Source organism: Streptomyces sp. NPDC001093 (genome assembly GCF_040298985.1).
Classification (GTDB): Bacteria; Actinomycetota; Actinomycetes; order Streptomycetales; family Streptomycetaceae; genus Streptomyces.
On sequence record NZ_JBEPBF010000016.1, the window covers coordinates 1 to 43,444 of the forward strand.

General features: G+C 71.2%; 43 protein-coding genes. 26 read left to right on the plus strand and 17 right to left on the minus strand.

The genetic code is table 11. From position 1 onward, the window contains the following. Window positions 1-2,324 (plus strand): DUF3320 domain-containing protein (locus ABT288_RS10725; RefSeq protein ID WP_351604928.1); only part of this gene is annotated, 2,324 nt, incomplete at its 5' end. An 86-nt stretch (window positions 2,325-2,410) separates the two neighbouring features. On the opposite strand, the gene pgl is transcribed toward ABT288_RS10725, so the two are convergent. The 5 genes from pgl to tkt are packed head-to-tail and all read right to left on the minus strand — an operon-like array spanning window position 2,411 to window position 9,024. Then, window positions 2,411-3,193, minus strand: a complete 783-nt coding sequence (gene pgl / locus ABT288_RS10730) for a 6-phosphogluconolactonase (RefSeq protein ID WP_351604931.1) — start codon at window positions 3,191-3,193, stop codon at window positions 2,411-2,413. After that, complete coding sequence (gene opcA / locus ABT288_RS10735; RefSeq protein ID WP_351604934.1) at window positions 3,190-4,248, minus strand: glucose-6-phosphate dehydrogenase assembly protein OpcA; 1,059 nt, start codon at window positions 4,246-4,248, stop codon at window positions 3,190-3,192. Before opcA ends, pgl begins: the two co-directional genes overlap by 4 nt. After that, window positions 4,245-5,783 (minus strand): glucose-6-phosphate dehydrogenase, encoded by a 1,539-nt coding sequence (gene zwf / locus ABT288_RS10740; protein ID WP_351604937.1) that lies wholly within the window; start codon window positions 5,781-5,783, stop codon window positions 4,245-4,247. Before zwf ends, opcA begins: the two co-directional genes overlap by 4 nt. Before the next feature lies 1 nt (window position 5,784). Beyond that, window positions 5,785-6,903, minus strand: a complete 1,119-nt coding sequence (gene tal / locus ABT288_RS10745) for a transaldolase (protein WP_351604940.1) — start codon at window positions 6,901-6,903, stop codon at window positions 5,785-5,787. 33 nt (window positions 6,904-6,936) lie between these two features. Continuing rightward, window positions 6,937-9,024 carry a transketolase gene (tkt, locus tag ABT288_RS10750; protein WP_351604942.1) on the minus strand — a complete coding sequence of 696 codons (2,088 nt, stop codon included), beginning with the start codon at window positions 9,022-9,024 and terminating at the stop codon, window positions 6,937-6,939. Between the two features lie 363 nt (window positions 9,025-9,387). Between tkt and ABT288_RS10755 the strand changes: the two genes are divergently transcribed. From ABT288_RS10755 to ABT288_RS10770, 4 genes are all read left to right on the plus strand, one after another. After that, a complete protein-coding gene (locus ABT288_RS10755; protein ID WP_351604945.1) occupies window positions 9,388-10,359 on the plus strand; it encodes a heme o synthase in 972 nt (323 codons plus the stop codon). A 69-nt stretch (window positions 10,360-10,428) separates the two neighbouring features. After that, a complete protein-coding gene (locus ABT288_RS10760) occupies window positions 10,429-10,749 on the plus strand; it encodes a hypothetical protein (RefSeq protein ID WP_351604948.1) in 321 nt (106 codons plus the stop codon). A 226-nt stretch (window positions 10,750-10,975) separates the two neighbouring features. Next, a complete protein-coding gene (locus tag ABT288_RS10765) occupies window positions 10,976-12,082 on the plus strand; it encodes an amidohydrolase family protein (RefSeq protein WP_351604951.1) in 1,107 nt (368 codons plus the stop codon). Between the two features lie 18 nt (window positions 12,083-12,100). Beyond that, entirely contained in the window at window positions 12,101-12,841 is a 741-nt protein-coding gene (locus ABT288_RS10770) for a DUF4111 domain-containing protein (protein ID WP_351604953.1), read from the plus strand. A gap of 1 nt (window position 12,842) precedes the next feature. Here ABT288_RS10770 and ABT288_RS10775 read toward each other — a convergent pair whose 3' ends face one another. The 4 genes from ABT288_RS10775 to ABT288_RS10790 are packed head-to-tail and all read right to left on the minus strand — an operon-like array spanning window position 12,843 to window position 16,458. Continuing rightward, the gene (locus tag ABT288_RS10775) at window positions 12,843-13,853 is read right to left on the minus strand and encodes a COX15/CtaA family protein (protein ID WP_351605192.1); all 1,011 of its coding nucleotides are present in this window, start codon (window positions 13,851-13,853) and stop codon (window positions 12,843-12,845) included. A 48-nt stretch (window positions 13,854-13,901) separates the two neighbouring features. Continuing rightward, the gene (locus tag ABT288_RS10780; protein WP_351605195.1) at window positions 13,902-14,633 is read right to left on the minus strand and encodes an ABC transporter permease; all 732 of its coding nucleotides are present in this window, start codon (window positions 14,631-14,633) and stop codon (window positions 13,902-13,904) included. 53 nt (window positions 14,634-14,686) lie between these two features. Then, a complete protein-coding gene (locus tag ABT288_RS10785; RefSeq protein ID WP_351604955.1) occupies window positions 14,687-15,610 on the minus strand; it encodes an ABC transporter ATP-binding protein in 924 nt (307 codons plus the stop codon). Between the two features lie 53 nt (window positions 15,611-15,663). Continuing rightward, a complete protein-coding gene (locus ABT288_RS10790) occupies window positions 15,664-16,458 on the minus strand; it encodes an AAC(3) family N-acetyltransferase (protein ID WP_351604957.1) in 795 nt (264 codons plus the stop codon). Window positions 16,459-16,642: 184 nt separating this feature from the next. Here ABT288_RS10790 and ABT288_RS10795 point away from each other — a divergent pair, with 184 nt between their 5' ends. From ABT288_RS10795 to dapD, 11 genes are all read left to right on the plus strand, one after another. Then, complete coding sequence (locus tag ABT288_RS10795) at window positions 16,643-17,377, plus strand: helix-turn-helix transcriptional regulator (protein WP_351604960.1); 735 nt, start codon at window positions 16,643-16,645, stop codon at window positions 17,375-17,377. Next, complete coding sequence (gene sufB, locus ABT288_RS10800) at window positions 17,374-18,795, plus strand: Fe-S cluster assembly protein SufB (protein WP_069781546.1); 1,422 nt, start codon at window positions 17,374-17,376, stop codon at window positions 18,793-18,795. The genes ABT288_RS10795 and sufB overlap by 4 nt, the downstream gene beginning before the upstream one ends. Window positions 18,796-18,852: 57 nt before the next feature. Then, complete coding sequence (gene sufD, locus ABT288_RS10805) at window positions 18,853-20,037, plus strand: Fe-S cluster assembly protein SufD (protein ID WP_351604964.1); 1,185 nt, start codon at window positions 18,853-18,855, stop codon at window positions 20,035-20,037. Then, window positions 20,034-20,351, plus strand: coding sequence for a non-heme iron oxygenase ferredoxin subunit (locus ABT288_RS10810; RefSeq protein WP_351604967.1), 318 nt, complete (start codon window positions 20,034-20,036; stop codon window positions 20,349-20,351). The genes sufD and ABT288_RS10810 overlap by 4 nt, the downstream gene beginning before the upstream one ends. A gap of 7 nt (window positions 20,352-20,358) precedes the next feature. Then, a complete protein-coding gene (gene sufC, locus ABT288_RS10815; protein ID WP_351604970.1) occupies window positions 20,359-21,123 on the plus strand; it encodes a Fe-S cluster assembly ATPase SufC in 765 nt (254 codons plus the stop codon). Beyond that, window positions 21,120-22,376, plus strand: a complete 1,257-nt coding sequence (locus ABT288_RS10820; protein WP_351604973.1) for a cysteine desulfurase — start codon at window positions 21,120-21,122, stop codon at window positions 22,374-22,376. The genes sufC and ABT288_RS10820 overlap by 4 nt, the downstream gene beginning before the upstream one ends. Window positions 22,377-22,392: 16 nt before the next feature. Beyond that, window positions 22,393-22,860: a Fe-S cluster assembly sulfur transfer protein SufU gene (gene sufU, locus ABT288_RS10825; RefSeq protein WP_351604976.1), complete on the plus strand. Its 468-nt coding sequence runs from the start codon at window positions 22,393-22,395 to the stop codon at window positions 22,858-22,860. Then, a complete protein-coding gene (locus tag ABT288_RS10830; protein ID WP_030792219.1) occupies window positions 22,857-23,189 on the plus strand; it encodes a metal-sulfur cluster assembly factor in 333 nt (110 codons plus the stop codon). Before sufU ends, ABT288_RS10830 begins: the two co-directional genes overlap by 4 nt. Before the next feature lie 141 nt (window positions 23,190-23,330). Then, window positions 23,331-23,654 carry a DMT family transporter gene (locus tag ABT288_RS10835; protein ID WP_351604980.1) on the plus strand — a complete coding sequence of 108 codons (324 nt, stop codon included), beginning with the start codon at window positions 23,331-23,333 and terminating at the stop codon, window positions 23,652-23,654. Continuing rightward, complete coding sequence (locus ABT288_RS10840; protein WP_351604983.1) at window positions 23,654-24,223, plus strand: TetR/AcrR family transcriptional regulator; 570 nt, start codon at window positions 23,654-23,656, stop codon at window positions 24,221-24,223. The genes ABT288_RS10835 and ABT288_RS10840 overlap by 1 nt, the downstream gene beginning before the upstream one ends. Window positions 24,224-24,251: 28 nt before the next feature. Beyond that, complete coding sequence (gene dapD / locus ABT288_RS10845) at window positions 24,252-25,238, plus strand: 2,3,4,5-tetrahydropyridine-2,6-dicarboxylate N-succinyltransferase (RefSeq protein ID WP_351604985.1); 987 nt, start codon at window positions 24,252-24,254, stop codon at window positions 25,236-25,238. A 287-nt stretch (window positions 25,239-25,525) separates the two neighbouring features. Here dapD and dapA read toward each other — a convergent pair whose 3' ends face one another. Then, on the minus strand, window positions 25,526-26,431 hold the full coding sequence (gene dapA / locus ABT288_RS10850; protein WP_351604988.1) for a 4-hydroxy-tetrahydrodipicolinate synthase: 906 nt from the start codon (window positions 26,429-26,431) through the stop codon (window positions 25,526-25,528). 167 nt (window positions 26,432-26,598) lie between these two features. On the opposite strand from dapA, the gene ABT288_RS10855 reads away from it, so the two are divergent. From ABT288_RS10855 to ABT288_RS10875, 5 genes are all read left to right on the plus strand, one after another. Then, window positions 26,599-26,739: a hypothetical protein gene (locus tag ABT288_RS10855; protein ID WP_351604990.1), complete on the plus strand. Its 141-nt coding sequence runs from the start codon at window positions 26,599-26,601 to the stop codon at window positions 26,737-26,739. Beyond that, window positions 26,736-27,431, plus strand: coding sequence for a hypothetical protein (locus ABT288_RS10860; protein ID WP_351604993.1), 696 nt, complete (start codon window positions 26,736-26,738; stop codon window positions 27,429-27,431). Before ABT288_RS10855 ends, ABT288_RS10860 begins: the two co-directional genes overlap by 4 nt. Before the next feature lie 274 nt (window positions 27,432-27,705). Then, window positions 27,706-28,200: a DUF3618 domain-containing protein gene (locus ABT288_RS10865; RefSeq protein ID WP_351604995.1), complete on the plus strand. Its 495-nt coding sequence runs from the start codon at window positions 27,706-27,708 to the stop codon at window positions 28,198-28,200. Between the two features lie 95 nt (window positions 28,201-28,295). After that, complete coding sequence (locus ABT288_RS10870) at window positions 28,296-28,904, plus strand: ArsR/SmtB family transcription factor (RefSeq protein WP_351604997.1); 609 nt, start codon at window positions 28,296-28,298, stop codon at window positions 28,902-28,904. 14 nt (window positions 28,905-28,918) lie between these two features. Further along, window positions 28,919-29,656, plus strand: a complete 738-nt coding sequence (locus ABT288_RS10875; protein ID WP_351605000.1) for an SRPBCC family protein — start codon at window positions 28,919-28,921, stop codon at window positions 29,654-29,656. Window positions 29,657-29,663: 7 nt separating this feature from the next. On the opposite strand, the gene ABT288_RS10880 is transcribed toward ABT288_RS10875, so the two are convergent. Next, window positions 29,664-31,490 (minus strand): DUF8508 domain-containing protein, encoded by a 1,827-nt coding sequence (locus tag ABT288_RS10880; protein WP_351605003.1) that lies wholly within the window; start codon window positions 31,488-31,490, stop codon window positions 29,664-29,666. A gap of 265 nt (window positions 31,491-31,755) precedes the next feature. Between ABT288_RS10880 and ABT288_RS10885 the strand changes: the two genes are divergently transcribed. From ABT288_RS10885 to ABT288_RS10905, 5 genes are all read left to right on the plus strand, one after another. Next, window positions 31,756-33,183 carry a hypothetical protein gene (locus ABT288_RS10885; RefSeq protein WP_351605006.1) on the plus strand — a complete coding sequence of 476 codons (1,428 nt, stop codon included), beginning with the start codon at window positions 31,756-31,758 and terminating at the stop codon, window positions 33,181-33,183. A 160-nt stretch (window positions 33,184-33,343) separates the two neighbouring features. Further along, window positions 33,344-34,795 carry an alkaline phosphatase PhoX gene (locus ABT288_RS10890; protein ID WP_351605008.1) on the plus strand — a complete coding sequence of 484 codons (1,452 nt, stop codon included), beginning with the start codon at window positions 33,344-33,346 and terminating at the stop codon, window positions 34,793-34,795. Between the two features lie 165 nt (window positions 34,796-34,960). After that, the gene (locus ABT288_RS10895) at window positions 34,961-35,338 is read left to right on the plus strand and encodes a hypothetical protein (protein ID WP_351605010.1); all 378 of its coding nucleotides are present in this window, start codon (window positions 34,961-34,963) and stop codon (window positions 35,336-35,338) included. An 86-nt stretch (window positions 35,339-35,424) separates the two neighbouring features. Next, window positions 35,425-36,063 carry a 2'-5' RNA ligase family protein gene (locus ABT288_RS10900; protein ID WP_351605013.1) on the plus strand — a complete coding sequence of 213 codons (639 nt, stop codon included), beginning with the start codon at window positions 35,425-35,427 and terminating at the stop codon, window positions 36,061-36,063. A gap of 57 nt (window positions 36,064-36,120) precedes the next feature. Then, window positions 36,121-36,717: a TetR/AcrR family transcriptional regulator gene (locus tag ABT288_RS10905; protein WP_351605016.1), complete on the plus strand. Its 597-nt coding sequence runs from the start codon at window positions 36,121-36,123 to the stop codon at window positions 36,715-36,717. Between the two features lie 44 nt (window positions 36,718-36,761). Here ABT288_RS10905 and ABT288_RS10910 read toward each other — a convergent pair whose 3' ends face one another. The 6 genes from ABT288_RS10910 to ABT288_RS10935 form a co-directional block, all read right to left on the minus strand. After that, window positions 36,762-37,961 (minus strand): TerD family protein, encoded by a 1,200-nt coding sequence (locus ABT288_RS10910; RefSeq protein WP_351605019.1) that lies wholly within the window; start codon window positions 37,959-37,961, stop codon window positions 36,762-36,764. Window positions 37,962-38,043: 82 nt separating this feature from the next. Then, complete coding sequence (locus ABT288_RS10915; RefSeq protein WP_351605022.1) at window positions 38,044-39,033, minus strand: zinc-dependent alcohol dehydrogenase family protein; 990 nt, start codon at window positions 39,031-39,033, stop codon at window positions 38,044-38,046. Beyond that, entirely contained in the window at window positions 39,030-39,857 is an 828-nt protein-coding gene (locus tag ABT288_RS10920) for a carbohydrate ABC transporter permease (RefSeq protein WP_351605025.1), read from the minus strand. Before ABT288_RS10920 ends, ABT288_RS10915 begins: the two co-directional genes overlap by 4 nt. Continuing rightward, window positions 39,854-40,789: a carbohydrate ABC transporter permease gene (locus ABT288_RS10925; protein ID WP_351605028.1), complete on the minus strand. Its 936-nt coding sequence runs from the start codon at window positions 40,787-40,789 to the stop codon at window positions 39,854-39,856. The genes ABT288_RS10920 and ABT288_RS10925 overlap by 4 nt, the downstream gene beginning before the upstream one ends. Next, window positions 40,786-42,150 carry an ABC transporter substrate-binding protein gene (locus ABT288_RS10930; RefSeq protein WP_351605031.1) on the minus strand — a complete coding sequence of 455 codons (1,365 nt, stop codon included), beginning with the start codon at window positions 42,148-42,150 and terminating at the stop codon, window positions 40,786-40,788. The genes ABT288_RS10925 and ABT288_RS10930 overlap by 4 nt, the downstream gene beginning before the upstream one ends. A gap of 77 nt (window positions 42,151-42,227) precedes the next feature. Further along, window positions 42,228-42,998, minus strand: coding sequence for a DeoR/GlpR family DNA-binding transcription regulator (locus ABT288_RS10935; RefSeq protein WP_351605033.1), 771 nt, complete (start codon window positions 42,996-42,998; stop codon window positions 42,228-42,230). Window positions 42,999-43,444: the final 446 nt, after the last annotated feature.

Genomic DNA, 43,444 nt, shown 5'->3' on the forward strand with positions numbered 1-43,444 from the left:
CGGCCGAGCGCGGCCTCGACCCGCGGCGCCTGCCGGACATCGTCGAGCAGGCGCTGCTGCGCGCCTGGGCGGACGGCGTCCTCGCCGCCGACCCGCGCCTGCGCAGCACCCGCGCCGAGGACCTGGACGCGCGCGTGGCCGACTTCCAGGAGGCCGACCGGCGGCTGATCGCGGCCGCCGGGGGAGCGGTGACCGAGGCGTGCAACAAGCGCCGGCCCCGCAGCTTCGGCGGTGGCGGTGCGGCCGTCGTCATCCGGGAGGCCGAGAAGAAGACGCGGCACATGCCGGTGCGCGAACTGCTCGGCAGAGCCCGCGAAGTCGTGCAGGCCGTCAAGCCGTGCTTCATGATGAGCCCCCTGACGGTCAGTCAGTTCCTGCCGCCGGACTTCCAGTTCGACGTCGTCGTCTTCGACGAGGCCTCCCAGGTCCGCCCCAGTGACGCGGTCAACTGCATCTACCGGGGCCGTACGCTGATCGTCGCCGGTGACGACAGGCAGTTGCCGCCGACCTCCTTCTTCGACTCCTCCGTCGACGACGACTCCGACGAGTACGCCGAGGACGTCCCGGACTCCTTCGAGTCCCTGCTGCAGGCCTGCAAGGCCGGCGCCATGCGGGAACTGCCGCTGCGCTGGCACTACCGCAGCCGCCACGAGAACCTGATCACCTTCAGCAACCACGAGTTCTACGACAACTCGATGATCACCTTCCCCGGGGCCCTGGACGAGGGCAACGGCGTCGGCGTCGCCTTCCTGAAGACCGACGGCGTCTACGACCGGGGACGGCGCCGGGACAACCGCGAGGAGGCGGAGTTCGTCGCCCGCCGGGTCCTGCACCACTTCGACACCCGCCCCGGAAGGAGCCTCGGCGTCGTCGCGCTTTCCCAGGCCCAGGCCTCCGCCATCGACCAGGCCGTGCAACAGGCCCGGCTGGCCCGCCCCGACCTCGACCACTGCTTCACCGAGGACCGCCTCGACGGGTTCTTCGTCAAGAACCTGGAGTCGGTGCAGGGCGACGAGCGCGATGTGATGATCATGTCCGTGGGCTACGGCCCCGACGAACACGGCAAGGTGGGGCTCAACTTCGGCCCGATCAACAAGAGCGGAGGCTGGCGTCGCCTCAACGTGGCGGTGACCCGCGCCCGTTACCGCATGGAGGTCGTGGCCTCCTTCCGCGCCGCCGGCCTGCCGGACAGCCCCAACGACAGCGTGCAGTACCTGAAGCGCTACCTCGACTACGCCGAGAACGGCCCGTCGATCCTCGCCCGGGACGTCGTGCAGACCGACGCCGAGCCGGAGAGCCCCTTCGAGGAGTCCGTCCTCGCGGTGCTGCGCGGCTGGGGCTACCAGGTGCAGCCCCAGGTCGGTGTCGCCGGATACCGCATCGACCTGGGCGTACGCCACCCGGAGCTGCCCGGCGCCTTCGCCCTAGGAGTCGAGTGCGACGGGGCCATGTACCACTCCGCCAAGGCCGCCCGGGACCGGGACCGGCTGCGTGAACAGGTCCTGAACGGGCTCGGCTGGCGGCTGCACCGCATCTGGGGCACCGACTGGTACCGAGGCCGGCCGGCCGCCGAACTGCGGCTGCGGGAAGCGGTCGAGCAGGCCGTCGCCCAAGGTCCGCTCACCACGGCGCCGGCCACGCCGAGGGCCGCCGCGGGGGAGGGGGCGGACACCGCACCGCCCTCGGGCGGCGACGAGCACGGCCGCATCCCGCGGCAGACGAGGGTGGAGTACGAACGCGTGCCCGTGGACACCGGGACCGCACGCGAGTGGAGCGTTGCCTACCGGGCCGGCGCCGTCACGGTCGTACCACGCCATGAACTGCACACCCCGGAGGCCCGGCCCGCCCTGCGCAAGGTGCTGGCGCAGATCATCGAGACCGAGGGCCCGATCCACGAGGACCTTCTGGTCCAGCGGGCGCGCGAGGCCTGGGGCGTCGGCCGCGCCGGCAGCCGCATCCGGGACAACGTCCGGGAGGTGGCCCGCGCCCTGGTCCGCTCCGGACAGGTCCGCGCGGACGACGCCTTCTACGATGTGACGGCCCGGGACGAGGCGAAGGCGCGGCACCCTCAGGACGGCACTCCGCCCCGCAAGATCCTCCACATCGCACCGGCCGAGCGGCACCGGGCGCTGTACGAGCTGGCCGCCGAATGCCCCGGCATGTCCGAGGACGAACTGATCAAGCAGGCCTGTGAGTTCTTCGGCTGGCGCCGGACCGGCAAGGACATCCGGGACCGCCTGGCCGCGGACCTCGCGGAACTGCGCCGGCGGGGCGAGCTCCACGGCGGGCCGGACCGGGTCAGCGCCGTGCGCCGCGCCGGCTAGCGACCTCAGGAGACAGCCGGCCCGCGACCTCGCGAAAAAACAGGGCGGCGGGGTCGAAACCCCGCCGCCCCGCGCTCAGCCGGGGCTCACGGCGAAGCCGGCGGATACAGCGACCTCGGCAGCTGCGAAGCCGCGGCGGCATCCAGCAGCCACAGCGTGCGCGAGCGGCCGTACGCCCCCGCCGCCGGGGCCTGGATCTCGCCCGCGCCCGACAGGGCGATGGCCGCGGCCTCCGCTTTGTCCTCGCCGGCCGCGAGCAGCCAGACCTCGCGGGCCGAACGGATCGCGGGGAGGGTGAGGGAGATCCGGGTCGGCGGCGGCTTGGGGGCGCCGTGGACGCCGATCACCGTGCGTTCCGTCTCCCGTACCCCCGGATGCTCCGGGAAGAGCGAGGCCACGTGGGTGTCCGGGCCGACACCCAGCATCAGCACGTCGAAGGTGGGCACCGAGCCGTGGTTCTCGGGTCCGGCCGCCTTCGCCAGCTCCGCCGCGTACGCCTCCGCCGCCGCGTCGACGTCCGTACCGTACGGGCCGTCGGAGGCGGGCATGGCGTGCACGCGCTCCGGGTCCAGCGGGACGGAGCCGAGCAGGGCCTCGCGGGCCTGCGTGACATTGCGCTCGGGGTCGCCCTCGGGGAGGTAGCGCTCGTCGCCCCACCACAGGTCGAGCCGGCCCCAGTCGATGGCGTCCCGGGCGGGGGCCGCCGCCAGCGCGGCCAGCAGGCCGTTGCCGTTGCGGCCGCCCGTGAGGACCACGGACGCGGTGCCCCGGGAGGCCTGCGCGTCCACGATCTTCGTGATCAGGCGGGCCGCGGCGGCCTGCGCCATCAGTTCCTTGTCGCGGTGGACGACCAGCTGCGGAGTGCTCACTTCGCCGCCGCCTTCCTCGCAGGTGCCTTCTTCGCGGTCTTGGCCGCCGCTCTCTTGGCCGGTGCCTTGGCCGCTTCCTCTTCCGGCCGGGGCTCGGCGACCGGCTCGCCCGCAGGCTGCTGCTCCGGAACCGTGTTCAGCCGCTCCACGCCGTAGCGCAGCGCCGACGCGTAGGTGTCGTCCGGGTCGAGCCGGCGCAGCTCCTCCGCGATCAGCTCGGCGGTCTCCCGCCGCTTCAGCGCCACCGCGCGGGCCGGCTGGCCCTCGATGGCCAGCGTGGCCAGCGTGCCGTCCGCGCGGTCCAGGACGATCGAGCCGCAGGTGGTGTCCATGCGGACCGCGGTGAGACCCGGGCCGCCCGACAGCGACCGCTTCACCGGTACGTCCAGCCGGTCCGCGAGCCACATCGCCAGCAGCTCACAGCTCGGGTTGAACTCCTCGCCCTCCACCTCGACGGCCCTCACCTCGCAGGTGACCTGGTCGAGTGCCGCCGCGAGCATGGAACGCCACGGCGTGATCCTCGTCCAGGACAGGTCGGTGTCGCCGGGCGTGTACGACGCGGCGCGGGCGGACAGCTCCCGCACCGGCTGCTCGGCGGCGTAGGTGTCGGTGACCCGGCGCTGGGCGAGCGCGCCCAGCGGGTCCTTCGCCGGGTCCAGCGGGGCGTTCACCGGCCACCACACCACCACCGGCGCGTCCGGCAGCAGCAGCGGCAGCACGACCGAGTCGGCGTGGCCCGCGACCTCGCCGTACAGGCGCAGCACGGCCGTCTCGCCGGTGCCCGCGTCCGCGCCCACCCGCACCTCGGCGTCGAGACGCGAGGACGTGCGGTCGCGCGGACCGCGGGAGACCCGCTTGATGACCACCAGCGTGCGCGAGGGGTGCTCGCGCGAGGCGTCGCCCGCGGCCTTCAGCGCGTCGTAGGCGTTCTCCTCGTCGGTGACGATGACGAGGGTCAGGACCATGCCGACGGCGGGGGTGCCGATGGCGCGGCGGCCCTGCACGAACGCCTTGTTGATGTCGCCGGCGGTGGTGTCGGTCAGGTCTGTCTTCATGGCCGGCGCCAGCTCCGTCCGTCTCGTGCGAGCATCTCGTCCGCCTCGGCGGGGCCCCAGGTGCCCGACTTGTACTGCGCGGGCCTGCCGTGCCTGTCCCAGTACTCCTCGATCGGGTCGAGGATCTTCCAGGACAGCTCGACCTCCTCCGTGCGCGGGAAGAGGTTGGCGTCGCCGAGCAGCACGTCCAGGATCAGACGCTCGTACGCCTCCGGGCTGGACTCCGTGAAGGACTCGCCGTAGGCGAAGTCCATGGAGACGTCCCGGATCTCCATCGAGGTGCCCGGCACCTTCGAACCGAAGCGCACGGTCACGCCCTCGTCCGGCTGGACGCGGATGACGATCGCGTTCTGGCCCAGCTCCTCCGTCGCCGTGGTGTCGAAGGGGGAGTGCGGGGCCCGCTGGAAGACGACGGCGATCTCCGTCACCCGGCGGCCCAGGCGCTTGCCGGTGCGCAGATAGAAGGGGACGCCCGCCCAGCGGCGGTTGTCGATGCCCAACTTGATCGCCGCGTACGTGTCGGTCTTCGACTTCGGGTCGATGCCCTCCTCTTCGAGGTAGCCGATGACCTTCTCGCCGCCCTGCCAGCCGGCCGCGTACTGCCCGCGCACGGTGCTGCGGCCCAGGTCCTTGGGCAGCCGTACGGCGCCGAGCACCTTCTCCTTCTCCGCGGCCAGCGCGTCCGCGTCGAAGGAGGCGGGCTCCTCCATGGCGGTCAGCGCCATGAGCTGGAGCAGGTGGTTCTGGATGACGTCACGGGCGGCGCCGATGCCGTCGTAGTAGCCGGCGCGGCCGCCGATGCCGATGTCCTCGGCCATGGTGATCTGCACGTGGTCCACGAAGGACCGGTTCCAGATCGGCTCGAACATCGTGTTGGCGAAGCGCAGCGCCAGGATGTTCTGGACGGTCTCCTTGCCGAGGTAGTGGTCGATGCGGAACACCTGGTCCGGCTCGAACACCTCGTGCACGACCTTGTTGAGCTCCTCGGCCGACTTCAGATCGTGGCCGAACGGCTTCTCGATGACCGCGCGCCGCCAGGAACCGCCGCTCTGGTCGGCGAGGCCGTGCTTCTTCAGCTGCTGGATGACCACCGGGAAGGAGCGCGGCGGCACCGACAGGTAGAAGGCGAAGTTGCCGCTCGTGCCCTGTGCCTTGTCCAGCTCCTCGATGGTGGAGCGCAGCCGCTCGAACGCGTCGTCGTCGTCGAAGGTGCCCTGGACGAAGCGCATCCCCTGGATGAGCTGCTGCCAGACCTCCTCACGGAACGGCGTACGGGCGTGCGCCTTGACCGCGTCGTGGACCTCCTGCGCGAAGTCCTCGTTGGCCCACTCGCGGCGGGCGAAGCCCACCAGCGAGAAGCCCGGCGGCAGCAGACCCCGGTTGGCGAGGTCGTACACCGCGGGCATCAGCTTCTTGCGGGACAGGTCGCCCGTGACACCGAAGATGACCAGACCCGACGGCCCCGCGATACGCGGGAGCCGTCGGTCGGCCGGGTCACGAAGCGGGTTCGCTCCGGAACCGGTAAGGGGTGACAAGTCAGCCCTCCGAAGGGGCGAGGCGCTCGAGCTCCGCCTGGGTGGACTTCAGCAGGTCGTTCCAGGACGCCTCGAACTTCTCGACGCCCTCGTCCTCCAGCACCTGCACGACGTCGTCGTACGAGATGCCGAGGTTCTCCAGCGCGTCGAGGTCGGCACGCGCCTGCTCGTAGGTGCCGGCGACGGTGTCGCCGCTGATCTGGCCGTGGTCCTCGGTGGCCTCCAGCGTGGCCTCCGGCATGGTGTTGACCGTGTTCGGCGCGACCAGCTCGGTGACGTACAGGGTGTCCGGGTAGGCCGGGTCCTTCACGCCGGTCGACGCCCACAGCGGACGCTGCTTGTTGGCGCCCGCGTTCTCCAGCGCGCTCCAGCGGTCGGAGGAGAAGACCTCCTCGTACGCCTGGTAGGCGAGGCGCGCGTTGGCGACGGCGGCCTTGCCGCGCAGCGCCTTGGCCTCGTCGGTGCCGATGCCGTCCAGCCGCTTGTCGATCTCGGTGTCCACGCGGGACACGAAGAAGGACGCCACGGAGTGGATCAGCGAGATGTCGAGGCCGCGCTCCTTGGCCTTCTCCAGGCCCGAGAGGTAGGCGTCCATGACGGCCCGGTACCGCTCCAGGGAGAAGATCAGGGTGACGTTGACGCTGATGCCGAGGCCGATCGTCTCGGTGATCGCCGGCAGACCCGCCTTGGTGGCCGGGATCTTGATCAGGGTGTTGGGGCGGTCCACCAGCCAGGCCAGCTGCTTGGCCTCGGCGACGGTGGCCCTGGTGTTGTGCGCCAGGCGCGGGTCGACCTCGATGGAGACCCGGCCGTCCTTGCCGCCGGTGGCGTCGAAGACCGGGCGCAGGATGTCGGCGGCGTCGCGGACGTCCGCCGTGGTGATCATGCGGATGGCCTCTTCGACGGTGACCTTCCGGGCGGCCAGGTCGGCGACCTGCTGCTCGTAGCCGTCGCCGCTGCTGATCGCCTTCTGGAAGATCGTCGGGTTGGTGGTGACGCCCACGACGTGCTGCTGGTCGATCAGCTCGGCGAGGTTGCCGGACGTGATCCGCTTGCGCGACAGGTCGTCCAGCCAGATCGCGACGCCTTCGTCGGAGAGGCGCTTGAGTGCGTCTGTCATGGAATTACATCTCCTACGTGTCGTATATGAGCGTCAGCGCTGGGCGGCGGCGAGGGATTCCCGGGCCTTGGCGGCCACATTCTCGGCAGTGAAGCCGAACTCGCGGAAGAGCACCTTGCCATCGGCGGAAGCACCGAAGTGCTCCAGGGAAACGATGCGGCCGGCGTCCCCGACATAGCGGTACCAGGTCAGCCCGATGCCCGCCTCCACGGCCACACGGGCCCTGACGGACGGCGGGAGCACGGAGTCCCGGTACCCCTGGTCCTGCTCTTCGAACCACTCGACGGACGGCATCGACACGACACGCGTCGGGACGCCCTCGGCCTGGAGCTGCTCACGCGCCTCCACGGCCACGTGCACCTCGGAACCGGTGGCGATCAGGATCACCTGCGGCTCGCCGCCGTCGGCCTCGAACAGGACATAGCCGCCCTTGGCCGCGTCCTCGTTGGGCTCGTACACCGGCACGCCCTGGCGGGTGAGGGCGAGGCCGTGCGGCTGCCCCTTGCCGAACTCCTTGGTGTAGCGCCCCAGGATCTCGCGCCAGGCGATCGCGGTCTCGTTGGCGTCCGCCGGGCGGACGACGTTCAGACCGGGGATCGCGCGCAGCGAGGCCAGGTGCTCGACCGGCTGGTGGGTGGGGCCGTCCTCGCCGAGGCCGATGGAGTCGTGCGTCCACACGTACGTCACCGGCAGGTGCATCAGGGCCGACAGGCGCACCGCGTTGCGCATGTAGTCGGAGAAGACGAGGAACGTGCCGCCGTAGACACGGGTGTTGCCGTGCAGCGTGATGCCGTTCATCTCGGCGCCCATCGAGTGCTCGCGGATGCCGAAGTGGATGGTGCGGCCGTACGGCTTGGCCTCGGGCAGCGGGTTGCCCTCGGGCAGGAACGAGCTCTCCTTGTCGATGGTCGTGTTGTTCGACCCGGCGAGGTCGGCGGAGCCGCCCCACAGCTCGGGGATGACCGCGCCGAGAGCCTGCAGCACCTTGCCGGAGGCGGCACGCGTCGCGACGCCCTTGCCCGGCTCGAAGACCGGGATCTTCTCCTCCCAGCCGGCGGGCAGCTCGCCCTTGCTGATGCGGTCGAACTCGGCGGCCCGCTCGGGGTTGTCGTCGCGCCACTGCTGCAGGGACTTCTCCCACTCGGCCTTCGCCTGGGCGCCGCGCTCCAGGGCCTTGCGGGTGTGGGTGATCACCTCGTCCTCGACGGCGAAGGACCGCTCCGGGTCGAAGCCGAGGACGCGCTTGGTGGCCGCGACCTCTTCGGCTCCCAGCGCCGAGCCGTGCGCGGCCTCGGTGTTCTGGGCGTTGGGGGCCGGCCAGGCGATGATCGAGCGCATCGCGATGAAGGACGGCTTGTCCGTGACGGCCTTGGCCTTCTGGACGGCGTCGTAGACGGCGGCCGGGTCCAGGTCGCCGTTGGCCTGGGCCTCCACGCGCTGCACATGCCAGCCGTAGGCCTCGTACCGCTTGACGGTGTCCTCGGACACGGCCGTCTCGGTGTCGCCCTCGATCGAGATGTGGTTGTCGTCCCACAGCAGGATCAGGTTGCCGAGCTTCTGGTGGCCGGCCAGCGAGGAGGCCTCGGCGGAGATGCCCTCCTGGAGGCAGCCGTCACCGGCGATGCAGTAGATGAAGTGGTCGAAGGGCGACTCGCCCTGCGGGGCCTCGGGGTCGAACAGACCGCGCTCGTAGCGGGCGGCCATCGCCATGCCCACCGCGTTGGCGACACCCTGGCCGAGCGGACCCGTGGTGGTCTCGACGCCCTTGGTGTGCCCGTACTCCGGGTGGCCCGGGGTCTTCGAACCCCAGGTGCGGAAGGACTCCAGGTCCTGAAGCTCCAGGCCGAAGCCGGCCAGGTAGAGCTGTGTGTAGAGGGTCAGGGAGGAGTGGCCGGCGGACAGCACGAAGCGGTCGCGCCCGACCCACTCCGGGTCGGCCGGGTCGTGCCGCATCACCTTCTGGAAGAGGGTGTAGGCGGCCGGGGCCAGGCTCATCGCCGTACCGGGATGGCCGTTGCCGACCTTCTGTACGGCGTCGGCGGCCAGGACACGGGCGGTGTCCACGGCCCGCTGGTCCAGCTCGGTCCACTCAAGGTCTGTGGTGGTCGGCTTGGTGCTCACCCTGGGTCAGGGCTCCTCTCCACATGTCGGTCGCCGGTCTTCGGGGCATGCCCCCACCCGGCCGCCGGCGCGCTTGCCGCCCGCCGGCCGCTGACGAGCCTACCCTCGCGAGGACGTGCATTTTTTCGAGTGTTTCCAGACTGCCGGGACTCTGTCGGATCCGCCTCCCGACTGGCCGAGAAGCCATGTGGCACATGAATACGGACGCTGACATCTGAGCGCTCAATCGAGGGGTGGGTCCCCTCTTATGGGGCGTGCGCCAACACGACCCCACCCCCGCGAAGGCCGGGGTATGGGCAACGTCTAAAGTGGCGTGGTACGCGCGAGCCTTTACCGGGACTTCACACGGGGAGGCTTGCTGGGATGTCTCTGTCAGGGGTGTGCGTGACGGCCGTCGAATCCCGTCCAGCGGGCTTGCTCGGTGGTGCGAGCCAGGGCCCGGTTCACCGGCCGTTCGGGGCCCGTGTCAAGGCGTTCGTGGCGCTGACCAAGCCGCGGATCATCGAGCTGCTGCTCATCACCACCGTTCCGGTGATGTTCCTGGCGCAGCAGGGCGTGCCCGACCTCGGGCTGGTCCTGCTGACCTGCGTCGGCGGCTACCTCTCGGCGGGCGGCGCCAACGCGCTGAACATGTACATCGACCGGGACATCGACGCCCTGATGGACCGCACCTCGCAGCGGCCGCTGGTGACCGGCATGGTCAGCCCGCGCGAGTGCCTCGCCTTCGGCATCACCCTCGCGGTCGTCTCGACGCTCCTGTTCGGCTTCACCGTCAACTGGCTGTCCGCCTGGCTCTCCCTCGGGGCACTCCTCTTCTACGTCGTCGTCTACACGATGATCCTCAAGCGGCGTACGGCGCAGAACATCGTGTGGGGCGGCATCGCGGGCTGCATGCCCGTGCTCATCGGCTGGTCGGCCGTGACGGACTCGCTCTCCTGGGCGCCCGTCATCCTGTTCATGGTGATCTTCTTCTGGACCCCGCCGCACTACTGGCCGCTGTCCATGAAGGTCAAGGACGACTACGCGCGCGTGGGCGTGCCGATGCTGCCGGTCATCGCGTCCAACAAGGTCGTCGCCAAGCAGATCGTCATCTACAGCTGGGTGATGGTCGCCGTGTCCCTGCTCCTCACCCCGCTCGGCTACACCGGCTGGTTCTACACGGCCGTCGCGCTGGCCGCCGGCGGATGGTGGCTGTGGGAGGCGCACGCGCTGCAGAACCGGGCCAGGGCCGAGGTCACGGGCGTGAAGCTGAAGGAGATGCGGCTGTTCCACTGGTCGATCACCTATGTGTCGCTGCTGTTCGTGGCGATCGCGGTGGACCCGTTCCTGCGCTGACAGAGGGCGGGCGTACGTCACAGAGACCTGCTCTCGCCAGCTGATCTACCCGCGAGTAGCATCCTGGCCATGGCAGACACGCAGCAGGTTGACGCGAGGGCCGAGCGCAAGGCCGCGAAGCTCGCCCGGGAGATCAGCGCCTTCTCCAAGGCGCACGGCGGCGCCGAGGGCCAGGTGGCCTACATCGGCGAGCGCGGCGCCCGCATCGTCCTCGTGGGCGAGGACGGCGGCTGGGGCGACCTCGTCGCACCCACGTACGCCATCGCCGAGCAGGCGGTGGAGAAGGCCGGCATCACGCGCCACGAGTCCTTCGACGGCGAGTTCGCGGCGAAGGTGAAGACGGGTTCGTACGAATGGAAGCGCATGGCCGGCATCCAGATCGGCGGTTGACCGGCGCGCCCGGAGGGGCGCGGGGCCGTATCGATATGCGGCTCCGCCGCGATGGGGGTCCCCCCGGGTTCCAGCGAAGCCGAGAATTTGGGGGAGCGACCGGCCACGTACGGTCCGAAGTCGCCAAATAACCCGCAGCCCCGAGCTCATCCGCGACCTCGAACCGTGTTCACCCGTTAGGCCGTGCGGGCCAGCGCAGCGCCCACGCGTCTGACGGGGAGTCCGGATGATCGAAACGCCGTCCCTCGTGGACCAGTACTGCCACGGAGTGCTCCGCACGGAATTGGGCCTCGGCACCTTCGAGGCCCAACTCGCCCGCACCGAGGGCCCACCCGCACCGGGCACCACCCTCTTCGACACCCAGACGGGATTCGCCGTACGGCGCTGGTGCCCGCCCCTGCTCGGCCTGGAGCCGCACTGCCCGCCCGCCCGCTATCTGGCCCGGCGCCGGGAACTGGGCGTCCTGGAGACGGGCCGCAGGCTGCTGCGCGGCAGCGGCATCACCGCCTACCTCGTCGACACCGGCCTGCCCGGCGACCTCACCGGCCCCGCCGAGCTGGCCTCCGCCGGTTCCGCCCAGGCCCACGAGATCATCCGGCTCGAGCAGCTCGCGGAGCAGGTCGCCGACACCTCCGGCACCGTCGAGTCCTTCCTCGCCAACCTCGCCGAGTCGGTGCACGGCGCCGCCGCGAACGCGGTCGCCTTCACCTCCGTCGCGGGGCTGGGGCACGGCCTGGCGCTCGCGCCCGAGCCGCCGGGGCCGGGGGAGGTGCGGGGCGCGGCGGGCCGCTGGCTGGCCGGGCGGCGGGTCGGCGGGCCGCTCACCGACCCCGTGCTGCTCCGGCACCTGCTGTGGATCGCCGTGGCCTCCGGCCGCCCGCTCCAGCTGCACGCCGGGCTCGGCGAGCCGAGCTCCCGCATCGACCGTACGGACCCCGTGCTGCTCACCGACTTCGTGCGGGCCACGGCCGGCCTCGGCACGGACCTGATCCTGCTGCACGGCTACCCGTACCACCGGCACGCCGCCCATCTGGCCGGGGTCTTCCCGCACGTCTACACCGACTCCGGCGCCGCACTCGTGCGCACCGGAGCCCGCGCGGCCACCGTGCTCGCCGAGATCCTGGAGCTGGCCCCGTTCGGCAAGATCCTCTTCTCCACGGGCGCGCACGGCCTGCCCGAGTTGCACGTCGTGGGCGCCCGGCTGTTCCGCGAGGCCCTGGGCCGGGTCCTGGGCACCTGGGTCGCCGAGGGCGCCTGGTGTCTGGAGGACGCTCAGCGGGTGGCCCGGATGGTCGCGGCGGACAACGCGCGCCGGGTGTACGGGCTGGAGTGAGCTGTCCAGACTGGGCGGATGCCGACCACATCGCTGCTCGACCGGTTCCTCGACGGACTCACGCCGCTACGGCCCCGCGCGGTATGGGCCCACGGCTCGCTGGCCGGCGGTGACTATCAGGAAGGCCGCAGCGACCTGGACCTGATCGCCGTACTGCCGGGCCCGGTGCGCCTCGGGAGCGTACGGCGGGTGGTGGCCCTGCACCGGCGGCTGCGGGCCGAACCCCTCGCCCCGAAACTCCACTGCAGCTATGTCACCCCGGCCACCCTGGGCGACCCGGACCGCTCGCACCTCACCTGGGCCCACGGACGCGTGCTGCGCCGCCCGGTCACCCCCGTCACCCGGCGCGAGCTGCACGACTTCGGGCGGGTGCTGTACGGCGGATCCCCGGCCGGACTGCTCCCGCCGGTGCCGGAGCGGCAGCTGCACGACTTCGCCGTACGGGACCAGCGGGACCACTGGCGCCCGGCGGTGGACAAGGCTCGGCTGTGGCGGCAGGACGTGTGGGTGGACCTGGGCCTGCTCACCTTCGCCCGGGCCACCGTGACCCTGCGCGACGGGCGGCTGGTCTCCAAGCGGGAGGCGCTCGCCGAACTCCCGGCGCTCGGCGCTCCTGTCGAGGTCGTCGAGGACATCGCCCATCGGCGCTACGACGACGACCCCGCCCCGGCGGCCCAGGACTGGCGCGACCGCCGCGCCGAGCTGACCCGCGCCTACCTCGGCCCGGCGATCGACGCGCTGGTCACCGCCTACGGGTGACTCACGCGCGCGTGCCCACCGTCGCCTCGGCCGAGGGGCCGGGCAGGTCCAGGGCGGCCTCCGGGCGTTCGCGCAGGGCCAGCAGGACGCGCAGGACGCCGATCCACACCAGGCACGAGCCGAGCATGTGCAGGCCCACCAGCAGCTCGGGCAGGTGGGTGAAGTACTGCACGTAACCGATCACACCCTGGCCGAGCAGGATCAGGAACAGATCGCGGGTGCGGGCGAGCGGCCCCTTCGGCGCGTCCACCGCCTTCAGCACGAACCACAGCGCGAACGTCAGCGTCACCACGATCCAGGCGAGCACCGCGTGCAGCTTGGCCACGGTCTCCCAGTCGATGGGGATTCGCTTGACGTCGCTGGAGTCACCCGCGTGCGGCCCGGCCCCGGTCACCACCGTGCCGACCGCGATGAGCAGCAGGGACGCCGCCACCAGGAACCACACCAGCTGTTCCACGGCCTTGCCGGTCAGCGGCCGGGGCGCGCCGTCGCCCTCGCGGGTGCGCTGCCACATCACCGCGGCGACGGTGGTCAGGGCCGTCGCCAGCAGGAAGTGGGCCGCGACGGTGTACGGGTTGAGGCCCACGAGCACCACGATGCCGCCGAGGATCGCGTTGCTCATCACCAGCCAGAACTGCGCCCAGCCCAGCCGGGTCAGGCTGCGCCGGTACGGCTTCTCGGAGCGGGCGGCGATGATCGCCCAGCCGACCGCGGCGCACAGCACGTACGTCAGCATGCGATTGCCGAACTCGATCGCGCTGTGGTAGCTCAGCGCGGTCGTCGGCGTGAGGGAGCCGTCGGTGCACTCGGGCCAGGTCGGGCAGCCGAGGCCGGAGCCGGTCAGGCGGACGGCGCCGCCGGTGACGACGATGACCACCGACATCACGAGCGCGGCGAGGGCCGCCCGCCGGACCGTCCGGGGGGAGGGGGTCCAGCGTTCGGCGATGAAGGCGAGCGGGTTGCGCACGGCCGCTGCGGCGTCGGCGGGGTTCAGCTTGGGCACGCCCACCATCGTAGGCCGCCGCTTGTGCATGCTTTCACGAGGGTCCACCGTGACCGCTCACTCCCAGCGGAAGAACGTGCCCGCCGCGGCCAGCCCGACGACCGCCCACCCCGCGAGGATCCCCAGGTCGCCCCACGGCATCCCGGCGCCGTGCTGGAGCACGTCCCGCAGGCCGCCGGAGAGCGCGGAGATGGGCAGCAGTCCGAGCACGTGCTGTGCGGCCGGGCCGAACTTCTCCAGCGGCACGATGACCCCGCCGCCGACCAGCAGGAGCAGGAAGACCAGGTTGGCGGCGGCCAGGGTCGCCTCCGCCTTCAGCGTGCCCGCCATCAGCAGGCCGAGGCCGGAGAAGGCGGCCGTACCCAGGATCAGCAGGAGCAGGACGGCGGCCACGCTCGTAAATGTTCCGGCGCCGTGCGGGTTCCAGCCCAGCGCGAAGGCGATCACCGTCAGCAGGATCACCTGAAGGACCTCGGTGACCAGCACGGACGCGGTCTTCGCGGTCATCAGGCCCCAGCGGGGCAGCGGCGAGGAGGCGAGCCGCTTGAGCACGCCGTAGCGGCGCTCGAAGCCGGTCGCGATGGCCTGACCGGTGAACGCCGTCGACATCACGGCCAGCGCCAGGATGCCCGGGGCGAGGAAGTCGACCGCCCTGCCCTTGCCGGTGTCCACGATGCCCACCGAGCTGAAGAGCACCAGCAGCAGGGTCGGGATGACCACGGTCAGCAGCAGCTGCTCGCCGTTGCGCAGCAGCATCCTCGTCTCCAGCGCCGCCTGCGCCGCGATCATGCGAGGGAGGGGCGCCGCGCCCGGCTTGGGGGTGTATGTACCGGTTGCAGTCGTCACGAGCGCAGCTCCTTGCCCGTCAGCTCCAGGAAGACGTCCTCCAGCGTGTGCCGCTCCACGGAGATCCTCTCCGGCATCACTCCGTGCTGGGCGCACCAGGAGGTCACGGTGGCCAGCAGCTGCGGGTCGACCTTGCCGACGACCCGGTAGGCACCCGGGGTGAGCTCGGCGGCCGTGCAGTCGGCCGGGAGGGCCTTCAGCAGGGAGCCCACGTCGAGTCCGGGGCGGCCGGTGAAGCGCAGGGTGTTCTCGGCGCCGCCCTTGCACAGCTCCTCCGGGGAACCCTGGGCGATGACCCGGCCGCCGTCGATGACCGCCACGTCGTCGGCGAGCTGCTCGGCCTCCTCCATGTAGTGGGTGGTGAGGATCACCGAGACCCCGTCGGCGCGCAGGTCCTTCACCAGGTCCCAGGTGGCCCGGCGGGCCTGCGGGTCCAGGCCGGCCGTCGGCTCGTCCAGGAACACCAGCTCCGGGCGCCCGACGACGGCCATGGCGAGCGCGAGGCGCTGCTGCTGGCCGCCGGACAGCCGCCGGTAGCCGGTCCGGCCGCAGCTGCCCAGGCCCAGCCGCTCGATCAGGGCGTCCACGTCCAGCGGGTGCGCGTGCAGCTTCGCGACGTGTCTGAGCATCTCGTCGGCCCGGGCGCCGGAGTACACGCCGCCGGACTGGAGCATCACACCGATACGGGGACGCAGCTCGGCGGACTGGCGTACGGGGTCGAGGCCCAGGACGCGCACCGTGCCGGAATCCGGCTTCCGGTACCCCTCGCAGGTCTCGACCGTCGTCGTCTTCCCCGCCCCGTTGGGACCGAGTACGGCGGTCACGCCCGCTTCGGCCACCAGGTCGAGGCCGTCCACCGCGGTCTTCGTGCCGTACCGCTTCACCAGGGCCTGGACCTGGACCACGGGCTCACTTCGCATGGTCCCAGAGTCTAGGGAGACCGCTTGCCGTCCGGACCGGCGGGTAGGCGCACTCACTCTTCCCGGGGCCGGTGCACCGGGAGCCACCCCTCGGCGTAGGCCACCGCGTCCGCCACCGGGAACAGCCGGGCGTCCGCCGCGCCCACCTTCCCGCGCACGACGGTCCGGTCCCGCTCGAAGTCGTGCCCCAGCTCGTCGAACCGGTCGGAGTCGATCGACACCTCGACCACCGTCTCCCAGCCACCCCCGGGAGCGGGCCGCCCGACCTCGACCAGCGGGGCGGGTATCCGGTACTCGGCCAGGTGGAAGGCGGTGCAGGAGTCGTAGCCCGCGCCGAGCAGCAGGACCCGGGCGCCCAGCTTCTCCAGCCGGGCCAGCGGGCTCCGCTCGCCGAGCCGGCAGTCGGGGGCGTGGCCGTCGGTGATCTCCCGCGCGCGGGGGCCGAGGGCCGCGAACGAGGTGTGCGGGTGCGCGCTGCGCAGGGCGCCCGGCCAGGTCCGTACGGTCTCGGGGATCACGCCGACCCCGCGCGTGGGGGTGATCAGCGGGTCGTACGGCGGCATGGTCGCCCGGATCCGGTCCCACCACTCCCGGGGCACGGGCGGTCTGCTCCACAGCGCGGGGTCCGACAGGTCGGCCGACTGGGCGGGGACGACGAGCGTGCCCGAGGGGCCGAGGGCGTCGAGCAGTGCCTGGACGACCGCGACGGTTCCGCCGTTCACCCAGCCGAGAGAGCTGAGCGAGGAGTGGACGAGCAGGGTTTCACCGGTCTCGACACCCAGAAGGCGTAGCTGTGCGGCGAGGATGTCGCGGGTGACAAGAGGGCCGGTCGGAGGGGGTGTCGGCATGGTTCGCGAGTCTTCCGGACGGACCCGCCCGCCGCCACCGAATTGCCTGCTCAGGGCCTCGTCGGATGATCGATCAAAGATCGTTTCCGCAGGTCGGATTAGGTATGCCTAAGTGACGCAGGGCACCGCTCGATGATCCGGACGGCGCTTGTCAGGCTCCGCGGAATTACGCAACAATGGCGTTGTGAAAAACGTCGGCGAGGCTCGGGAGACCCCCCTGGGGGCCCCGCAGGAGGAACTCGCGACCGGTGAGCGCTCCACGCGCAACCGCGTCGCGCGCTCCATCCTGGATCACGGCCCGTCCACCGTCGCCGAACTCGCCGGCCGGCTGGGACTGACCCAGGCGGCCGTCCGGCGCCACCTGGACGCACTGGTCGCCGACGACGTCGTGGAGGCCCGCGAACAGCGCGTGTACGGCACGCGCACGCGCGGCCGCCCCGCCAAGGTCTTCGCGCTGACCGACTGCGGCCGGGACGCCTTCGACCAGTCGTACGACAAGCTCGCCGCGGACGCGCTCCGCTGGATCGCCGAGCAGGGCGGGGGCCCCGAGGCGGTCGCGGCCTTCGCCCGTGCCCGGATCGCCGCCCAGGCGAGCGCGTACCGCAAGGCGATCGAGGCGGTCACGCCGGACAAGCGCGCCGAAGCCCTGGCCAAGGCCTTGAGCGTGGACGGGTACGCTGCTACGGCACGCAGCGCACCGGTCGGCGAGCAGCTGTGCCAGCACCACTGCCCGGTCGCTCATGTCGCGGAGCAGTTCCCGCAGCTGTGCGAGGCGGAGACGGAGATCTTCGCCGAGCTGCTGGGTACCCACGTCCAGCGACTGGCGACCATCGCGCACGGCGACGGCGTCTGCACGACGTTCATCCCCAAGACATCCACTGACGCACCTGCAAGCACGGCCGGGAGGAACCCCGCATGACTCTCCCCACGGAGACTGCCCACCCCGAACTCGAGGGCCTGGGCAAGTACGAATACGGCTGGGCCGACTCCGACGTGGCCGGTGCCTCCGCCAGGCGCGGCCTGAACGAGGAGGTCGTCCGCGACATCTCCGGCAAGAAGTCGGAGCCGGAGTGGATGACCAAGCTGCGCCTGAAGGGCCTGAAGCTCTTCGAGAAGAAGCCGATGCCGAACTGGGGCTCCGACCTCTCGGGCATCGACTTCGACAACATCAAGTACTTCGTGCGCTCCACGGAGAAGCAGGCGGAGTCCTGGGAGGACCTGCCCGAGGACATCAAGAACACCTACGACAAGCTGGGCATCCCGGAGGCCGAGAAGCAGCGCCTGGTCGCCGGCGTCGCCGCCCAGTACGAGTCGGAGGTCGTCTACCACCAGATCCGCGAGGACCTGGAGGAGCAGGGCGTCATCTTCCTCGACACCGACACCGCCCTGAAGGAGCACCCGGAGCTCTTCAAGGAGTACTTCGGCACCGTCATCCCCGCCGGTGACAACAAGTTCGCCGCGCTGAACACCGCTGTGTGGTCCGGCGGCTCCTTCATCTACGTCCCGAAGGGCGTGCACGTCGAGATCCCGCTCCAGGCCTACTTCCGCATCAACACGGAGAACATGGGCCAGTTCGAGCGGACCCTGATCATCGTCGACGAGGGTGCCTACGTGCACTACGTCGAGGGTTGTACGGCCCCGATCTACAAGTCGGACTCGCTGCACTCCGCGGTCGTCGAGATCATCGTCAAGAAGAACGCCCGCTGCCGCTACACGACCATCCAGAACTGGTCGAACAACGTCTACAACCTGGTCACCAAGCGCGCCGTGGCCTACGAGGGCGCGACCATGGAGTGGATCGACGGCAACATCGGCTCCAAGGTGACGATGAAGTACCCGGCCGTCTACCTGATGGGCGAGCACGCCAAGGGCGAGACCCTCTCCATCGCCTTCGCGGGCGAGGGCCAGCACCAGGACGCCGGTTCGAAGATGGTCCACATGGCCCCGAACACCTCGTCCAACATCGTCTCCAAGTCGGTGGCCCGCGGTGGCGGCCGTACCTCGTACCGCGGCCTGGTCGAGATCGGCGAGGGTGCCGCCGGGTCGAAGTCCAACGTGCTGTGCGACGCGCTGCTGGTCGACACCATCTCCCGCTCCGACACGTACCCCTACGTCGACGTCCGCGAGGACGACGTGTCCATGGGCCACGAGGCGACCGTCTCCAAGGTCTCCGAGGACCAGCTCTTCTACCTGATGAGCCGCGGTCTGACCGAGTTCGAGGCGATGGCGATGATCGTGCGCGGCTTCGTCGAGCCGATCGCCAAGGAGCTGCCCATGGAGTACGCCCTTGAGCTCAACCGGCTGATCGAGCTGCAGATGGAAGGCGCGGTCGGCTAAAGGCCCGCCCCATCGGTCAGCACACGACTTACTCAGAAAGCGAGCACTACGACAGCCATGGCTGAGGCTCAGAACATCCCGGTGGGCTCCACCACCGCCGGCCAGATCGCGGTCGCCGCCGAGTCGACCGTCGTCTCGCGCATGAGCGCGCCCCCGTCCTTCGACGTGTCGGACTTCCCGGTCCCGCACGGCCGCGAGGAGGAGTGGCGGTTCACCCCGCTGGAGCGGCTGCGCGGGCTGCACGACGGCACCGCGGTCGCCACCGGCGACGGCGTGAAGGTCACCGTCGAGGCCCCCGAGGGCGTCGTCGTCGAGACCGTCGGCCGCGAGGACGCGCGCCTCGGCAGGGCCGGCACCCCGGTGGACCGCGTCGCCGCCCAGGCGTACTCGGCGTTCGAGAAGGCCGGCGTGGTCACCGTCCCCAAGGAGACGGTGCTCACCGAGCCGATCCGGATCGCCGCGCACGGCGAGGGCGGGGTCGCCTTCGCCCACCAGGTGATCGAGCTGGGCGCCTTCGCCGAGGCCGTCGTGGTCATCGACCACACCGGTGACGTCGTGCTCGCCGCCAACGTCGACTACATCCTGGGCGACGGCGCCAAGCTGACCGTCGTCTCCGTGCAGGACTGGGACGACAAGGCCGTGCACGTGGCCCAGCACAACGCGCTGGTCGGCCGGGACGCCTCCTTCAAGTCCGTGGTCGTCACCTTCGGCGGTGACGTGGTCCGCGTGCACCCGCGCGTGACCTACGCCGGCCCCGGTGGCGAGGCCGAGCTGTTCGGCCTGTACTTCACCGACGCCGGGCAGCACCAGGAGCACCGCCTGCTGGTCACCCACAACACCCCGCACTGCAAGTCGAACGTCGTCTACAAGGGCGCGCTCCAGGGCGACGACGCGCACGCGGTCTGGATCGGCGACGTGCTCATCGAGGCCAAGGCCGAGGGCACGGACACCTACGAGATGAACCGCAACCTGGTCCTCACGGACGGCGCGCGCGTCGACTCGGTGCCGAACCTGGAGATCGAGACCGGCGAGATCGTCGGCGCCGGCCACGCCTCCGCGACCGGCCGCTTCGACGACGAGCAGCTCTTCTACCTGATGGCCCGCGGCATCCCGCAGCACGAGGCCCGCCGCCTGGTGGTCCGCGGCTTCTTCGCCGAACTGGTCCAGCAGATCGGTGTCGCCGACATCGAGGAGCGCCTGCTCGCCAAGATCGAGGAGGAGCTGGAGGCTTCGGTCGCATGACCTTCGTACGCGTCTGCGGGCTGAGCGAGCTGGAGGAGGACACCCCGAAGCGGGTGGAGATCGACAGCACGCCGGTCTCGGTCGTCAAGACCGAGGGCGAGGTGTTCGCGATCTACGACATCTGCTCCCACGCGAACGTCTCGCTCTCCGAGGGCGAGGTGGAGGACTGCCAGATCGAGTGCTGGCTGCACGGCTCCTCCTTCGACCTGCGCACCGGCAAGCCGTCCGGCCTCCCGGCCACGCGCCCCGTCCCCGTATACCCCGTAAAGATCGAAGGGGACGACGTTCTCGTCTCCCTCACCCAGGAGTCCTGAGGCACCCATGGCAACGCTTGAAATCCGAGACCTGCACGTCACCGTCGAGGCCGACAACGCCACGAAGGAGATCCTCAAGGGCGTAGACCTCACCGTGAAGCAGGGCGAGACGCACGCCATCATGGGCCCCAACGGCTCCGGCAAGTCGACCCTCGCCTACTCCCTCGCGGGTCACCCGAAGTACACGATCACCCGCGGCACCGTCACCCTCGACGGCGAGGACGTCCTGGAGATGTCCGTCGACGAGCGCGCCCGCGCCGGCCTGTTCCTGGCGATGCAGTACCCGGTCGAGGTCCCCGGCGTCTCGGTCTCCAACTTCCTGCGCACCTCCGCCACCGCCGTCCGTGGCGAGGCCCCCAAGCTGCGCACCTGGGTGAAGGAGGTCAAGGAGACCATGGAGCGCCTCAACATGGACCCCTCCTTCGCCGAGCGCAACGTCAACGAGGGCTTCTCCGGCGGTGAGAAGAAGCGCCACGAGATCCTCCAGCTGGAGCTGCTCAAGCCGAAGGTCGCGATCCTCGACGAGACGGACTCCGGTCTGGACGTCGACGCGCTCCGCATCGTCTCCGAGGGCGTCAACCGCGTCCGCGAGACCGGCGAGGTCGGCACCCTGCTGATCACGCACTACACGCGCATCCTGCGCTACATCAAGCCCGACTTCGTCCACGTCTTCTCCGGCGGCCGGATCGTCGAGTCCGGCGGTGCCGAACTCGCCGACAAGCTGGAGGACGAGGGCTACGAGGCATACACGAAGGGTGGCGTATCCGCGTGACACAGATGCCGGGCCTCCTCGACACAGAGGCGATCCGCAAGGACTTCCCCGTCCTCGACCGACTGGTCCACGACGGCAAGAAGCTCGTGTACCTGGACAACGCGGCGACCTCGCAGAAGCCGCGCCAGGTACTGGACGCCCTGAGCGAGTACTACGAGCGCTACAACGCCAACGTCCACCGCGGTGTGCATGTGCTCGCCGAGGAGGCCACGGCGCTGTACGAGGGCGCGCGTGACAAGGTCGCCGAGTTCGTCAACGCGCCCAGCCGCGACGAGGTGATCTTCACCAAGAACGCCTCCGAGTCGCTGAACCTCGTGGCGAACATGCTGGGCTGGGCCGAGGAGCCCTACCGGGTGGACCACGAGACCGAGATCGTCATCACGGAGATGGAGCACCACTCCAACATCGTGCCGTGGCAGCTGCTCGCACAGCGCACGGGCGCGAAGCTGAAGTGGTTCGGTCTCACGGACGACGGCCGGCTGGACCTGACCAACATCGACGAGATCATCACGGAGAAGACGAAGATCGTCTCCTTCGTGCTGGTGTCGAACATCCTGGGCACCGTCAACCCGGTCGAGGCGATAGTGCGCCGCGCCCAGGAGGTCGGCGCGCTGGTCTGCATCGACGCCTCCCAGGCCGCCCCGCACATGCCGCTGGACGTGCAGGCCCTGCAGGCCGACTTCGTGGCCTTCACCGGCCACAAGATGTGCGGCCCGACGGGCATCGGCGTCCTGTGGGGCCGCCAGGAGCTCCTGGAGGACCTTCCCCCCTTCCTGGGCGGCGGCGAGATGATCGAGACCGTCTCGATGCACTCCTCCACCTACGCCCCGGCGCCGCACAAGTTCGAGGCGGGCACGCCCCCGATCGCTCAGGCGGTCGGTCTCGGCGCGGCGATCGACTACCTCCAGTCGATCGGCATGGAGAAGATCCTCGCCCATGAGCACGCGCTGACCGAGTACGCGGTCCAGCGTCTGCAGAAGGTCCCGGACCTGAGGATCATCGGCCCGACCACGGCCGAGGACCGGGGTGCCGCGATCTCCTTCACGCTCGGTGACATCCACCCGCACGACGTGGGCCAGGTCCTCGACGAGCAGGGCATCGCGGTTCGCGTCGGCCACCACTGCGCGCGCCCGGTCTGCCTGCGCTACGGAATTCCTGCGACCACGCGAGCGTCGTTCTATCTGTACTCCACGCCGGCCGAGATCGACGCACTGGTCGAGGGGCTGGAGCACGTACGGAACTTCTTCGGCTGAGAGGCGTGTCTACACCGTGAAGTTGGACTCGATGTACCAGGAAGTCATCCTGGACCACTACAAGAACCCCCACGGGCGTGGTCTGCGGGATGGCGACGCCGAGGTGCACCACGTGAACCCGACGTGCGGCGACGAGATCACCCTCCGCGTGAAGTACGACGGCACGACGATCGCGGACGTCTCGTACGAGGGCCAGGGCTGCTCGATCAGCCAGGCGAGCGCGTCGGTCCTCAACGAGCTGCTGGTCGGCAAGGACCTGCCCGATGCGCAGAAGATCCAGGAGACCTTCCTGGAGCTGATGCAGTCCAAGGGCCGGATCGAGCCCGACGACGCGATGGAGGACATCCTGGAGGACGCGGTCGCGTTCGCCGGTGTCTCCAAGTACCCCGCGCGGGTCAAGTGCGCCCTCCTGAGCTGGATGGCGTGGAAGGACGCGACGGCCCAGGCGCTGAGTGGCGCCGACGCCGAAAGGAAGACGGCATGACCGACACCGCTGAGATGAAGCCGGCCTCCGAGGAGGAGCTGCGCGAGGCCCTGATGGACGTCGTCGACCCCGAGCTGGGCATCGACGTCGTCAACCTCGGCCTGATCTACGGCATCCACATCGACGACTCCAACATCGCGACCGTCGACATGACCCTCACCTCGGCGGCGTGCCCGCTGACGGACGTCATCGAGGACCAGGCCAAGTCCGCCACGGACGGCCTCGTCAACGAACTGCGCATCAACTGGGTCTGGATGCCCCCGTGGGGCCCCGACAAGATCACGGACGACGGCCGCGAGCAGCTCCGGGCGCTCGGGTTCAACGTCTGACACCGAGTCGGTGGAAGGGGCCACGGCCATGTGCCGTGGCCCCTTCGTCGTTCACCGGCGCCGCGGGCTGATGGCCGGCGGTCTCCGCCGGGACCTCCCCGTTGTGTACGACCGTACGCAACGTTGTGTACGCTTGTACACATGGGATACCTGACACTCGCCGGCGCCATAGCCGCCGAGGTCGCCGCGACGACGGCGATGAAGTACAGCGAGGGGTTCAGCCGGTTCTGGCCCTCGCTCGTGACGGCTCTGGGCTACCTCGTCTCCTTCGCGCTGCTCGCCCAGACGCTGAAGACCGTCCAGATCGGCACGGCGTACGCGATCTGGTCCGGGGTCGGCACGGCGGTCATCGCCCTGCTCGGCCTGCTGCTGTTCGGGGAGGGGCTGGGCGTCGCCAAGGTCGGCGGGATCCTGCTGATCATCGGGGGAGTGGTCGTGCTGAACCTCGGCGGGGCGAGCCACTGATGCCCCGCCGCTACGACCCCGACCGGCGCCGGCGCATCGTCGACGCGGCGATCCGCGTGGTCGGCCGGGACGGCATCGCAGGCCTCAGCCACCGCTCGGTCGCCGCCGAGGCGGACGTCCCGCTCGGCTCTACGACGTACCACTTCGCCACCCTGGAAGAGCTGATGGTGGCCGCGCTGCGGCAGACCAACGAGAACTTCGGCCGGGTGCTGGCCGAGCGGCTGCCGGAGAACGGCGAGGGCGATCTCGCCGCCGACCTCGCCCGCGCGCTCGGCGTGTGGCTGGGCGGCGAGCGCACGGGCGTGGAGCTGGAGTACGAGCTGTATCTGGCGGCCCTGCGCCGGCCCGCCCTGCGCCCCGTCGCCGCCGAGTGGACCGATCAGGCGGCGGCACTGCTGGCCCGCCGCACAAACCCGCTCACCGCCCGGGCCCTGCTCGCGCTGATGGACGGAATCTGTCTCCAGGTCCTGCTGACGGGCGGTTCGTACGACGAGGAGTACGCCCGCGCCGCCCTCGCTCGGCTGATCCCCCGAAGCGGCGACCGGCACGTGAGACGCGGTTCGCCCTGACCACCCCGCCCACGTTAGGTTTTCTTCCATGACCGACTCTGCTTCCCGCACCACCGGCGCCGTCGCCGCCGGCCTCGCCACCCTCGCCTCCGACGGCACCGTTCTCGACACCTGGTTCCCGGCCCCCGAGCTGGTCGCGGAGCCGGGCCCGGCCGGCACCGAGCGGCTCACCGCCGAGCAGGCGGCCCAGCTGCTGGGCGGCGGCGCGACCGCGGCGGTCGGCCCGGACGCCCGCCGGGGCGTCGAGGTGGTCGCGGTCCGCACGGTCATCGCCTCCCTCGACGAGAAGCCGCTCGACGCGCACGACGTCTACCTGCGGCTGCACCTGCTCTCGCACCGCCTGGTCAAGCCGCACGGCCAGAGCCTGGACGGCATCTTCGGCCACCTCGCCAACGTCGCCTGGACCTCGCTCGGCCCGGTCGCCGTCGACGACATCGAGAAGGTGCGCCTGAACGCCCGCGCCGAGGGCCTGCACCTGCAGGTCACCTCGATCGACAAGTTCCCGCGCATGACCGACTACGTCGCCCCCAAGGGCGTCCGCATCGCCGACGCCGACCGGGTCCGCCTCGGCGCGCACCTCGCCGAGGGCACCACCGTCATGCACGAGGGCTTCGTCAACTTCAACGCCGGCACGCTCGGCACCTCGATGGTCGAGGGCCGGATCTCCGCGGGCGTCGTGGTCGGTAACGGCTCCGACATCGGCGGCGGCGCCTCCACCATGGGCACCCTGTCCGGCGGCGGCAACGTGATCATCTCCATCGGCGAGCGCTGCCTGATCGGCGCCGAGGCGGGCGTCGGCATCGCCCTCGGCGACGAGTGCGTGGTCGAGGCCGGCCTCTACATCACCGCGGGCACCCGGATCACCATGCCCGACGGCCAGATCGTCAAGGCCCGCGAGCTGAACGGCGCCTCCAACATCCTCTTCCGCCGCAACTCGGTCACCGGCACGGTCGAGGCCCGCCCGAACAACGCGGTCTGGGGCGGCCTGAACGACATCCTGCACAGCCACAACTGACCGCAACGCCCTCGGAGCGCCCTTCGCCGCGCGGTGATGGGCGCTCCGTCAGGCCGGCGGAGCCACCGCGGACGCCCGCAGCGCCGCGAGCCGCGAAGCGCACGCCGTCCGTGCCCTCGGCGAACAGGCCCGCGCCAGGCGTCGACGTACGGCGATTCGGGCAGCCCGGCCTCAGCGTTCCGCCGGACGTGCCGTGATGTGCCGTCAGGAGTCTGCGGTGCCGTCGTGGTTGGTCGCGCGGTTCGCCGCGCGCCTTCGGGGCGCGCCGAAGCCGGTCCGGGCGCTGATCAGGCCGTCGTCAGTTCCTCGTACCGCGCCAGCAGCCCGTCGGCCGCCTCCCGGCCCGCGGGCAGCAGCGGGGCGCGCACCGGGCCCGCGGGCAGGCCGAGCCGGGCGAGGAGGGCCTTGGCGGTGACCGTGCCGGGCAGGCCCGCGCCCATCATCGCCTCGATCAACGGCGTGGCGCGCAGCTGGAGTTCGGTCGCCCGGGCGGTGTCGCCCGCGTCGAAGGCGTCGAGGATCGCGGCGATCCGGCCGGGTACGGCGTTCGCGACCGTGCTCACGCAGCCCGCCGCGCCGACCGCGTACAGCGCCAGCACATGCTCGTCGCAGCCCGCGTAGAACGCCAGGTCCGTGCCTGCCAGCACCTTCTGGGTGCCGAGGAAATCGTAGGAGCAGTCCTTGACGGCCACGATCCGCGGATGCCCGGCGAGGCGGATCATCGTCTCCGGCTCGATCCGGGTACCGGTGCGGCCCGGAATGTCGTACAGCATCACGGGCAGCTCACTCGCGTCGGCGACCGCGCGGAAGTGCGCCTCCACCGCCTGCTGGGGCGGCCTGCTGTAGTACGGCGTCACCACCAGTACGCCGTCGGCGCCCGCCCGCCCGGCCGCCAGGGCCAGCTCGACGGTGTGCCGGGTGTCCGCGCTGCCCACGCCCGCGACCAGGGGCACCCCCTCGCCGACCGCCTCCCGTACGGCCGCGACCAGCTCCGCCTTCTCCGCGTCCGTGGTGGTGGGCGATTCGCCCGTGGTGCCGTTCAGCACCAGACCGTCGCAGCCCTCGGCCACCAGCCACGCGGCCAGCTTCCGGGCACCGTCCAGGTCGAGGGCTCCCTCCTCGGTGAACGGCGTGATCATCGCGCAGAGAGCGCGGCCGAAGGGGCGGACGGCGGTGGTGCGTGAGGTCCTCATGGGAGTAGTCTCGGCGCCGCATCCGTGAAGCTCTACTTAATTCTTCTACGAGGTATCGCTAAGTATTGCTGATGCGTCGGGGCGGCGGCCGAAGGTCCTGTGTCCAACTCGGCCCCTCATGGGTCACTATGGCCGGAGGGTCACCGACGTTCGTCATGGGAGGCACCATGAAGCTCGGCAAGGCACTGGCCACGGGAGTCGCCGAGGAGCGGCCGATCGTCGACGAGGAGCAGACCCCGCTCCCCGAGGAGACCGCCCGCACCGAACCGGCCGAGCCGGCCCGCGAAGAGGTCCCGGCCGCCCGATGAGGCTCCGGCTCCCGGCGGAACGCCCGACGGAGCCGCCGACCGGATACAAGATCGCCCACCCGGTGCTGTCCCAGGACGGCACCCGGGCCGGGTTCACCGGTGTCTCGCTCGGCGGCGCGCTGCCGTACGCCGTACTCGACGACGCCTCCTGCGTCTACGGCCGCCGGCACCGCCCGCCGGCCCGGCTGTGCGACTGCGGCTTCCACTGCGTCCACGACCGCGGTGCCGCCGAGGCCATGCTGTGCACCGCCGAGCACCGCACCGCCCTGCTCCTGGAGGTCTCCGTGCTCGGCGCCTACATCCGCTTCGAGCGCGGCTTCCGCTACGCCCGGCAGCGGGTGCGCACGGCCACCGCGGGACCGTGCGCCTGCGGCGCCACCGCCGTCGCGCTCGCCGACGCCGGCTGGGGCAGACCCGGCTGGCGGGCCCTCGCCCCCGTCTGCGGCGACTGTGTGCGCGGCCGTGCGTCCGTCTCGCTCGCCGGCTTCGCCGGGCTGGCCGGGCAGGGGCTGCGGGTCGCGGCGCGGGGCGGCGGTACGGCACTCCCGTCCGCCGAGTTGGCGTACGGCGCAGAGCCGGGCGTGCCCGAACTCGTCGCGGAGGCCGCGCTGTTGCAGGCTCGGCTCGACTGGTTCCAGAGCCAGCTCGCGCGGCTGGGTGAGCGCGGGAACGGGAGCGCGGAGCGGGGCTGACGGGCTTCGGGCCGGGTACCCGGGTGTTGGGTGCGGATGCCTGCGGCGGCCCGTGCGGGTGCGTCGTGGCCGGGGTCGCGCCTACGGTGGGTTGTGAGTCGGTGCCGCGCCAGGCGGTGTCCGTCCTCGGTCCGGCGGGCTGTTCGTCGCGTGGTGCGGGGAGGTTTCGCCGCCCGCCGCGGGCGGACACTGCTCGCCACGACCCCTCCCCGCCGTGCGCGACCTCAGGAGGCATCACGCTCAGCGCTCCAGCGATCAGGGAAAGGGCACACCGATGAAGCACAGGATTCCGCACGGCTCGGGCGCCAAGGGTCCCGACGAGCTGCGGCAGCAGATCGAGCACACCAGGCACCAACTCGGCCACACCGTCGCGCAGTTGGTCGGCAAGGCCGATGTGAAGGGCCGCGCGCGGGTGCGGGCCGCCGACCTGAGGGACAAGGCCGGCGCCATGACCGTACAGCTGCGGGTGAGCGCGGCCCACGCCGGCCACGGCATGCAGGACAGGGCCGCCAAGGCCGGTCACGTCGTGCAGGGCAGGGCGGCCCGGGCGGGTCACACGGTGCAGGGCAAGGCCACACAGGTGGGGCACGCGCTGCAGGGGCGGGCCGTGCAGGCCGGGCATACGGCGCAGGGCCGGGCGAGTCGCGCCGGGCACGTGGTGCAGGAACGGGCCGGACGTCATCCGGGGCCGGTTCTCGCCGTGGGCGTGCTGGGCGCGGCCGCGGCCGCGGTGGCGGCGGGCGTCGCCCGGCGCAGGCGGCGCCACTGAGATCGACCGCCCGAGCGGCGGTGGCTCGACATCACCCTCGTACCGAAGATCAGATCCGTCTGGACAAAATAATTTTTCGGTGCGAGGGTGGGCGCATGCTGGACGTGACCGTGATCGAGGACCCCGAGGCGGCGGCCGTGTCGCTGGACCCCATCCGGGCCCGGCTGCTCGCCGAGCTGGCCGCCGAGCCCGCGTCGGCGGCGATGCTGGCCGGCAAGGTCGGACTGCCCCGGCAGAAGGTGAACTACCACCTCAAGGCGCTGGAGCGGCACGGCCTGGTCGAGCTGGCCGGAGAGCGCCGCAAGGGCAATGTCACCGAGCGGCTGATGCGCGCGACCGCCGCGTCGTACGTCATCTCGCCGGCCGCCCTGCCCGCCGTGCAGCCGGACCCGGACCGCTTCCGCGACCAGCTCTCCGCGCGCTGGCTGCTCGCGCTCGGCGCCCGCCTGGTGCGGGACGTCGGCGCGCTGATCACCGGCGCCGCCAAGGCCAGGAAGCGGCTGGCGACCTATGCCCTGGACGGCCAGGTCCGGTTCGCCTCCGCCGCCGACCGCGCGGCCTTCGTGCAGGAGCTGACGGCGGGCGTGAGCGCCTTGATCCGCAAGTACGACGCGCCGGATGCCGAGGGCGGCAGGGATCACCGGATCGTCGTCGCCCTCCATCCCACGGTCAAGGAACAGCCCGCCCCCGCACTGGATCAGTGAGAAAGAGCCCCGCCATGTCCAAGGAATTCGAGATCGTCCGCGAGTTCGAGGTCGACGTCCCGCCCGAGAAGGTCTGGGAGGCCGTCACCACCGGCACCGGTGGCTATCTGTGGCCCATGGACCCGCCCGAGCCCAGGGAGGGCGGCAAGGGCCCCTTCGGATCCACCGTCACCGCCTGGGACCCGCCCCACCGCTACACCAACCGCAGCGAGGACGTCGGCTTCCCGACCCAGACCGCCAACCAGCTCGACTACACCATCGAGCCCCGCGACGAGGGCCGCCGCGCCTGGGTGCGCTATGTCCACAGCGGCATCTTCACGGACGACTGGAACAACCAGTACGACGGCGCGAGCAAGCACACCAACTTCTATCTGCACACCCTGTGCGAGTACCTGACGCACTTCGCACCCCGCCCGGTCGTCTTCGCCCAGCTGCAGGGCCCCGCCGCCTCGCAGAACCCGAGGGCGCTGGCCGCCGTCGGGCACGCCCTCGGCCTGGCGGACGACACGGCGGCGGGGACGAAGACCGGCGTGCGGGGACCCGGCGGGCGGACCCTGGACGCCGTACTCGACTACCGCAACCCGTACTTCATCGGGCTGCGCACCGACGGCGCGCTCATCCGCTTCTTCGGGCGCGGCCACTGGGGCGCCCCCCTCGGCATCAGCATCCACGACTTCGCGCCGGACGCCGACGCCGAGGCGAACGAGAGCGCCTGGCAGGACTGGCTGAACGGGGTGTTCAGCCAGTCCTGAACGGGAGTTACGGGCGCAAGCGCAGCACCTGCGGGTCGTGGTCGCTGATCTGGTCGTCGAACTCGGCGTTGATGTGCACGCTGTCGTACTCGAAGTCGCAGCCGCGCCGGATCGCGGGGCTGATCAGGATCTGGTCCAGGACCTGCTCGTTGCCCTGGTAGTCGTAGGTGTAACGCTCGCTCTTCGGCAGCGACTTGATCGCCGACCACAGCTCGCCGTCACCCTCGAGGATCTTCGCGGTGCCGGAGAACTCGAAGTCGTTCATGTCGCCGAGCGCGATGACGTCCGCGTTCCGCTGGACCTTCAGGATGTCCTTGACGAAGGCGTTCACCGCGGTCGCCTGTGCGTGGCGCTGGATCTCCGAGCTGCGCGTGGGCGGCTGGTACTGCGAGGTCAGGCCCTGGTCGCCGCCCTTGGAGACCAGGTGGTTGGCGATCACGAAGACGGTCTTGCCGCGGAAGACGAACTCGCCGGCCAGCGGCTTGCGGCTGTCCTTCCAGGCCGCGTTCGCCGGGTCGATCCGGCCGGGGGAGACCGTCAGTTCGGCCTTGCCGTTCTCCTTGGTGACGCCGACCGCGGTGGTGGAGTCGCCGCCCGGCCGGTCCACGAAGGACACCCGCTCGGGGTTGAACAGGAACACCTGGCGGATGTTGCCGCCCGGCTCGCCGCCGTCCTGGTCGTTGACCGGGTTGATCGAGCGCCAGTCGTACTTCGGGCCGCCCGCCGCGACGATCGCGTCGATCAGCTTGTTCACGGTGACGCTCGCGTCGACCGTGCCGTCGTCCGTGGCACCGTTGTTGTCCTGGATCTCCTCCAGGGACACGATGTCCGGCGACTGCAGGTTGTTCACGATCGCGGCGGCGTGCTGGTCGAACGTGTTGTCCGACGGGTCGAGGTTCTCGACGTTGTAGGTGGCCACCGCCAGCTCGCGGCCCGACTGCCTGCGGGTCGTCTCGCGCTCCAGGCCGCCGCTCCTCAGCGTGCCGAGCTTGCTCGCGACCAGGGTGTAGCCGCCGAACTGGTTGAAGTCCAGCGGGCCGGTGGTGGTGCCCTCCAGGGTGTCGCCGACGTTCGCCTTCGGGAAGTCGGCGGTCGAGCCCAGCGACTGGATCTGCAGCCGGCCGGTGTTCTGCGAGTCGTAGGAGCCGTAGACCGTGCCGCCGCGGCGGCTCCGGTGCTCCCAGGGCTTCACCGTGACCCACAGCTCGCTGTACGGGTCGGTGCGGCCGACCACGCGGGTGTCCTCGACCTGGACGTTCATGCCCTCCAGGGACTCGTAGTAGTCCAGGGCGTACGCCGACGGGTCCAGGGTCAGGCCGTTGACCGAACCGCCGGCGGCGGTGTCGCCCTCCGGCGCGTACTCGTCCGGCACCGAGTCCTCGTCGATCACGACCGGCGCCGGGACCGCGTTGCCGGTGGAGACCGTCGTGATCGTCGGCTTGGTGATCTCCGTGACCGACTGGTTGCCGGAGGAGGCGCCGCCCGGGACGTACTCCGAGACCGTGCCGGTCACCGTCACCGAGTCGCCGGCCGCGACCTTGGGCGCGGAGCCGGTGAAGACGAAGACACCCTCGCTGGTGGCCGGATTGTCGTCCGGGTTCGGATCCTGCATCCAGAAACCTCTGGAGGAGCCGTAGGTGCGCGTGGCCGTGACGATGCCGGGAACGTCCGTCACCTTCTGGCCCGCGAACGGCGATATTCGGGTGGTGCCCTGAATGTCGTGGATACGCACCGAGTCGGCGTGCGCGGGCGAGGTGAGGACGACGGCGGACGCCGCGCTGCAGACGGCGGCGACGGTGAGCGCGGCGAGGCGCGCGGAAGACCTGCTCGGCAAGGGATCCCTCCGGGGACGTGACGATGCGCCGGGACGAGGGTGGTACGGGAGCGTGGAGGACTCGTAGCCCTCTGTGACACGCGTAGAGCCGAGTGAACAGTTGTCCCCCCAACTTCTACGCGCGTCAATCTCCTGCCTGGCAACGGGAGTTGTCAAGGTTTCGGCCATGTACGGTGGCCGTCGGGGAGATGAACCGGGCGGCATGGGTGGAAATCCGTCTAGGCTGAGCGGCTGAGCCCGTTCACGGTCCGAGGAGAACCAGCCGATGCCAGACAGCTCCCCCCTGCCGCCCGTACGGCTGCGCCCCGAAGCGGAGCTGGCACACGCCGCGCTGTCCACTCCGCTGCTCTCCCGCGCCGCCCGCCTCGCCCGCTGGGCCGGGCCCGACACCCGCGTGGACGCCGGCGGCGGACTGGTCGAGGAGCAGCTTCCGGCCGCCGCCGAAGTGCTCGGACTGAGCGACGACGACGCCGCCGCGTACGCCGCCGAGGCCTGGCGGGTCGCCGTGGACACCGGACTGGTCGAGATCGTCGACGAGGAGGCCGGGACGGTCCGGGCCGGCGAGGAGCTGAAGCTGCTCACCGGGGGCGCCCCGGCCGATGTGCTCGCCGTGTGGCTCACCGCGCTGGAGACCGTCATCGCCGACGCGAGCGTCCCCGACCTGGACGACCTGGTCGACACCCTGGACGAGGGCGGCGAGATCGATTTCGCGTCACTCGACTGGGATCCCGAGGCCGAGGCGGAGTTCCTGGACGGCGTCCTCGGCAACCTCTATCTGCTGACGGTGAGTGAGGACGGCCCCGGCGAGGGCCCGGTCCCGCTGCCCGCCCTCGCCGCCTCCATGATCGTCCCCGACGACATGGGCGAGCCCACCAACGACGTCCTGGAGCAGGTCTCCGACGCGATGATGCGGCTCGACGACCAGTTCCGGGTGCTGGAGCCGGTCGGGCTCGTGGAGTACCAGCCGGTCGACGAGGCGCTGATGGCCGACGCCGAGGAGGAGCCCGCGGCGTCGCCGGACGACACCGACGTCACCCGGTACGGCATGGTCCGGCTCACCCCGCTCGGTGCGTACGGGCTGCGGGCGCGGCTGCTGGAGGCCGGGCTCCAGGCGCCGGCCGTCGGGGACCTCGCCGACAAGGGCGCGGACGCGCTGCTCGACGCCACGGCCGGGTTCGGCCAGGCGGCTGCCCGGGCCGAGACCGAGCAGTGGCTCGCGCGCCGCGAACCCCTCGCCGCGGCACGGGAGTTGCTGGCGGCGGCACGGGGTGCGGACGCGGGCGCGCCGCTGCGCCGACTGCGCTGCCAGCAGGCCCTGTCCCTGATCGGCACGGAGGCCGAGCCGGCGCTGCGGGAGGTGCTGGACGACCCGGAACTGGGCGGCCTGGCCCGGGTGTGGCTCAGCGAACGGGGCGCGGCGGGGGTGCCGGCGCCGTCCGAGGAGCTGGTGTTCTGGCTGACCATCGACACGGTGGCCGCGCAGCTGGCGGCCGAGGGCAACTCCGCGGAGCTGCAGGCGCTGGTGGAGGGGCTGGCCGCGCAGCACAGCGGGTTCTTCTCCGCGGCCTGGCGGGTGGAGCACCCGGCCACGGCCGATGTGCTGGAGGCGATGGGGCGGCTGCATCCGGACAAGAAGGTGGCGAAGGAGGCGCGGAAGGCCGCGTTCAAGGCGAGGTCGGCGCACGGCGGTTGAGGGCTCCTTGGGTCGGCCATGGGGTGGTGCATACGGATTCTTGAACAAGGGCATCTGGAGTGACCCGGCGTTCAACTGCCGTTCAGGGTGTGGCGGGAGCGTGTGCGCCGAACCGAGGTCCGCCCCTCCACGGCACTCCGACCGTCTCAGGAGACACACCATGTCGCTCACCCGCAGGGACTTCGCCAGAAAATCCGCGATCACCGGTGCCGGGGTCGCCCTGGCGGGCAGCGTCGGCGTCCTCGCCACCGCGCCCAACGCCCTCGCCGCGACCGACATCGACACCGCCGGGGCGGAGGAACCGGCCCACAGCGGCCACCACGGCGTCGGCTACGGCCCGCTGGTCCCCGACCCGGACGGCATCCTCGCCCTGCCGGCGGGCTTCACGTACAAGATCGTCACCTACAGCGGCAGGACCAGGCTGGAGTCCGGCGAGTTCACCCCCTCCCACCACGACGGCACCGCCGCCTTCGAGGGCCCCCGCGGCACGACCCTCCTCGTCAACAACCACGAGCTCGCCGGCGCCCGCGCCCAGTGGCCGCACCCGGTGCCGCCGACCGAGGGGCTCGTCTACGACCCGGCGGCGGCCGGCGGCTGCACCGTCGTCGAGGTCCGCCGCGGCGGCGAGGTCGCCGAATGGGTCGGCATCGCCGGCACCGCCACCAACTGCGCGGGCGGCAGCACCCCGTGGGGCACCTGGCTGACCTGCGAGGAAACCGAGGACAAGGCCGGCACACACGGCTTCACCAAGGACCACGGCTATGTCTTCGAGGTCGACCCCGAGGACCGCCGGGCCAACCGCGACCCCAGGCCCGTCAAGGCCCTGGGCCGCTACGCCCACGAGGCCGTCGTCGTCGACCCCAGGCGCGGCCACCTCTACCTGACCGAGGACGCGGCCGGCCCCAACGGCCTGCTCTACCGCTGGACCCCGCCGGAGGGCTTCCGCCACGGCCGCGGCGAGCTGCGCACCCTCGCCGACGACGCGGGCCGGCTCCAGGCCTTCAGGTGCTTCGACTCCGGCGGAAGGTTCGTCGACGACCTGTCCCGCGCCACGAGGATCGGCACGGTCTACGGCGTCGACTGGGTGGACGTCCCCGACCGCGACGCGAGGACCGTGTCGGTGCGCAAGCAGTTCACCGACGGCCAGGTCACCCGCGCCCGCAAGCTGGAGGGCATGTGGTGGGGCGACGGCGGCGCCTACATCGTCTCCTCCTACGCCCGCGCGGAGAGCCCGGTCCAGCACGACGGCCAGGTCTGGTTCTACGACCCGCGGCGCCGCACGCTGACCCTCAAGGTCCTGCTCGGCATGAACCCGGACCCGGGCCGGGACGGCGCCTTCGACGGCCCCGACAACATCACCGTCTCCCCGTACGGCGGCCTGGTCATCGCCGAGGACGGCGAGGGCGTCCAGCACCTGTTCGGCGCCACCGAGAGCGGCCGCACCTACCCGATCGCCCGCAACGAACTCAACACGGGCACCGAAGCGGAGCCGGAATACAGCGAGTTCACCGGCGTCACTTTCTCCCCCGACGGCCGGACCCTGTTCGCCAACATCCAGACACCCGGCATCATGCTCGCGATCACGGGGCCGTGGAAGCGGCAGCGGCGTTAGGACACGGATTCGCCGAACGGGTGACTCGAGCTCGATTCGTCGAAGTACGCGCACGCTGTTCCGGTCGGCGTGCCCGGCCCTTATATCTCACGTTACTACGATCCGTGCGTCTATTCTCACGCTGAGTAGTTCTACCATCACACTCAGATGAGAAAGGGCACACACATGCGCACGTTTCAGCGCGCCGCGCTCGTGGCGGCGGTGGTCGCGGGACTGTCCACCCTGGGCGCCGGCGTCGGCTTCGCCGAGGGCACCGACGGTCCGCACGAGGTCTCCGCCGTGGCTTCCGCGCACGCCACCGCGGTGGTCACGTGGGGCGCCCCGCACAGCGAGGAGCATTCGAGGCCGGGCCACGAGCCCGAGGAGTCGAAGCCGGGGCATGAGCATCACGGCTCGAAACCCTGTCACAAACACGAGGAGCCGAAGCCCTGTCACAAGCACCACAAGTGCAAGCACCATCACAAGCGGTGCAAGCGCGACCACGAGCGCGCGGCTGAACGCTTCTCCGACGCCTGGGCGGACGTGAACGCCTCGGAGGCGTGAGGAGCCGGACCATGCGGCCGGGACGGTGAGCCACCCGCCGGAGACCAGGCACGGCGGCCGTCGGGGGGCGGGGCCATGATGGCGATATGCCCCGCCCCCCGACGCCCCGCCCGGCCGCCGCCCCCGGCCGCCTGGAGTCGGCCCCGACGCCCCGGACCGCCGTGGCGTGGCTGCCCCCGGCCGGACTGTGGCCCGCCATCCAGGGCATCCGCGCCGAGCACGACCCGCAGATCCGCCGCTGGCCGCCCCATGTGAACCTGATCTTCGGCTTCGTACCGGAGGAGGACTTCCCGGCGGCGTTCCCGCTGCTGGCCGCCGCGGCCGCGCAGTGCGAGCCCTTCGGCATCCGGCTCGGCGGGGTCCGCTTCTTCCGCCACCGGTCCTACTCCACCGTGTGGCTCGACCCCGCGGCGGCCGGCGCCGCGCCCTGGACGGAGCTCCGGCGCGTGCTGGCGGAGCCCTTCCCGTCCTGCACGGACCGCTTCCCGCGTTTCACCCCGCACCTCTCGCTCGGCCGCACCCGCGCCCCGCGTGTGCTCGCCGCCGAATGCGCCGCCCGGCTCGGCGTACTGCATGCGCGCGTGGCCGAGATCGCGGTGCTGTCCCGCCGTGACGACGGCCCGATGCGGACGCGTGCCACGATCGGCCTGGGCACCGGCGCGGTACGCCGCCATCTCGGACCGGACCCGGCCACCGGCGGGTACGAGCCCCCGGAACCGCACTGACCGGGGGGCGTCCCGATAGGATTCGGGGAGAATCCCCGGTCCGCGAGGAGTGTCTGGATGCCGCAGGTCAGGCCCATGCGCGCGGACGCCCGGCGCAACTATGAGCGGCTGCTGAAGGTCGCGGCGGAGGCCTTCGCCGAGCACGGGGAGAACGCGTCACTGGACGACATCGCCAAGCGAGCGGGCGTCGGCTCCGGCACGCTCTACCGGCACTTCCCGACCCGGCAGGCGCTGCTGGAGGCCGCGTACGTGGACCGGATCGAGGCCATGGCGGCCCGGGCCGACGAGCTCGCCGCCGAACTGCCGCCCGGTGAGGCGCTGGTGGAGTGGCTGGGCGAGGTGGGTGTCGGGGCGATCCAGGTGCGCGGCCTGAAGGCCCTCCTGGGTTCGGCCGTCACCGACGGCAGCTCCCTCGCGGCCACGGCCTGCGGCACCCGGATGAAGGACGCGGCACGGCGGCTGGTGGAGGCGGCCCAGCGGGAGGGCAGCCTGCGGGAGGACGTCGAGCCGATCGAGGTCCTGCGCCTCGCACATGGCGTGGCGTCCGCGTCGGAACTCGCGGACGGGCAGGGGAGGCAGATCCGCCGCTACCTGTCCCTGCTGACGGAGGGACTGCGGCCGGACGGCACGGCCCGGGAACCGGGCGCCCCCTGACGGACGGGGGCGCCACCGGCTCTCGTACGGCCGGGTACGACCGTCTACAGGGCCCGCGCCCCCGGCTCCACCATGTTTCTCACCGTGCGGGCCTTGACGAAGTCGCCCAGAGCCGTCATGTCCCACTCGCCGGAGAACTGGCGGACGAGCTTGGCCATCATCACGCCCGTCTGGGGCTCGGCGTGGGTGAGGTCGAAGCGGACCAGTTCCTCGTCGGTGGTGGCGTCCACCAGGCGGCAGTAGGCCTTGGCGACCTCGGTGAATTTCTGGCCGGAGAAGGAGTTGACCGTGAAGACCAGACCGGTGATCTCCTGGGGCACGCGGCCGAGGTCGACCGTGATCACCTCGTCGTCGCCCGCGCCCTCGCCGGTGAGGTTGTCGCCGGAGTGCTTGATCGCGCCGTTCAGGATCGTCAGCTTGCCGAAGTAGCAGCTGTCGACGTGGTTGCGCTGCGGGCCGTAGGCGATGACCGAGGCGTCCAGGTCGATGTCCGCGCCGCGGAACGCCGGCTCCCAGCCGAGCCCCATCCTGACCTGGGCGAGCAGCGGGCGGCCGCCCTTGACGAGGGACACGGTCTGGTTCTTCCGGAGGCTGACCCGCCCCTTGTCGAGGTTGATCTTCCCGGCGCCCGGAGCGGGCGCGGGCGGGACCGGGGGAGGGGACACCGGCGGGGCGGGCGGGGTGACCGGCGTCTGCACGGTGGGCGCCGGCGGGGCCACCGGCTGCGGCGCAGCCGCCGGGGCCGCCGCCGGCTCCTCCACCGTCACGCCGAAGTCCGTCGCGATGCCGGCCAGCCCGTTGGCGTACCCCTGGCCGACCGCGCGGGCCTTCCAGGTGCCGCCCCGGCGGTAGATCTCCACGACGACCAGCGCCGTCTCCGCGCCGAGCTGGGGCGGGGTGAACGTGGCCAGCACCGCGCCGCCGTCCGCGTCGCGGATCGTGGCCGTCGGCTCGATGCCCTGGAAGGTCCGGCCGGCCGCGTCCGGGCTGGCCGTGACGACGATCTTCTCGATGTCCGGCGGGACGGCGGCGGTGTCGACCGTGATCGCGTCCGGCGCCGCACCGCCGCCGGGCGCATACGTCACGCCCGGCCCCGCCGGCTGGTTGTAGAAGATGAAGTCGTCGTCCGAGCGCACCTTGCCGTCGGCGGTGAGCAGCAGGCCCGACACGTCGAGCCGCACCGGAGCGGCGACGTCCACCGTCACGCGCGCGGCCGGAAGAGGGATGTTCGAGCCAGGGGTCATAGCTGTCATGCCGGGTGAACGAACAACACCGCTTTACCGTTCCCTTACCCGCGGAAACCCGTCGAACGGCCCGCCGGACGGCCTACGGCACCACCACGATCTTCCGCCCCACCCCGGCCGCGAACTGCTCCAGCGCCTGCGGGTACCGCGCCAGCGGGATCCGGTCGCTGATGAACACCTGCGGGTCCAGCACCCCGTTCGCGAACAGCTCGGCCGCCCGCTCGAAGCTGTGCAGCACCGCCATGGAGCCGGTGATGGTGATCTCCTGGTTGTAGATGCGGTACGGGTCGATCGTGACCCGGGTCGCGTAGTCGGCCACCCCGAACTGCAGGAACGTACCCGCCTTCGCCACCCGGCCCAGGCCGTCCTGGATCGCCGCCGCGTTGCCGGTCGCGTCCACCACGACGTCCCAGCCCTGCGGACGGTCCAGCTCGTCCGCGTTCGCGGCGGACGCCGAGACGCCCAGCCGTACGGCCGTCTCCAGGCGTGCCGGGTTCACGTCCACCACGTCCACACGGGCCGCGCCGGTCCGCTTGGCGAGCTCCAGCATCATCAGGCCCATGGTCCCCGAGCCGTAGATCAGGACATGCGCGCCCAGACGGGACTGCAGGACGTCGTAGCCGCGCACGGCGCAGGACAGCGGCTCGACCAGGGCCGCGTCCTCGGTGCGCACGTGGTCCGGCAGCTTGACGCAGTTCGCCACCGGCGCGACGGCGTACTGCGCCGCCCCGCCGGCCGTGGTCACGCCGATCGCGGCCCACCGTTCGCACAGGTTGTTGTGGCCGGTACGGCAGTAACGGCACTCGTAGCAGTACAGGGAGGGGTCGACGGCCACCCGGTCGCCGACCGCCACCTCGGTGACCTGGGTGCCGACGCCGACCACCTCGCCCGCGAACTCGTGGCCGGGGACGATCGGCAGCTTGGGCGCGAACTCGCCCTGGAGGATGTGCAGGTCGGTGCCGCACAGGCCGCAGGCGGCCACTTCCACGACGACCTCGCGCGGGCCGGGCGTCGGGTCCGGCACCTCGGTGACGACGGCGCGGCCCACGGACTCGATGACGGCGGCCTTCATTTCACGGCTCCCAACGACAGGCCCTGGACCAGCTTGTCCTGGGCGGCGAACCCCGCGGCGAGCACCGGCAGGGAGACGACGAGCGACGCGGCGCACACCTTGGCCAGGAACAGGCCCTGGCTGGTGATGAAGCCGGTCAGGAAGACGGGGGCGGTCTCGGCGACCACGCCCGTGAGGACTCGGGCGAAGAGCAGTTCGTTCCAGCTGAAGATGAAGCAGATCAGTGCGGTGGCGGCGATGCCGGGCAGGGCGATCGGGGCGACCACGCGCGCGAGGATGGTCGGCAGCCGGGCGCCGTCGATCTGCGCCGCCTCGATCACCGCCACCGGGACCTCGGCGAGGAACGACTGCATCATCCACACCGCGATCGGCAGGTTCATGGAGGTGTAGAGGATGACCAGGAGCCAGATGTTGTCGAGCGTCCCGGTGTTCTTGGCGAACAGGTAGACCGGCAGCAGGCCGGCCACCACCGGCAGCATCTTCGTGGACAGGAAGAAGAACAGGACGTCCGTCCACTTGCGGACCCGCCGGATCGACAGCGCGTACGCCGCCGGCAGGGCGAGGAGCAGCACGCAGGCCGTCGACACCACGGACGCCACCGTGGAGTTGATCAGCGCCGGCCAGGGGCTCGCGCCGCCGCCCGACCCGAAGAACTCGCGGTAGCCGTCGAGGGTCAGGGAGGCGGCGAAGGACGGCGGGTTGGTCGCCGCGTCCGCCTCGGAGTGGAAGGACGTCAGCGCCATCCAGGCGATGGGCAGGAAGAACACGATCCCGACGAGCCAGGCCACGAGACCCAGGCCGTTACGGCGGAGCACGGCGTTCATGCGCGGGACACCTCCTCGCGGAACAGGGACGACACCACGCGCAGGGCGAAGGTCGCGATGATGATCGAGCCGATGACCACCAGGACGCCGGCGGCCGAGGCGAGGCCGTTCTCGTGGGCCTGGTAGAAGCTCTGGTAGACGGTGTAGGGCAGGTTGGCGGTGCCGAGGCCGCCGGACGTGATCGTGAAGACCGCGTCGAAGTTCTGGACGATGTAGATGGAGCCCAGCAGGGCGCCGAGTTCGAGGTAGCGGCGCAGGTGCGGCAGCGTCAGGTGGCGGAAGACCTGCCAGTCGTTCGCGCCGTCCACCCGCGCGGCCTCGATCTGCTCGGGGTCACGGCTCTGCAGCCCGGCGAGCAGGATCAGCATCATGAACGGCGTCCACTGCCACACCAGGGAGGCCTCGACCGCGAGCAGCGGGGTGTGGGAGATCCAGTCGGGCTGTGGGCCGCCCAAATAGTGCAACAACCCATTCAGCAGTCCGTATTCGGGGTTGTAGAGCACATGCTTCCAGAGCAGGGCCGCGGCCACCGGCACGACCAGGAAGGGTGCGATGAGGAGGGTGCGGACGATGCCCCGGCCGAGGAACTTCCGGTTCAGCAGCAGCGCGAGCGCCAGCCCGAGGACCAGGCTGACCAGCACCACCGTCACGGTGAGCAGCACGGTCGTCCAGACCGAGTGGCGCAGGTCCGCGTCCGTCAGGACCTGGCGGTAGTTGTCCAGGCCGGTGAAGTGGCGGGCCTTGGGGTAGAGGGCGTTCCAGTCGAAGAGGGAGATCACCAGCGTGGCCACGAACGGCAGCTGGGTCACCACGATCATGAAGACGAGGGCGGGCATGAGCGGGGCCCGGGTGGCCCAGGCGCGCAGGCGGGCGGAGGGCTGCCGCGTGGCGCGTACCGGTGTGGTCGCAAGGGGTGCTGTCGTCGCGGTCATCGTCCCTCGTACTCCTTGGAGATCTTCTCGGCGAGCGCCTGCGAGTGCCTCAGGGCCGAGTCGACGGACTGGCGTCCGGCGACGGCCGCGCTGATCTCCTGGGAGACCTTGGTGCCGAGGTCGGTGAACTCGGGGATGTCGACGAACTGGATGCCGGGCGCGGGGCGCGGCTGCACACCGGGATCACCGGGCCGGGCGCTCTCGATGGCCTGCTTCGTCATGTCCTGGAAGGCGGCGGCCGACGCGCGGTAGTCGGCGTTGGTGTACGTCGAGGCCCGCTTGCCCGCCGGGACGTTCGGCCAGCCGCTGGTCCGGCCGACCAGCTGCTCGTACCCCTTGCCGGACGCCCAGGACACGAACTTCCAGGCCCTGTCCGGATTGCGGGAGGCCTTCTGGATGCCCCAGGCCCAGGTGTAGAGCCAGCCGGAGGACGAGGTCTTCTCCACGGGGGCGGGGGCGTAGCCGAGCTTGCCCTGGACGGGGGAGCCCTTCGCCTCCAGCAGGCCGGCCGCGGACGTGGCGTCGTACCACATGGCGACCTTGCCCTGGGTCATGTCGTTGAGGCACTCGGCGAAGCCGGACTGGGCGGCACCGGACTCGCCGTGCCTGCGCACCAGGTCGACATAGAACTTCGTCGCCTTCTCGAACTCGGGGGAGTCGAGGTGCGCCTTCCAGTTCTTGTCGAACCAGGTGCCGCCGAAGGTGTTCACCACCGTGGTCAGCGGCGCGATCATCTCGCCCCAGCCGGGCAGGCCGCGCAGACAGATGCCCTTCATGCCGGGCCTGGCGCCGTCCACCCGCGCGGCGAGGTCGGCGACCTGCGTCCACGTCGGGTGCGCGGGCATGGTCAGGCCCTTCGCCGCGAACACGTCCTTGCGGTACATCAGGAAGGACGACTCGCCGTAGAAGGGCTGGCCGTAGAGCTTGCCGTCGGAGGCGGTCAGGGACTGGCGCATGGGCCCCAGGACGTCCTGTTCGTCGTACGACGGGTCCTTCGCGACGTACGAGTTCATCTCGTGCAGCCAGCCGTTGCGGGCGTAGATGGGTATCTCGTAGTTGCTCAGGGTCGCCACGTCGTACTGCCCGGCCTGGTTGGCGAAGTCCTGGCTGATCTTGTCGCGGACGTCGTTCTCGGGCAGGACCGTGAAGTTGACCTTGATGCCGGTCTCTTCGGTGAAGCGGGGGGCGAGCTTCTGCAGCTCGGTCATCTGGGGGTTGTTGACCATCAACACGTTGATGGAGTCGCCGCCACCGGTCCCGCCCGCGCCGACCCAGCAGCCGGAGAGCAGCGGGGCGAGCAGCGTCCCTGCGGCGGCCATGGCGAGCGTGGCTCGCGGCCTCCGTCGGCTCTGGGTTCGCATGGATCGCTCCTGAAGATATCGGGATATAAAGGGCACTTGGCGGTGTGGAACGCCTCTGGAAGGAGTGAGTCGGTCTTTCAGACCCGGATGACCTGCGGGCCCAGCAGGGAGTAGCGGTGGGCCTCGGAGGCCGGGAGCTGGGTGCTCGTCACGATCGTCTCCAGCGCGCCGACCTCGGCGAACCGGCAGAAGCTGACCGCGCCGAACTTGGTGTGCACGCCCGCGAAGACGGTGCGGCGCGCGGCCCGTATCGCCTGCGCCTTGACCTCGCTGACCGCCGGGTCGGGGGTGGTGAGGCCGTGCTCGCGGGAGATGCCGTTGGCTCCGATGTAGGCGAGGTCGATGACGAAGCCGGCGAGCATCTTCGTGGTCCAGTGGTCGACGGTGGCCAGCGTGCCGGCCCGGACCCGGCCGCCGAGGAGCAGGACCTGGATCTGCTCGGCCTCCGCCAGGGCGCCCGCGACCGGCAGGGACGCGGTGACCACGGTCAGCGCCCGGTCGGCGGGCAGGGCCTCGGCGATGAGCTGCGGGGTGAAGCCCTCGTCCACGAAGACCGTCTCCGCGTCCCCGAGCAGCTCGGCCGCGGCGGCCGCGATCCGGCGCTTCTCGGGCACGTGGCTGGTGGCGCGGAAGGCGAGCGTCGTCTCGAAGCCCGCGCTCTCCACCGGATAGGCGCCGCCGTGCGTACGACGGACCAGCCCGTGGTCCTCCAGGGCACGCAGATCGCGCCGGACGGTCTCCTTGGCCACGCCCAGCTCGGCGGCGAGCGCGGTGACGTCGACCGAGCCGGCGGCGCGCGCCGCCCGCACGATCGCGCGCTGGCGTTCTTCCGCCGTCCCTGTGCCCATGTCGTCACCCACCTTCCCGCGGAACCGCCCGTTCGGGCCCATGGGGGAAGTTCTACAGCGGGCGTGCGGCACTGACCAGGCCTGTTGCGGGCCCGATACTGCCCGCTTGTGCCCGTTCACCGAGGGCGGTGCCCGGCGCGGACCTGCGCGGCCGTGCCCGGCGGGGTGGGAGCGGGCGCCTCGGATGCCCGAATGCGGCGGCGGACGGGCCCGTTCGGTGTCCGCACGCGCGCGTGGACGATCGTTTCGAGCCGCCGGGGCTCTTTCGGCCGCAGCCTCTCCGGGGCCTCCCGCCCCGGCCTCGGCTCCGTGCCGCCCGGCGGCCGGGGCCGCAGCCGTCGCTGCGCGGCACCTGCCGGGCGTCGGGGTGTGGTGGGTGTGGCCGTCGCGTCGGCCGTCCTCCGTCGGGTTTGCGGGCCGGTGGGGGTTTGCCGTGTGTCCGGGTT

Bases quoted from the DNA above. Each gene is read 5' to 3' on its own strand.
- ABT288_RS10765 (WP_351604951.1), top strand. From the start codon at position 10,976: ATGATCGAAACGCCGTCCCTCGTGGACCAGTACTGCCACGGAGTGCTC.
- ABT288_RS10910 (WP_351605019.1), bottom strand. From the start codon at position 37,961: ATGACCCCTGGCTCGAACATCCCTCTTCCGGCCGCGCGCGTGACGGTG.
- ABT288_RS10905 (WP_351605016.1), top strand. From the start codon at position 36,121: ATGCCGCAGGTCAGGCCCATGCGCGCGGACGCCCGGCGCAACTATGAG.
- ABT288_RS10890 (WP_351605008.1), top strand. From the start codon at position 33,344: ATGTCGCTCACCCGCAGGGACTTCGCCAGAAAATCCGCGATCACCGGT.
- sufC (WP_351604970.1), top strand. From the start codon at position 20,359: ATGGCAACGCTTGAAATCCGAGACCTGCACGTCACCGTCGAGGCCGAC.
- ABT288_RS10855 (WP_351604990.1), top strand. From the start codon at position 26,599: ATGAAGCTCGGCAAGGCACTGGCCACGGGAGTCGCCGAGGAGCGGCCG.
- ABT288_RS10810 (WP_351604967.1), top strand. From the start codon at position 20,034: ATGACCTTCGTACGCGTCTGCGGGCTGAGCGAGCTGGAGGAGGACACC.
- ABT288_RS10860 (WP_351604993.1), top strand. From the start codon at position 26,736: ATGAGGCTCCGGCTCCCGGCGGAACGCCCGACGGAGCCGCCGACCGGA.
- dapA (WP_351604988.1), bottom strand. From the start codon at position 26,431: ATGAGGACCTCACGCACCACCGCCGTCCGCCCCTTCGGCCGCGCTCTC.
- sufB (WP_069781546.1), top strand. From the start codon at position 17,374: ATGACTCTCCCCACGGAGACTGCCCACCCCGAACTCGAGGGCCTGGGC.
- ABT288_RS10885 (WP_351605006.1), top strand. From the start codon at position 31,756: ATGCCAGACAGCTCCCCCCTGCCGCCCGTACGGCTGCGCCCCGAAGCG.
- ABT288_RS10870 (WP_351604997.1), top strand. From the start codon at position 28,296: ATGCTGGACGTGACCGTGATCGAGGACCCCGAGGCGGCGGCCGTGTCG.
- ABT288_RS10755 (WP_351604945.1), top strand. From the start codon at position 9,388: ATGTCTCTGTCAGGGGTGTGCGTGACGGCCGTCGAATCCCGTCCAGCG.
- ABT288_RS10925 (WP_351605028.1), bottom strand. From the start codon at position 40,789: ATGACCGCGACGACAGCACCCCTTGCGACCACACCGGTACGCGCCACG.
- ABT288_RS10830 (WP_030792219.1), top strand. From the start codon at position 22,857: ATGACCGACACCGCTGAGATGAAGCCGGCCTCCGAGGAGGAGCTGCGC.
- ABT288_RS10835 (WP_351604980.1), top strand. From the start codon at position 23,331: ATGGGATACCTGACACTCGCCGGCGCCATAGCCGCCGAGGTCGCCGCG.
- ABT288_RS10790 (WP_351604957.1), bottom strand. From the start codon at position 16,458: ATGCCGACACCCCCTCCGACCGGCCCTCTTGTCACCCGCGACATCCTC.
- ABT288_RS10865 (WP_351604995.1), top strand. From the start codon at position 27,706: ATGAAGCACAGGATTCCGCACGGCTCGGGCGCCAAGGGTCCCGACGAG.
- ABT288_RS10780 (WP_351605195.1), bottom strand. From the start codon at position 14,633: ATGATCGCGGCGCAGGCGGCGCTGGAGACGAGGATGCTGCTGCGCAAC.
- ABT288_RS10895 (WP_351605010.1), top strand. From the start codon at position 34,961: ATGCGCACGTTTCAGCGCGCCGCGCTCGTGGCGGCGGTGGTCGCGGGA.
- ABT288_RS10930 (WP_351605031.1), bottom strand. From the start codon at position 42,150: ATGCGAACCCAGAGCCGACGGAGGCCGCGAGCCACGCTCGCCATGGCC.
- ABT288_RS10920 (WP_351605025.1), bottom strand. From the start codon at position 39,857: ATGAACGCCGTGCTCCGCCGTAACGGCCTGGGTCTCGTGGCCTGGCTC.
- ABT288_RS10840 (WP_351604983.1), top strand. From the start codon at position 23,654: ATGCCCCGCCGCTACGACCCCGACCGGCGCCGGCGCATCGTCGACGCG.
- opcA (WP_351604934.1), bottom strand. From the start codon at position 4,248: ATGAAGACAGACCTGACCGACACCACCGCCGGCGACATCAACAAGGCG.
- tal (WP_351604940.1), bottom strand. From the start codon at position 6,903: ATGACAGACGCACTCAAGCGCCTCTCCGACGAAGGCGTCGCGATCTGG.
- ABT288_RS10875 (WP_351605000.1), top strand. From the start codon at position 28,919: ATGTCCAAGGAATTCGAGATCGTCCGCGAGTTCGAGGTCGACGTCCCG.
- ABT288_RS10775 (WP_351605192.1), bottom strand. From the start codon at position 13,853: ATGGTGGGCGTGCCCAAGCTGAACCCCGCCGACGCCGCAGCGGCCGTG.
- sufD (WP_351604964.1), top strand. From the start codon at position 18,853: ATGGCTGAGGCTCAGAACATCCCGGTGGGCTCCACCACCGCCGGCCAG.
- ABT288_RS10935 (WP_351605033.1), bottom strand. From the start codon at position 42,998: ATGGGCACAGGGACGGCGGAAGAACGCCAGCGCGCGATCGTGCGGGCG.
- ABT288_RS10900 (WP_351605013.1), top strand. From the start codon at position 35,425: ATGCCCCGCCCCCCGACGCCCCGCCCGGCCGCCGCCCCCGGCCGCCTG.
- dapD (WP_351604985.1), top strand. From the start codon at position 24,252: ATGACCGACTCTGCTTCCCGCACCACCGGCGCCGTCGCCGCCGGCCTC.
- ABT288_RS10915 (WP_351605022.1), bottom strand. From the start codon at position 39,033: ATGAAGGCCGCCGTCATCGAGTCCGTGGGCCGCGCCGTCGTCACCGAG.
- ABT288_RS10770 (WP_351604953.1), top strand. From the start codon at position 12,101: ATGCCGACCACATCGCTGCTCGACCGGTTCCTCGACGGACTCACGCCG.
- ABT288_RS10760 (WP_351604948.1), top strand. From the start codon at position 10,429: ATGGCAGACACGCAGCAGGTTGACGCGAGGGCCGAGCGCAAGGCCGCG.
- ABT288_RS10785 (WP_351604955.1), bottom strand. From the start codon at position 15,610: ATGCGAAGTGAGCCCGTGGTCCAGGTCCAGGCCCTGGTGAAGCGGTAC.